The sequence below is a fragment of the Microcoleus sp. LAD1_D3 genome, from assembly GCF_036702135.1.
Lineage (GTDB): Bacteria > Cyanobacteriota > Cyanobacteriia > Cyanobacteriales > Microcoleaceae > Microcoleus.
The window spans coordinates 1-44,883 of sequence record NZ_JAUBSB010000054.1; the positions used below are offsets into that span (position 1 = coordinate 1).

Annotated in this window: 29 protein-coding genes; 3 read left to right on the top strand and 26 right to left on the bottom strand. The window is 46.5% G+C overall.

Features of this window, described 5'->3' with window-relative positions; genetic code table 11:
* Positions 1-573: 573 nt before the first annotated feature.
* The 5 genes from QUA74_RS23315 to QUA74_RS23330 form a co-directional block, all read right to left on the bottom strand.
* Complete coding sequence (locus QUA74_RS23315; RefSeq protein ID WP_333333918.1) at positions 574-4,014, bottom strand: plasmid replication protein, CyRepA1 family; 3,441 nt, start codon at positions 4,012-4,014, stop codon at positions 574-576.
* Positions 4,015-4,544: 530 nt separating this feature from the next.
* Positions 4,545-6,281, bottom strand: coding sequence for a helix-turn-helix transcriptional regulator (locus QUA74_RS23320; protein WP_333333920.1), 1,737 nt, complete (start codon positions 6,279-6,281; stop codon positions 4,545-4,547).
* A 300-nt stretch (positions 6,282-6,581) separates the two neighbouring features.
* On the bottom strand, positions 6,582-7,055 hold the full coding sequence (locus QUA74_RS23325; RefSeq protein WP_333333923.1) for a hypothetical protein: 474 nt from the start codon (positions 7,053-7,055) through the stop codon (positions 6,582-6,584).
* A gap of 72 nt (positions 7,056-7,127) precedes the next feature.
* Positions 7,128-7,337 (bottom strand): DNA methyltransferase, encoded by a 210-nt coding sequence (locus QUA74_RS29960; RefSeq protein WP_445302171.1) that lies wholly within the window; start codon positions 7,335-7,337, stop codon positions 7,128-7,130.
* Entirely contained in the window at positions 7,241-7,522 is a 282-nt protein-coding gene (locus QUA74_RS23330; RefSeq protein WP_333333925.1) for a hypothetical protein, read from the bottom strand. Before QUA74_RS23330 ends, QUA74_RS29960 begins: the two co-directional genes overlap by 97 nt.
* Before the next feature lie 170 nt (positions 7,523-7,692).
* On the opposite strand from QUA74_RS23330, the gene QUA74_RS23335 reads away from it, so the two are divergent.
* Positions 7,693-8,667, top strand: a complete 975-nt coding sequence (locus QUA74_RS23335) for a tyrosine-type recombinase/integrase (protein WP_333333927.1) — start codon at positions 7,693-7,695, stop codon at positions 8,665-8,667.
* A 30-nt stretch (positions 8,668-8,697) separates the two neighbouring features.
* Here the strand turns inward: QUA74_RS23335 and QUA74_RS23340 are convergent, their stop codons facing one another.
* From QUA74_RS23340 to QUA74_RS23405, 14 genes are all read right to left on the bottom strand, one after another.
* The gene (locus QUA74_RS23340; RefSeq protein WP_333333929.1) at positions 8,698-11,529 is read right to left on the bottom strand and encodes a CHAT domain-containing tetratricopeptide repeat protein; all 2,832 of its coding nucleotides are present in this window, start codon (positions 11,527-11,529) and stop codon (positions 8,698-8,700) included.
* Positions 11,530-11,559: 30 nt separating this feature from the next.
* Positions 11,560-14,043, bottom strand: a complete 2,484-nt coding sequence (locus QUA74_RS23345; RefSeq protein ID WP_333333931.1) for a CHAT domain-containing tetratricopeptide repeat protein — start codon at positions 14,041-14,043, stop codon at positions 11,560-11,562.
* Positions 14,044-14,132: 89 nt separating this feature from the next.
* Positions 14,133-16,412 (bottom strand): CHAT domain-containing tetratricopeptide repeat protein, encoded by a 2,280-nt coding sequence (locus tag QUA74_RS23350; protein WP_333333933.1) that lies wholly within the window; start codon positions 16,410-16,412, stop codon positions 14,133-14,135.
* Between the two features lie 62 nt (positions 16,413-16,474).
* The gene (locus tag QUA74_RS23355) at positions 16,475-18,532 is read right to left on the bottom strand and encodes a caspase family protein (protein WP_333333935.1); all 2,058 of its coding nucleotides are present in this window, start codon (positions 18,530-18,532) and stop codon (positions 16,475-16,477) included.
* A gap of 563 nt (positions 18,533-19,095) precedes the next feature.
* Positions 19,096-20,037, bottom strand: a complete 942-nt coding sequence (locus tag QUA74_RS23360) for a ParB/RepB/Spo0J family partition protein (protein ID WP_333333937.1) — start codon at positions 20,035-20,037, stop codon at positions 19,096-19,098.
* Positions 20,034-20,789 carry an AAA family ATPase gene (locus QUA74_RS23365; protein WP_333333939.1) on the bottom strand — a complete coding sequence of 252 codons (756 nt, stop codon included), beginning with the start codon at positions 20,787-20,789 and terminating at the stop codon, positions 20,034-20,036. Before QUA74_RS23365 ends, QUA74_RS23360 begins: the two co-directional genes overlap by 4 nt.
* 224 nt (positions 20,790-21,013) lie before the next feature.
* Positions 21,014-23,356 carry an ATP-binding protein gene (locus tag QUA74_RS23370; RefSeq protein ID WP_333333941.1) on the bottom strand — a complete coding sequence of 781 codons (2,343 nt, stop codon included), beginning with the start codon at positions 23,354-23,356 and terminating at the stop codon, positions 21,014-21,016.
* Positions 23,357-23,876: 520 nt separating this feature from the next.
* On the bottom strand, positions 23,877-24,680 hold the full coding sequence (locus QUA74_RS23375) for a hypothetical protein (RefSeq protein ID WP_333333943.1): 804 nt from the start codon (positions 24,678-24,680) through the stop codon (positions 23,877-23,879).
* 5 nt (positions 24,681-24,685) lie between these two features.
* Positions 24,686-26,692: a hypothetical protein gene (locus QUA74_RS23380; protein WP_333333944.1), complete on the bottom strand. Its 2,007-nt coding sequence runs from the start codon at positions 26,690-26,692 to the stop codon at positions 24,686-24,688.
* Positions 26,693-26,861: 169 nt separating this feature from the next.
* The gene (locus QUA74_RS23385) at positions 26,862-27,512 is read right to left on the bottom strand and encodes a hypothetical protein (RefSeq protein WP_190274473.1); all 651 of its coding nucleotides are present in this window, start codon (positions 27,510-27,512) and stop codon (positions 26,862-26,864) included.
* A 185-nt stretch (positions 27,513-27,697) separates the two neighbouring features.
* Positions 27,698-28,783: a hypothetical protein gene (locus QUA74_RS23390; RefSeq protein ID WP_333333947.1), complete on the bottom strand. Its 1,086-nt coding sequence runs from the start codon at positions 28,781-28,783 to the stop codon at positions 27,698-27,700.
* Positions 28,784-28,806: 23 nt separating this feature from the next.
* On the bottom strand, positions 28,807-29,802 hold the full coding sequence (locus tag QUA74_RS23395; protein WP_333333949.1) for a hypothetical protein: 996 nt from the start codon (positions 29,800-29,802) through the stop codon (positions 28,807-28,809).
* A gap of 14 nt (positions 29,803-29,816) precedes the next feature.
* Positions 29,817-33,020: a hypothetical protein gene (locus QUA74_RS23400; RefSeq protein ID WP_333333950.1), complete on the bottom strand. Its 3,204-nt coding sequence runs from the start codon at positions 33,018-33,020 to the stop codon at positions 29,817-29,819.
* A gap of 62 nt (positions 33,021-33,082) precedes the next feature.
* The gene (locus QUA74_RS23405) at positions 33,083-33,697 is read right to left on the bottom strand and encodes a hypothetical protein (RefSeq protein ID WP_333333952.1); all 615 of its coding nucleotides are present in this window, start codon (positions 33,695-33,697) and stop codon (positions 33,083-33,085) included.
* A 177-nt stretch (positions 33,698-33,874) separates the two neighbouring features.
* Between QUA74_RS23405 and QUA74_RS23410 the strand changes: the two genes are divergently transcribed.
* Positions 33,875-33,997 (top strand): hypothetical protein, encoded by a 123-nt coding sequence (locus QUA74_RS23410; protein ID WP_333333954.1) that lies wholly within the window; start codon positions 33,875-33,877, stop codon positions 33,995-33,997.
* Positions 33,998-34,123: 126 nt separating this feature from the next.
* On the opposite strand, the gene QUA74_RS23415 is transcribed toward QUA74_RS23410, so the two are convergent.
* From QUA74_RS23415 to QUA74_RS23430, 4 genes are all read right to left on the bottom strand, one after another.
* Entirely contained in the window at positions 34,124-36,340 is a 2,217-nt protein-coding gene (locus tag QUA74_RS23415; protein WP_333333957.1) for a hypothetical protein, read from the bottom strand.
* Positions 36,341-36,472: 132 nt separating this feature from the next.
* A complete protein-coding gene (locus QUA74_RS23420) occupies positions 36,473-38,662 on the bottom strand; it encodes a WD40 repeat domain-containing protein (protein WP_333333959.1) in 2,190 nt (729 codons plus the stop codon).
* A 12-nt stretch (positions 38,663-38,674) separates the two neighbouring features.
* Complete coding sequence (locus QUA74_RS23425) at positions 38,675-38,833, bottom strand: hypothetical protein (protein ID WP_333333961.1); 159 nt, start codon at positions 38,831-38,833, stop codon at positions 38,675-38,677.
* Complete coding sequence (locus QUA74_RS23430; protein WP_333333963.1) at positions 38,826-40,352, bottom strand: ATP-binding protein; 1,527 nt, start codon at positions 40,350-40,352, stop codon at positions 38,826-38,828. The genes QUA74_RS23425 and QUA74_RS23430 overlap by 8 nt, the downstream gene beginning before the upstream one ends.
* A 254-nt stretch (positions 40,353-40,606) precedes the next feature.
* Here QUA74_RS23430 and QUA74_RS23435 point away from each other — a divergent pair, with 254 nt between their 5' ends.
* Positions 40,607-41,374 carry a PD-(D/E)XK nuclease family protein gene (locus QUA74_RS23435; RefSeq protein ID WP_333333965.1) on the top strand — a complete coding sequence of 256 codons (768 nt, stop codon included), beginning with the start codon at positions 40,607-40,609 and terminating at the stop codon, positions 41,372-41,374.
* Between the two features lie 146 nt (positions 41,375-41,520).
* Here the strand turns inward: QUA74_RS23435 and QUA74_RS23440 are convergent, their stop codons facing one another.
* The 3 genes from QUA74_RS23440 to QUA74_RS23450 all read right to left on the bottom strand — a co-directional run bounded on the left by QUA74_RS23440 (position 41,521) and on the right by QUA74_RS23450 (position 44,809).
* The gene (locus tag QUA74_RS23440; RefSeq protein ID WP_333333967.1) at positions 41,521-41,736 is read right to left on the bottom strand and encodes a hypothetical protein; all 216 of its coding nucleotides are present in this window, start codon (positions 41,734-41,736) and stop codon (positions 41,521-41,523) included.
* A complete protein-coding gene (locus tag QUA74_RS23445) occupies positions 41,733-44,060 on the bottom strand; it encodes a hypothetical protein (protein ID WP_333333969.1) in 2,328 nt (775 codons plus the stop codon). Before QUA74_RS23445 ends, QUA74_RS23440 begins: the two co-directional genes overlap by 4 nt.
* A 233-nt stretch (positions 44,061-44,293) precedes the next feature.
* Entirely contained in the window at positions 44,294-44,809 is a 516-nt protein-coding gene (locus QUA74_RS23450) for a hypothetical protein (RefSeq protein WP_333333971.1), read from the bottom strand.
* Positions 44,810-44,883: the final 74 nt, after the last annotated feature.

Here is a 44,883-nt window from a genome sequence, read left to right on the forward strand (position 1 = left end):
ATAATTATGAGTTAGCTCTAGGGGGATTAAATTGAAAACCTTCTATTATAGCATAGATTTTTTTTGCAAGAGGTCTATTATAGCATAGATTTTTTTTGCAAGAGGTCTAATATCCTCTATCAAACAAATCTCTAATTTAACTTGCGATCGATTGAAATTTTTCAAATTTTTACCGGATACCTGTCGGAGTTATTATTTATTGGCTTGAGATATGTTTATTGGCGATCGCTCACAGCATTACTTACTTTGAACAACGCGAACTGCGCCCTCCACAGAACTCCTGCGACAGGGGTATAGCTGTCTTTCAAGGCAATATTGTCTAAGACCGCACACAATTGCCAGGGCGATCGTTCAATCCGTAAGGTCCCGTCAAGCTGACGTTTGAAGAGTATTTTTTCAGCGAGCGGGCGCCGCGAGCGTCCAATACTGTACTGAGACGCGACCGGACTTCAGATGAGTCTTTTACATGAGGGTAAGGATTGTAAATACCTTAGCAGAGTAGGCTCTGCAGAACAGATGACCCTTTTCAGGTCGCGCTGGACTAAAAACGAATCACACTTTTTGGCAGCGTTCTCACGTCGCTCCTCCATCCGCCAGCTCTAAGCGGCGATCGCAAGTGTGGACGATCGCACCCGAAAGCAACGATTGCACCATCACTCGAGCGCCTGAGACAGCTTTAACCACATATTTTTGAACCTCACCAACAAACCGCACTAGCGCGCCCACCTTCAATGAGTGTCCTGCGTTCGCAGCTTCATCAATTGGTGGCACACCCCCGGATATCTTCATATCTTTATCCGACCCTGTGCCGCCTGGAATCCCTTCCAAACAGGGAGCCGCGGCTTCTGCCAAAGAGATGGCCTTCTCATCCCGCTGCTGCCAAGCTGCAAAAATCGCTGACCTGCCGTCGTTGGGGAACTGGAACTGGTAAACTCGAATGCGCTTGGGCCTGCCCAAAGCATCTCGTTCCTCCGACCTTTCTTGGCGAACCAGTCGCAGGGTAAAGCCCAGCTTCCCCTTCAAAACATACTGAACCACCTCCATTGGGTGGGCATTAGGGTGGACGTTGATACCCAGAAAATCTTTCACGTCCGCAGAATACTGCTTGACCCTTTGAGCAAAGGCTATCACCTCCGGGTCAGTCCCTCGATACTCCCTGTCTGAGTCAAAGAATTCCATCAGCCCCAACTTTTTGAGAGCTTCCACAGAAGCTTTCAGGAAGCGCAAATCTTGCGGGCAAACCTTCCCTTGACCCCTTTCTTGATGGCCTGCCAAGTGATTTTTATCTCGTTTCCTGACAAACTCTGGGTCATGGGTCAAATAGTAATGCAGGCGAATTTGAGGCAGCCAGCCGTCGTCGTCCTTCAATTTCAGCTCGGGCGTCACCGACACACCATAAGTCTCTTGCAGTTGGTACTTGCGCTCTTGATTGAGTTCGCCGTTTGTCTTGGAGCGCTTGTCCTTCAACTTCAGATACTCAGACAGAGTAATATCAGGAGCACCAGCAACAGCATCCGCTTCTACCCTGCGGTTCTCTTGCTGAATTGACTCAGCCTCTTCCTTAACCAGAGCAGCTCCGACATTTCGGAGAGTTAATTCATTTAACCGAGCATCAACCTCCCGGGCTAGCTGCTGCAAGAGCTTCCAGTTTTTGACCGCGCTGGCTGCTATTTGCTGCGCTAATCCCTCTAAAAGGAGTTGTTCTAGCTGATTTTCTCGGCACAGTTTTACCTGAAACCCTTCAGCTTTTAGGCTGTACCTAATCGCCTCCCTGTAATGCCACATTCCGGCATTAATTCTAGCAGCCATTTTTGCCCAAGTTCTCAGGTGAACCGGGTCGTGGGCCGCGTCGATGTCGAAGTCAACTCCTTGCAGCAAGCGAATATTGGTTTTGATAACCTTCTGCTGGGAAGCGAGGAGAGCTCGGTAAGAAGCGCTGCCGTTGCCAATTTTGCCAATGCCAAAGGGCGCTGTCCAAACAAAGATTGGAACATTTTCATCCCTGACGCGAGCGAGACCTTGCAAGGCATCGTTGACGGCAATTGCTCCTTTGAAAATGCCGAATACGGCTGTAAAATAACCCCGAATGTCGATGCTAACTCCTGTGCCAATGGTGGGGCTAGCGATGATGATGTCGTAGTTTTGAATGGTGGCATTAAGTTTCTCAACGCAGCCACAAGCAGGGTGGTTGGGGTCGGCTACTGACTCGCTATCAATCCTGAGAATGCGCTTGTCGGGAAATCGTTTTTGCAGTTGTGTTTCTAGATTGCGACACGACCATTTTCCTTTGACTTTTTGGGAGTCTTCAACAACCATAATGTGGGATCTTTCTCGCTCGATCGGGCAGCAGAGGGCGTGGCTTTTAAGGTCGCAACAGGTGATTTCTCCCGAGAGAATTTGCTCCATTTGAGCGAATAGTGGTGCGGGACTTTGAGTGGCGTAGAAGATCGCGTCCCGCTCTTTTTTAGGTTTCCACTCGTTGACGGCAATCCAAGGTTCGAGGGGGATGCCAGCAAGCGCCTTCAAGTAGTCGATCGCGCAATCAGATAAGTCAGCATCCTGGGCAACGATTAAGCCGCCGGTGGTTAAGACGGTGCGAATGAGTTCTTGCAGGGTTTGCAAGATGGCGACGCGGTTTTCGCGGCAGGTGCTGGAGTTCAAGGCGTGCCAGATGACTTGTTCGCACTCATCAATGAGGACGATCGCCCCAGACCAGTTTTCGGGGTTGAAACGGGCCATTGAGTGGGGGTGGAGGCTGTCTACACACAAGCCGTACCCGAATAATTTGCCTTCCGGCGAGTTCTTGGTTTCGTCGATGTAGTTGATTCCCAACCCGGCGCAGATGGCGCGGCCGAGCTGAATCCTGTGGGTGATGACTAGCACGCGGCGTTCGCCCGTGTTGAGGGCGTGGGAAACCAGGTGGGCGAGGGAGCGGGTTTTGCCGGTGCCTTTGGGGGATTTGATGCAGGCTAAGCCGGCCTCTGGATAGGGGAGTTCTCCCAGATAGCGAGAATTTAGCGTTAAAGACGCGGGATAGGTTAAAAGCCATGATTCCCTATCCTGCCAAAATTGGAAGCCTCGTGCTGCGTTTTTGAGGGCAATGAGCGCATCCTCGCCTCTGGCTACCACGAAATCGTCGATGCCTTTCTCCGGTCCTGGCAGAGTGATGACGCTGACGGAGCATTTGGCGGTGGTGAACAGGCGGCCGAGTTTGTCAATCTCGCGGTTGACGTTGAGGACGGTAGAGTGCTTGCTGTCGCGATCAAAGCCGATGTAGATTTCCCGCCCTGGGGTGGCGAAGTGTTGGAGTTCGGGGATGAGATAGGGGTTGCACTTCTCCCCTAGCGCGTTCTTGGTTCTGACACCCATTGTGACGCCGGGGAGGGCAATGGCCGCGTAGCCCATTGTGAGCAGGCAGGCGGCTTTTTTTACGCCTTCGACGATGGTGACGGGGATGTTGTTGAGCCAAACCCATTCCCAGAATTGAGGCGGGTTCGTGACGCCGGGGAGGGGCACAGGGGCAGAGGGGAGATTTTCGTCTCCCGTCTCCCCCGTTCCTGTGCTCCCCATCTCTAAGTCCTCTGGGTTTTCAGGGTTGATGGGGACGCCGTGGCGTTCTGCGACTTTTGCCCAGATGTGGTCTGGGACTTGCAGGAAGAAGGCTCTGGTGGGGGTTTTGGGGGGGTGTTCGTATTTTACGGGCTTGGTTTTACCGTTTGGGTCGAAGCTGTTGCGGGGCTGATAGGGTTTGAAGCAGCCCCAATACATGGGCTGCCAGTTGTTGAGGGGGTCAAGGCCCGAACACCACCAACCACCGTGCTCGATGTGGCTGTAGTGTTTTCTGGCCCACCGCCATTGTGCGTCGGGGTGGACTCTGCCGGAGGCGGCGTTAATTTCGTAGAGGAGGTAGGCGTAGGGGGCGTCGCCACTAAGAGTTTGCACGTTGAGGGCGAAGATGGCGGAGTCTACGCCGCTTTCTTGCCATTCATTGAGGGCGGACTTAGACAAGACCATAACGCACCCCCATGTTGGCTGTGTTGACCTTCTGGCCTAGTAGCAATGCGAAAGGCGCTCCAAGTTGCACCCGAATCTGGCTACCGCCAGAGCGCCTCATGAACGGGTCAGATGGAGTCAAGTGGACTGTGAGTCTCTGTGAGGACTGATTTTGAAGGTCAATGGCTGTGCTATCTCGATAAATCTTCACCGGGCTATTCCTTGAGTGGGGAACATCCCTTTGTCTCATGTTCTGAAAATCGCTGCTTGCACGCCGATCAAAGATAATTAATTAATAGTTAATCCGCGCGTAGTAAGGTTTTGAAATGCTTGCTAATCAAGAGTTTCAAAATTGAGTTGTCACCAGATCCGGGAGTTTTTGTCACCAGATCCGGGTGTTTTTGTCACTAGATCCGGGTGTGTCCGTAGTAAAGTCATAAGCCTTGCCTGGTAAAAGTTTAAAGGTGATTTTGAGGTCATTTTTGCCTTACTACGCAAAACTCCAGCCTTACTACGCTTGGGGCTGGAGTTGGGGTCAAGGGGACGGGAAGCTAGATTGACAATTCTGGTAGCACTTTAGGCAAGATTTTTTTGAGGTGGGCGGCGGTTTTGGGGCTAATTGGCTTGCCGCGCTGAAGCTGTGAGACTAGCTGCTGAGATATGCCCAGCTTTTCGGCGATGACTCTTTGCTTCGTCCAATCCTTTGCTTCACAAGCCTTCTGTATCGGTTCCCACTCTAACGGGGCAGCAAATGCTGATTTCCGTTTCCGGGGCAAAGATGCTGATTTTTTAGCAGCTATCAAGGCAGGAATTTTACCGGGAGGCTTGATGGTGACGCCAGCTTCTAGCAGTAAATCAATAATTCTTTTTTTGCAATCTTTGGGTTTACCTGTTGTACTTCCAGGACGCAACCATTCTGGGTAGGTTTCAGAGTCATATATAATCTGCCAATCTAACTCAGCTAGCTGCATTAAGGCTTTATCCCAACGTTGCTTCAGCTTACCAGCGTAGCGATGATCCTTACGGGCTAATTCAATCTCATTTTTCGGCATCACCATCTCTAGCACGGTCTTAACCGTGTATTTTCCATTTGTATGAATGGCGCTTTCTGTTGTTATATTGATGGCAATTAAGAATGCTAGCTCATCATGATACGGGTTCATTTTGAGCGTCGCTTCTGAAATCCAACCAAACTCATATAAGGCAACTGGAGGTCTGGCATTCTTGCCAGGTTTATTAAAGAAAAACTCAGCCCATCTACCCGCCCGAATGAAGGCTACTATTTCTGTTGGTTCATCAATTTCATCTGTGAAAATGTTACGCTGCCCGTAGCGCTCCACAGCAACGTCCCAAATGAGGGAATTCATATCGCATCCTAGCTTCCCGATATTCCATTTAATGGTAGCGTCCAGCTTTCTCAGAAGCTTCAGGCATTGCTCTATCCTGAGTAACTTCTGGGAAGTGGTCATATCTTTACGCTCACCCCAACCCATTAAGTCTATGAGGTTAGTGCCGCCATTTTTCCCAGTTCCAGCTAGCTTAATTTCAGTTCTCCAAGGCACAGCCTGTTGAAAAACATAGGCAGATAGTAAACAGTGGAGTTTGGCAGTATCTTTCCCCAAATTGCCAAATTCCTCAATAATTCCCCAGGCTGCCTTGCCTGTAAAGTAAAAATATTCTTTAGTAACTGGGTCTTTATCCTTTAAGGCTAACTTAACAAAACCCGTGCTGTAATTATCTCGAAAAAACACATTTTTATGGGTATCTTCTTGCCAATCCCAAATTCGTAATAAGGACTTGCAAGCCGTTCTAGGAGGGGCTGAGGTGAGTATTTGAGTGATTGTGGTGCTGATAAATAGCTGGGGTTCGGTTGCGGGAACTGTTTTTGAAGCCAGCCCCAGCATAGCGGTTAACTCATCTAGTGTCCGATTGGATAAATCGAGTGGCTCTAGAAAAATTAAAGCTGAATCAAGTGCCACGTTTTTCCATAAATTTTCCTCGGTTCTACCTGCCTGAAGCCAGAGGGTCAGATGATTTAATATCTCCTCTGCTTTTGTCAAGTAGAAAGCATCATCAACTATCTGCTCTTTGAGAAATTTTTCGAGTTCATCAACACACTTAGGACTAAAGCCTTCTAATGTTTCATCCCTTTTAGTAATTTCGGCATGAATCCCCATTGCTACATTCAAGGCCAAAGTTTCTAAAAAATTACTCTGGCGTAGCTTCTTGGCGTACTCTTGAATGCGGTCGCCATCTATCGTGGTGGTGGTGGTAGTAGATAACTCCATAGCCTAGCCTCTTAATGCTAATAATAGTTACAGGTTTGATAGACAAATATCTCACTTGCTTTCTCGAACCTTTTTGTAAGGAGTAACCCGAACTTTCCGTACTACCACGCCCTGTATCCCCAAAGCATTTGCGTTCCAGTGGTGGCGAGAGATAATGTGTTTTTCCACTAACTTCACGATCGAAAGCTCTCCCATATACTTGTCCCAATTCGCTCGTTACTACAGTTTACCATAACGCTATTATTTTAACATTTTCCAGTAATAATTTCCTGCTCTATCGCTGTTAATTTCTGCCCGAAACTAAGAACTGTTGATACAAGCTATTGTCAAATCTCGATCATCCCCTAACCCACAAACAGCCTTCGCACAGAGGGACGTTATGCTTCCGGTTTTTCCACTAATTTCTCCTGCAAAGCACATCTCTAAGAGCGTAGCATCGGCATAGTCATAGTTATTAGCATAGGGCGGCGAGGTAATGATTAAATCAGCAAAATCATCCGGTACGCCAAGACAAGTCCGAGCATCAGAGCGAACGCTCTTAGCAGTATTAGCTGCTGTTTTTCCTGCAATTCTCATGTCTTGAACCTGGGTTTGAACCATTAGCTCAAAAGCTGACAGCGGCGACAATACAGATTTTTTGGTTTGGTTTGGTAAGATGTACTGCCAAGGGGCAGTTCCAACGCAGGAAACATGGCAGAGAATGGCTATAATTGTCAGCCATACCAACTCGGATTGAGGAGAATCGTCAGCTAATTGTTTCCAAGCCTGCCACAATCGATTTAAGCCTTCAAGGGAGCGATCGCTAAAACAAGAACGAATCAGAGCCGGATAATTATCTACACAGCCCTACAAATTTTCGGCACGTATTTTGACCTTTCTTATATGCTCTAAATAAAGAGCGGGGTCAGTTCGATATAACAACTTGGCTGAAGCAATCCTAGCAACGAAGGGATGAGCTTCTACTCCCAAACATTCAACCCCCATTTTCTCAGCAGCAAGCAGCGTCGTCCCCGCACCGGCAAATGGATCGAAGACAGTCGCACTCCCCCGTTCCAAGGCTTTAGCAATAACGGTTTCGACCCAAGAGGCCGAGAAACCCACACGCTCATCTCGCACCAGCGGTGAACGGGCAACTTCATGTTGTCTGTAAAGGTTGAAAAGGTGCTGTTGCCCTCTTGAGAGAGAGGGGGCGGCGCTAGCGGCAGAACTTCCCCAAGAGGCAGCTTTAATTGTTTGACCATCAAAATTTATGCTCGTTCACTCAATTGCAGCGATCGCCGCTGCGCCTGCAAGGTTTTGGATCCCACCGCTCATCATTAGTACGCTCGCCGAACGGACTGGTAAATTATCCATCTTTTTGCACCCCAGATTCAGGTAATCTGGTCTGGAAAGCCAAATTATCAGACCGGCTATGGACTTAGAACACGCTGCTAATTCCTTTGGAGAAATAGCTTCGACGCGCGACCTAGTGGCAGAGCTGTTAGCTGCCAAGCGCTCTGTCAACACTAGGCGTGCTTATGAGAAAGACTTGTACGATTTCTTTGCGACAATGACGGGGCAGGAACCGCACCCGGCATTGGTACGCGAGTTTCTACGGCTGAACCGCTTCGCCGCTGTCGCAGTGGTTCTCAAGTATAAAGCCAAACTAATCGACAAGGGACTCAAGGAAGCGACGATTAATCGGCGGCTGGCGGCTATCAAAAGTTTGGTGAATTTTGCTCGGAAGGTGGGCGAGTGCGAGTGGAGTTTGGTAGATGTTGAAGGAGAGAAGGTGGTTCCTTACCGGGATACTACAGGGTTTGGCCGAGTTGCTTCTGAGAATGTGGCGGCGATGCAGTCGGTGTTGTCCATTCCTGACCGGAGTACACCCCAGGGAAAGCGCGACTATGCAGTTCTCCGGCTGCTGTGGGACAATGCGCTGCGCCGGGGGGAGATCGGCGGAGCCAATATAGGCGACTTTGACCCGCTGGCCCGAACTCTGAACATTTACGGCAAAGGTAGGGGAACTCAAGCGCAGCTAATTGACTTGCACAACGCGACGGCAGATGCGATTTCTGATTGGCTGAGCGTGCGGGGAGCTGCAATGCCCCAAGAGCCTTTATTTATTGCTTTGACAAAGCGGGAATATGGGTTGAGGTTGAGCGGGTACGCTATTTACAAGCTTGTTTTCTCAACTTGCTCCGCTGCGGGAATTCCTAAAAGAATCAGCCCGCACAGAATACGCCACGCTGCAATTACGACTCTGTTAGATGCAAGCAACGGCAATACGCGAATGGCGCAGAAGTTGAGCCGCCATACGAGCTCGAACGTCCTTAATTGCTACGATGATAATCGGCAGAGCTTGCAGCGAGAAGCGTCGGGGCTGCTAGCTAGTTTGGTACGCTAAGTCAATATATGAAATAGTTTTACTTGGTAATTAGGGTTGACCAATAAGAGTAAAGGCAGCCCAAGCTCTGGAATTGTTTGGGTGTTGCTGCATTATTGTTAACATTGCGCTTCGCAACGCTTGGGCTTTATTCAACTTGCGCTTGTAGAAATTTTTATAGAATTCAGTCATCAATTCAGCGGTGGGGGCATCTGGTACAGCCCACAAAGAAACTATTATACTGGGTACTCCAGCAGAAATTAGGGAGCGAGACAACCCAATGACCCCATCTCCTGCTAATCGACCTCTCCCCGTGTCACAGGCACTTAGAACTACCAATTCGGCATTTAATTTTAGCTCTTTAATTTCTCCGGCTGTGAGCAGACCATTATCTTCCTCATCAGATGCCAGAACGATCGCGCCCGGTATGCCTAGTCTCTCAAAATCATCCAGTAACCCATGAGTTGCTAGGTGAATAATTCCTGAAGAGGGCATCTGTTGCAAAATGGCTACCTTGGTGGCTTTGTCACCAATAATAGGTTGAGTATTCAGGAGAGATGCAATGTCTTTTGCTTCTCTTTCAGCACCTGGTAGAGGTCTTAACGATTTCAGGCAGTCTTGTAAAAGTAAGGATTTGTCATAGCTACCTCCAGAACAGGTTGTGCATACAGATTTTGCCGTCTTTATTGTTTGAGGACTATCGAATTGAGGTGATTGACCGCTCTCCAAAGCAATCTTGGGCATAGTAGGATTGCCGACCACCAGTGCTTTTACCTCTGCTAAATTTGGGTCTTGTTTTTGTTTTTTTTCCCGCAGTGACGCTGAAAGGTTTTGAGTTATAGCTAGCACCTGAATCGAAGGAACTGTAAGAATGGTGTGCTTTTCAATTAAGTACCGACCTGAAGCATCCCAAAGCGCAGGAAAGGGAACGAGAAACAGAGATCCAGTAGGAATGAAGATGACGTGAGAATTAGTATCTGTTGGTAAGAGGTCAGCAATCGGTTCGATTAGAAATTCGTGGAGTTGCCTTAATTGTTGGTTGTTGATTGATGAAACTTCATCGCTGGTTACTGCGAAAGCATCTCGACCCCTTACACCTATGGATTCACGGGCGAAGTCAACGAATTGTCCCAGGGGTGTATTCTGTTGCTTTAAAAAGGTGATATCGACTGAGCGAAAGGTGACGCAGCCTGTGGGCTGAATTACCCAAATTAAGAGGTCTGTATTTCGATATTTTGGTTGTCCTTGTCCTTGTAAACTATGGTAAATAACCGAGTATTCAACTAGAGTTGCATTTTGTTGTTTGGCGATAGATTTTATGTTTTCTAAAGTGGTATAATCCGAGGGAGGTTGAGTAGAAAAACGGGTCGTCAGTAATTCTACAAGCGCACGGGTACGTCCCTGCTCGGCAACTTCCAAAGCTGCATCGGTTTCGCCTCGGGCAATCAAGGCTTGCTGGAGGTGGCGGTAAGTTTTAGCCTGGACATCAAAAATAGACACTTTATAGGTATCGTAAGTGCCTAATCCTACTCGTATAGAATCCCAAATTTTAATTGCTTCTCGTAGCGTCTTTTCGGCTTGCTCAAAATTTCCCGATCGAAAGAAAGCGCAGCCAAGGTTGTTCAGCGTGCCTGCCTCTAAATGATGATCTTGCAGTTTTCGTGCGATCGTTAAACTTTGCTGATAAGAATCAATGGCTTTTTCACAATCTCCGAGTTCATTATATACATTGCCTAAATTTTCCCAAGCCTGCCTCTCTACAGGGTGCTCTGGAATTTGTCGCGCAATTTTGAGACTTTGCTGAGAGAACTCAATCGCTGTAGCATAATCTCCCTTGAAATAGTAAGCTTCACCTAATTTTGCCAGCGCATGAGCTAACAACTGGCGATTAGGTAGTTCCCGTACAATTGCTAAAAACTGCTGCTGGTACTCAATTGCTTTGTCATAAAGTCCCGCGTTAAGGCAAACTGAGCCTAGCTTTCCTAGTATCTGCCCTTCCAACTCACGCTTGTGTAGTAATTGTGCGAGACCTAAACTCTGCTGATAGAATTCACTTGCCTTGGTTACGTCTCCCAAAGATTGGTAAACCATTCCCAGTTTGCAATGAATCCAGGCTTCTCTTTGATACTGAAAGTTATATGGTTCTGAAGAAGCCTTGAGTTCTTGTGCGATTATCAAGCATTGCTGATAAGATTCAATTGCCTTAGCATAGTCTCCCAAGGAAAAGTAGGCTGATCCCAAATTTTCTAGTACCCACGCTTCATCCTCGCGGTCTTGAAGTTCCTGCATAATAGCAAGACTTTGCTGATAATACTCAATTGCTTTTCCATAATTGTTAAAATCACTGTAGGCTGATCCTAAATTTTCTAGTACCCACGCTTCATTCTGACGGTCTTCGATTTCTCGTGCTATGAATAAACTTTGTTGATAATGCTGAATTGCTTCGCGATAACTTCCCATAGCAGCGTAAGCCAGTCCCAGTTTGTTCAGACTCCTTCCTTCCTCCTGAACGTCTTCGAGTTTCTGGGCAATGAGCCAACTCTGCTGATGGCATTCAATTGCTTTGATATTGTTTCCTAGACTGTAGTAAACATTGCCCAGGCTATCTAAAGCTGTATGTTCTCCTTCTTCGTCTTCAAGTTCCCGCACTAGCCCTAAATACTGTTGATAGAACTCAATCGCTTTGACGTAATTTCTCATGTCGTTATAGATAAGTCCTATATTTTCTAGAGCTTCTGCTTCACCTTGGCGGTGTTTGATTTGCTGGTAAATATTGAGTGCTTCTTGCAAAGACTCTATGGCAGCTCCAGATTTACCAGTTTCATACTCCTCAATACCTTGCTGTATCAGTTGGTCAGCTTTAGCTTTTGGCTGTGCATTCATTTTGCCTTTGTAATTATATTGAAAAGTTTTTCAGCTTGGGCTGTCAGCATCCACAGGTTTCGATGCCCACTCTGCTTCACCTATCAGTGTAAAGGCTGCCCAAGATCGGGGGTTAGGATTTTGTTTCATTGTCATTAGCATCGCTTGTCGCAATGCTTGAGCTTTGTCGAGGTTGTTTTTAAGATTTTGATAAAATGCAGTCATTAAGAATGCAGTAGGGATATCTGGTACTGCCCACAAGGACACAACAATACTGGAAACACCAGCAGAAATGAACGACCGTGACAACCCCACCACACCATCTCCTGTAACTCTACCTCGCCCTGTGTCGCACGCACTTAAAACTAATAGTTCAGCATTAAGTTCCAGACCTAAAATTTCTTCAGGGGTGAGTATACCGTCATCTTCCCCGCAGGGTGCGAGAGCGATCGCCCCTGGTACGCCCTTACCCTTGAAGTCATCCAGTAACCCGTGGGTGGCTAAGTGAATAATCCTTGCCTTTGGCATCTTTTGTAAAATGGTGTTCTTAGTAGCTTTGTCACCTGTCAGGACTTGAGTCTTCAGAAGACGAGCAATCTCGATAGCTTCGTGTTGAGAACCGGGTAGAGGTCTTAAATGCCTGGGCGGTTGCCCAATCTCCGACGTTATTTTGGGCATTGTCGGATTGCCCACTATTAGCGCTTCGGACTCTAACTCTTTGGCTCGTTGCTGTTGATGACGAGTTAAGTCTAAAACTTGAATTGAAGGAGCTGTAAGGAGGGTATGTTTTTCAATCAGATATTTGCCTTCAGTGTCTTGCAAAGCAGGAAAGGGAAGAAGAAATAAAGCTCCTTGAGGGATGAAAGTAACATGAGCATTTGCATCCGTTGGCAAGAAGTCTTCAATGGGTAGAATTAAAAGGTCGTAGAGTTTCCGTAAAAACTCTTTTTCAGATTGCTGAAACTCAGGGTCGCTAACCACTACCGCATCGCGCCCCCTTGCCCCAATAAATTGACGGGAACTAATTACTAACTCCGCCAGCGATTTTTTATGTAGTTGCCATAAAGGTTTGAGATCGACTTGGCGAAAATATACTTTTCCAGTTGGTTGAATTACCCAAATAAAAAGTTCAGATTCCTGGCTGTTCTCTTGGCCTTGGACTTGGAACTCCTTATAAATGATTGAATATTCAACGAATGTGGCATTCTGAGCTTTAGTAATTTGTTTAATTTTATGAATAGTTGGTAATTCAAGATTTAAGTGAGTAGCTGTGGCAGCAGATAATCGCCTTGATAATAACTCTACAAATGCACGGGCTCGTCCCCGTTCAGCCACTTCCAGTGCCGGAGCAATTTTATTCTGAAGTATGAGAACTTTTTGCAAATGATTATAGGTACGAGATTGTTCTTCAAAAATCGACACTTTATAGGCATCATTGCTACCTAATCTTGCTCTTAGAGACTCCCAAACTTCAATTCCAGCCAGTAATGTTTTTTCTGCGTTCATAAAATTGCCAGATTGCCAGAAAGTATAGCCTAGATTATTCAAAGATTGCGCCTCTCCCAGACTGTCTTGAATTTCCCGTGCAATTTCTAAAGTCTTTTGATAGTAATTAATTGCTAGGGTGCAGTCTCCTTGGGAAAGGTAAACATTTCCTAAATTTCCTAGAGACCGTCCTTCCCCTTGCGGATCTCCAATTTGGCGTGCGATCGCCAGGCTTCTTTTATGGTATTCAATCGCCTTGGTACACTCTTCTAGGGCGAGATAAACACTTCCCAAATTTCCCAGAGCTTGCTCTTGTCCTAGGCAATCTCCAATTTCGTGTGCGATCGCCAAACTCCTTTCATAGCAATTAATCGCCTTGGCATATTCTTTCAGGGGAAGGTAAGCATTTCCCAAATTTCCCAAAGCCTGCTCCTCTCCCAAACGATCCTGAAATTCCCGGGCAATAACCCAGCATTGCTTGTAGCACTCAATTGCTTTAATATACTCTCCCAAAGCTAGGTAAGCATTTCCCAAATTTCCCAAAGCCTGCCCCTCCCCGTGGCGGTCTTTGATTTTCAGCCTAATTGCCAAACTCTGCTGCTGGTAATCAATTGCTTTGATATACTCTCCCAAAGCTAGGTAAGCATTTCCTAAATTCCCTAAAGCTTGTCCTTCCCAATACCGATCTTTCAGCTTCCGTGCAATTCCCAGACTTTGCTGTTGGTAGTCAATAGCTTGGATATAATTTCCTAGTGCTTCGGAAACATTTCCCAAATTTCCTAGAGCTTGTCCCTCTCCGCGCCGATCTTTGAGCTCCAGTGCAATTGCTAGATCTTGTTCATAGCACTTAATTGCCTCAACATAATTTCCTAATTCCTTATACACAATCCCCAAGTTTCCCCAAACTACCCCCTCTCTGTGGCGATCTTCAAGTTTTTGATATATAGTCAGTGCTTGTTTCCAAAAGATTAAGGCAGATTCAAATTGACTGGCTTGATACTGCATAAAACCCTGCATAAACAGTATGTCTGCTAAAGTTTTCGATTGCATCACGCACATCTCCTAGTTTTTACCTATTTATACTGTCCCGATCTTGCCATCTCTACTTTTTGCAATCAAAACTCAGTTAGATTCCCTGCTTATTCCGCTTCACCAATTAGTGTAAATGCGGCCCAAGATCGCAAGCTATTTGGATGCTGTATCATGCTCGTTAACATCGCCTGACGCAGTGCTTGAGCTTTATCGAAACCTCGATCTAGATTTTGATAGAAATCCATCATTAATTCTGCCGTTGCAGCATCAAAGACCGCCCATAGAGATACAATTACACTCTTGACTCCGGCAGAAATCAGGGAGCGAGATAATCCCGTAACACCGTCTCCTGTCAAGCGACCTCTACCTGTATCGCAAGCACTCAAGACAACGAGTTCAGCGTTGAGCTGCATCTGTAAGATTTCTCCTGCCGTAAGCAGTCCGTTATCTTCCCCTGATGGAGCTAGAGCGATCGCCCCTGGAATCTCCGCGCCTGTAAAGTCATCTAGTAACCCGTGAGTGGCTAGGTGAATAATCCGTGCTTCAGTCATTTGTTGTGCGATGCTTTTTTTAGTAGCTGCATCACCAATGATGGCTTTAGTTTTGAAAAGCTTGGCAATCTCAATTGCTTCGCGTTCAGCACCAGGAAGAGATCTTAACCGTTGAGGGGGTTTTCCAATTTCAAGGCAAACCTGGGGCATTGTCGGATTGCCTACCACCAGTATATCATTATTTTTTCCTCGTACTTGCTGCCGTTGCCGGTGGGTTAAATCTAGAATTTGGATGGAAGGGGCTGTGAGAATCGTATGTTTTTCGATTAAGTATTTACCGTTAGCATCTTGTAGAGCTGGGAAAGGAACTAGAAATAAAGATTCGTGAGGGATAAAAATAACCTTTTCATTAACATTTTTTGGCAGACAATCAGCAATAGGTTGGATTAGTATTTCATGGATATGCTGTAGATTTTGGTCGTCTGTGTTTGTTGAGTCAGGGGTGTTAACTGGCAAAGCGTCCCGTCCCCTAACACCTATGGATTCGCGGGTCGTGCTGACGAAATCTGCAAGCGCTGTGTTATGTTTCTGCCATAATGGTTTGAGGTTAACCCTCTGAAACGTAACTGTACCTAGCGGCTGTATTACCCAAATAAACAGTTCTGATTCCTTGGCTTGTAGTTTCCCTTCAGTTCTAAACCCATCGTAGATAATCGAGTATTCAACAAGAGTGGCATTGTGTTCTGTGGCTATTTGCTTGATGTGTTCAATTTTGGGTGGAGTTCCTGTAAATTGAGAATCGGTACGTTCTCGCAGTTTGCCAGCTAAAAACTCTACGAACATACGGGAACGCCCGCGCTCTGAAATTTCTAAGGCTTCTTCAAGTTTGTTTTGGTCAATCAGAGCTGTTTGCAGAAGGCGATAGGTTAAATCTTGTGTTTCAAAAAATGACACTTTTGGCGCAACATCTTCGCCTAATTCTGACCGCAGAGATTCCCCTATTTGAATAGCCTCATATAGATAAATTGTCGCTTTTTCAAAATCGCCACACTTTAATAAAGCATCACCTAGATTTTTTAGAGAATCTACTTCCCCGATCCGATATTTGATTTCTCGAATAATCGACAAACTCTGCTGGTGGTGTTCAATCTCTCTTTGATAGTCCCCTAGCTCACCGTAAACCAGTCCCAGTCTTCCTATAGTATGTGCTTCACCCCGACGGTCTCCAATTTCTTGCTTAATTTTTAAACTTTTTTGATAAGATTTAATAGCTTTATTAAGTTCTCCTGTAACATAGTAAAACCATCCTAAATTACCCAAAACATTCGCTTGTTCGCGAATATCTTTAAGTTTTTGGGTTAGTTTAAGACTTTTTTCTAAATAGTCTATTGCTTTGTCATAGTCTCCTATAATTTGGCAGGCATTTCCTAGATTACCTAGAGCTGCTGCTTGCATCCGAATGTCTGGGATATTCTGGGCAATTTCTAAACCTTGTTCGTAATAATTAATCGCTGGTTCGTATCGTCCCAGCTCAATGTAAACATTTCCTAGATTAATCAGGACATCTCCTGAGCCTTTATAGTCTTGGATTTCTATGGCGATTGCCATAGCCTTGTCCAGGTAATCAATTGCTTTTGCATAGTCTCCTAGACCTTCGCAAGCTAGCCCTAAATTTGTCAAAACTGCTCCTTCTGCCTGCCGGATACCAAGTTCTCGATAGATGCCAAGTGACTTGTTCCAAGAATGTAAAGCAGCTTCAAATTGACAGGCATGAAACTGATCGTAACCTTGCATAAGTAGCAAATCTGCACGTTGCAGAAGGCGGCGATTTAGGGATGAATTACTCTCTTGATTTGCCTTCAAACTTTCTGCCTCTTGACCGCTGGAACTGTCCATAATAATTTGTTGACAATCTTGTTGTTTTTGTGACTCCTAAGTAATGCCTAAAAAGGGCGATTTCACACTAGGACTTTGGGAGAAGCCACTAGCTTTTCACTATGCAGGGTTCTGCGTTGCAGGAAAAAAGAACGTTCTATTGTTGTCCACTCCTCATTCGGCGGTAGACTGGTAGGTCGAGCATCGCGCTCGCCGTTCCCCGTCAGTGCCATATCCAGTAACTGCTCCAAAAGCGTGTCGCTTTGTCGCGAGCCGGACTGTAGCAGTACGCTAAAGTCTACTGGGTAAGTTGTGGCAAAGACCTTGAAAGTTTCAGTTCCTCCCGATTCGGAATTGGGAAATTTGTCTGGTAGGTACAACTCTATCTGTTGACCTTGGCGTGCGCCAATGTTGACGTATTTACTGGGTTGAAACTGCTGGTTGGCTCCTGCAACCGGGTAGAGCGCAATTATCCCGTAAGTCAGCCCGAAGTCTAGAACACTGACATAGATCGGTTCATTATGATGGTTAACGATCTCAAATATCAGGCGATCTCCCTCTTCAAAAACAATCAGTCCGCTATCATCTTCTGGTTTAGCCTCTACCCAGTTGCCATCAAAAGCCTGTCGCTTCAGGATGAACTCCACTTGGCCGTTAAGTAAGCTTTGGAGGTTGGGGTTATTGAGAGCTAACGCCGAGCGATAGCGCACGATTTTCTCTAAGTTTTCGCGTATTATGACCTCAGCGTCGGCTTCGTCCACAGCACGAGTCGGCATCATGAGCTGACCATCTGCTCCCACCACAGCCCAAGTTGGTTTAGTAATGGCTCCCAACCGGGGTACAGGAGTGCCTTCTCTGATTTCTGTGCGGGGTGCGATGATATAAACCCGTGCATCAGCAGGTTCGCCCTCTTCGGCCGGGCGCAGCAGTGCTGAGGAAGAAATCAGCTCTAGCAACTCATTCACATTCGCTTCACAGTCCGTCAGCATGTGGATTTGTACCTTCAGGCGCATCTCGCCATAGAAGTGAGCTTCTTCTACGGCTCTAGTCCCTGCGGTAATAGAGCCAGTCAGATTTTCTTCAACAATCTCGGCATCAGATGTCACGGCGCGGACAGCCGTAATCTTTACCGTACCGAGTTTTTGAGTTTCCTTAGCTACTTGTTTGGTTCCTGATTGGTAAATAGCCCATTGCGAACCCGCAGTGAGTCCGTGAGCTGCGCCTGCGCCCAAGGTGACTCGATTGCCTGTGCGCTCCTTGAGCAATACAAAGCGGACAGGTTGGATTTCCCGCACGTTGAAGAGTTCCCTATCCCCCGCTCCTTCCATCTGCGGGTGCTGGGAAGAGTATTTTGCTGTCACTGAGGTACTCGTGCGTTCAAAGATATCGCGATAGGTTGTGCCTGACTTGGCTTGTCGCAATTGCTGGCACAAGAAATACGTCAAGGCTCCGTGGTAAGTTTTGCTGTTATCTTGCGTTATGGAGTGTTCGTAAGCTTTCTCCTCAGCACTACAGCCAGCGATGAGTACATACCGCTGACTAAGGGGTAACCAGCCACTAGAACCAACATCCCGCTGCGTTCCTCTAAGCAGAGTATTAGCTACAGGCGATGGTGGGAGTTCTTCAATTGGACGGGTATCGGGTTCAATCCAGCGATCGCTAGTGCCAAAAGTGTCGCGGACGATGCCCCCTGAGTGACAGGAATCGAAGAGGAGGGTTATGTACGGGGTCTTCTCGCTCAGGCGCAACAGCCAGTCGTAGAGTTCGTCGTCTGTGAGATCGCGGTTTTCGTGGGGATAGCGCCCACTATCCCAAGGCACAATGGTTTCGTCCATGCCATCGGGTTTGTCGCCCTCGCGGTCAGTCATCTGGGAGCCGTGACCGCTGTAGTGGATGACCGCAATATCGTCAGAGCCTACACGTTCAACTAATTGCTGTAAAGCCGTCAGGATATTGTCGCGGGTGGCCTGTTCGTCCAGCAATTGAGTGATGTGTGCTTCTAAAAAGCCAAAGTTTTCTTGCAGGATTTTGGTCATTAACTCCACATCGTTCATACAGCCTTGGAGTTGGCGTACATATTTGTATTTGTTGATGCCAATTAGCAAGGCCCACTTATTGTTTTTCACTGCACTGCTGCTCATAACCAGTCTACCTCGCCCGATTAACGCTCTCATTAACTTGCTCAGAATTCTGCTTCCGCTTGCACTCCTGCATGCTCCAACGACAGTGTCGCCAACGCTGGTAAAGACAATATTTTTGGCTTCCTTTTCAATAGTTCAGAGAGGTCTCAACTGAAGAGCTGCGATCGCGCTCTCGACGCAGGTAGGCAGGGTCTACAGGAATTCCCTAAAATTATAACTTCAGGGAAAGCTGCTTGTAAGTACCTACACAAAATTAATTACACATCCGACTTTGTTACTCTTTAGACGTATCAAGGGTTTCAAGTCAACTCAGTCGGCAATTAATTTTGTTTACCTACTTAATTACAGCAATGGCAGCGTTGGCTCCATGAGGATTGGCAATGGCTGCGGTCATTGCAGCCGTAACAATAAGCTGAAGAGCCGATGCGCGTTGTATAGTCGAGACTAGCATTCTGCCCGTTCCATAAGGATTTCCGAAGCGCAGCGGCTGTGAAATTTAGATTCACAGCAGCTTGATGCGAAAAGAAGCGAGTAATTTAAGTAGTTTTACTTTAAAATCCGCTTCATTTTTCCAATCCCTCACCCACCAAAGCTTCCAGTTCAGCTAACAGCTTCTCTAGTTTCTTTTGCTTTTTGGGGTCATCCCAAACCTTAGACTTTTTCACTCGCTGCAAAGCTGTATCTACGCGACTTTTAAGTGAGTGATTTGGTGCAGTCGCCTCCCCTGTACTTTTCGCTTTTAAATCGGCAATGCGCTGTTTGATTTGGGTCAGGGAGAGGTCGAGAGCGATCGCCTCTTCTAACAATTGGAAGCGCTCTGAGCTATCCTTAACTCGGGCGATCGCTCTGGCTTTAGTATACTCAATCTGTCCTTTCCGCAGCGCTCCAATAACATCATCTGGCAGGTTCAGCAACGGGAGGCGATTGGTTCGGAAACTCTCTGGAGTGTACTTCCCGACGAGTGCAAATATATCGCTTACTATTTGCCACTCCGAGCTGTGGATAACGTTATCCACACCGGCGCGTTCCGGGTGCGCGGCTGCTCCGAGCAAAGCAATAACTGACGAGGAGGTAGAGTTCAATTTCATTGCCAGCAATTGCAGAATTCCCTCAGTTTCCTCAATCGCATTCAAATCTTCCCGCTGCAAGTTCTCCAGCAGTGCAATTTGCAGAGCCTCTGTGTCTGTCAGTTCCCGAATCACAACAGGAATCTCAGTCAAACCTAACGACGAAGCGGCTCGATAGCGCCGTTCTCCCGCTACCAATTCGTACTTGTTGCCATCTATTGGGCGTACCAGGAGCGGTTGCAGAATCCCTAGCTGCTTGACTGACTCCACCAGTTCTTGCATAGCTGTCGGATCGAAATAGCGGCGTGGCTGCTGCTGGGGCAAGACAATTTTGTCTATGGAGACAAGGGAGGATGCGGCATCTTCGCTGTCGCTGGTTCCTAATAGAGCCTCAACCCCTTTGATTTGATAAGGCTGATTGTCGCGCTTTTGATTCATGCCAGAGCTAAGAGTCCTTGTGCAATAGTATCGAGTACGGCGACGGCTGGATGTTTTGGATTGTACACGGCCAGAGGTACGTGTTGCTGTGACGCATCGGCGAAAGCGACAGTCCGAGGCACGGCAGGGTAAATCGCACCAATCTTCTCCAGAGAAGTAGTAATTGACTGCAAACTTTGAAAGGCCTGTACAGTACGGGTATCGTACAGCGTCGGAATCACTCCAGCAATCTGCAATGAACGATTAGCGCGTTTTCTGACGCGAGCAATGGTTTGCAACAGCAATTCTGTTCCTTTGAGAGCTTTATATTCAGTCTGAATCGGAATTAAGACGTGAGTGGAGGCAACTAGACTGATATAGGATAGGATGCCGAGCGAGGGAGGGCAGTCTATCAATATGAAGTCATAGTTCGAGCTCAGGGGGTCAATGACTTCTTTTAGCCGACTATCTCTCATGTCAGCCACCACCAGTTCCAGCTCTGCTCCGCTCAAATTAATATTGGAAGGAAGCAAGTCCATGTTGTGAAGGTTTTTGCGGAGCGCCGCGTCAGAACCGTTCATAATAGACTCGTAGACAGTCTCCTGTAACTCAGATGGCTCCAAGCCCATGAAGGTGGTAAGTGAGGCTTGGGGGTCCATATCTACTAACAAGACTTTTTGCGAACGCCTCGCCAAATGGTAGCCTAAATTCATTGTCAAACTGGTTTTGGAGACACCGCCTGACTGGTTGAACAGCGCAATAATTTTGCTCATCTATTTTTAAGCACGCAATAAACGTGTTGATTCAACAACAATATTAGTGGACTGCGGCTTATTCTAGGCTAATCTTTGAAATAACTTTGAGAACCGCCTCTGATAACTGCGATCGCAGTTAGCATTGAACTATCGCAGTTAGCATTGAACTATCGCAGTTATCATTGAACTAGAGATGTTCAGCGCAGTCCCTACCCATAATCTTGGATTTGGGTGGGGTTCGTTCAAAGGTAGTGTTGAGTTAAATCGCTGATAATATCTAAGCTCATATTATCAACTAATTTAGTCAGAGCCACAGCAAGAGGCTTCTGCGACAGGGGGATTCGCTCAATCAACAGCCTTACCGCTTGCTCGTCTCCACAAGCGGCTGCTTTATAAAGCTTCTTAATCGACTCCCTCGGCAACACAGATAGCGACTCAGAAGTCAGTTGCATAACAGGCTCATCCTGTTCGGACTTCCTAGACGACTCCTCTTCATAGATATAGCGAACTCCCAAATGAAGCGCCATCTTCTCAAAAATTACTGTTTCTCGGAACGGTTTGGCAACAAAGTCATCGAAGCCATTCGACAAAGCGAGTTTCTTGGTTTCAACAAACGCATTAGCGCTCAAAGCAATAATTTTTGTATTGGAGCCGTCAGGCAGAGAACGAATTTTTCGAGCAGCTTGAAAGCCGTCTAAAAGCGGCATTTTCAAATCCATCCAAATTAAATCCGGCTTGTACTTTTGCCACAATTTAACAGCCTCAGTTCCGTTATCCGCAAACCACAAAAGAAAGCCGGCTGACTTCAATATCTGAGTTAGTAGCAACCGATTTGCAGACTCATCGTCCGCTACCAGAATGCGATAATTTTGTTGGTTGGGTGCCAGTCCATTCACTTGTTTTTGAGGCTGGATGTCACGGACTTTGCTCTGTGTTGCACGACTCACTTTAATGTAAAAACTGAAAACCGTTCCTTTCCCCACAGAACTTTTGACCTTAATATCGCCACCCATCAGCTTGACGAAAGAGCGGCTGATGGGCAATCCCAAGCCCGTTCCCGTTTGTGATTTCCTGCCAGTTGCTGTTTGCACCAACGGCTTGAACAAAATGCTAAGCTCGTCAGGCGCAATACCAGGACCTGTATCCTTCACTGAGAACTGGAGAAAGAATTTGGGTAACGGTTTTTTTGCCAGCGGCTGAAGGCATTTTACAGTCAGCTTCACCCTACCCGCCTCAGTAAATTTAACAGCATTACCTAACAAATTAATCAAAACTTGACGCAGCTTGCTTTCATCAGTTCGGATGTATTGCGGCACATCAGAACTGCGTTCAAAAACAAGTTGCAAGCCCGACGACTGAGTTTTGAGCTGAAATAAAAGTTTTAAGTCATCGAGCAAACTGTACAAGTCAACAGCAGTTTCTTCGAGGGTGATTTGACCTGCTTCAATTTTGGACAGCGACAAAATATCGTTGATTAGTTTCAACAAATGCTCGCCACTGCGATTGATAATATCTAAACTCGACTGCTGTTCCGGTGCAGTTTTTTTAGAGTTTACAAGGAGGTGGGCAAAGCCGATAATCGCATTCAGAGGCGTTCTCAATTCGTGGCTCATATTGGCCAGAAAGGTACTTTTAGCGCGATTGGCACTTTCGGCTGCAATTTTAGCTTGTTTTAGTTCCTTTGTTTTCTGTGCAACTTGCTGCTTTAAATCGCCAGAATATTCTTCTAACCGCTGGCGAGATGCTTTTAACTGGCAATTCATGCGCTCGAAAGCACAGGCTAGGGCTTCGAGTTCGGCAACACCGCTACCTAAAACTGTTGAGTCGAAGTCGCCACCAGCTATCGCCTCTGTTGCCGAAATTAACCGCTGCAGCCGCTGTTCTATTCTTAGGGAAATGGACAGCAAAAGGCAGATAGAAAGAACCAAAGCCAGCAGCACGAGCAAAATAGTGTTGCGGGTGTTAGCCTGAACTTTGTCCGTAAAATCGGTTTCAGGGACAACTGCTACAATCAGCCAGTTTAAGCTTGAAGAGTTTTCAAAAGGTCTGACTTGCAGTAAGTATCTAGAGTTGCTGGCGGTAAAGTTAAGATTTTGGCTGCTGTTAATAGCAGCGAGGCTGCCATAATGTTTAAGCAAATACTCTGTGGAAAGCTGGATTACTTGTTGTTGCAGAGCTTGGGCGCTTTCTCGCTGCAGTCCGTCAACAGAAATAGACGGTTTTGGTTCAGTTACCTCGTTCCGAGCCACTAAACGTCCCGAACGGTCTAAGATAAAGGCTTGACAGTTAGGGCTAATGAGGAAATCGTGCAAGTTGAATGTTGAGGTTGGGGTGGGAAAAGCAGGATTTGTTTTTTGTTGAGGCAATATTGTTTTTGGAGAGTCTGACCCATTTGTTTTCCCATTTGGTTTGATTGTGACTCCGGCTGTTTGACTTGGGGGAAGTTGGTTCACCGAACCAGTTTGCATTTTCTTATAAGTCCCTTCTTCTTTCCCAACCCCAACCCCTTCTTTTAAGTAGTTGTCAAGACGGTCAGAGATGCGGCTCGTTGCTTCTCCCAATAGCTGTGCAACTAAGTCATTCATTGTCTGCCGCCCTGTTTGAAAAGAAAGCCATCCCGTTAGAGCTAGTAAGGTTGAAATTAGGAGAGCGTTGGGGACTGTAAGCACAACGCGCAGCGGGAGGGCAGACTTTTTTTGAACTGAGCTTTTTGGGCTGAACATTGGTTAAAAAAAAGGAGTGGGAATGAGGAAAAAAAGGTTCTTCTTCAGAGGGGAGTAACACCAGAAGTAGAAGAGTTCTCCTCTTCTCACTCACCATCCCCGCTCGGTCTCGTTATGCTGTTTAACTAATTCCTATTAATAGTGCAGCCTCAAACCAATCTGAATCAGTCAAAAGCCATAAGTTCTCAGAGCGAGCGGTTAGTGACACAGGCTCCAGCCTGACTCAGGTTGGCAGTATTGAGGAGAGGATTCGCATCTCAACTTTTCGATAATCGGATGGGTAATAGGAAGTTAGGAGACAGTCAGTCAATTCTCTCCCACTCCCCATTCCCTACTCCCCACTCCCCATTCCCGTTACCTATTCCCGCAGCTCCGGCTCCAATCAAAAAGCAGAGCGACTTTTAAGAAGCCGAGTAGTTCGGGCTGTTGGCGGTTGTCGCTGTTGAAATCTTGTTCCAGGGTAGTTGAATTCTTCTCGTGCAATGCGGCTCAGCTCGACAATTACAGACAAGTCTACTCCGGCTCGTGCAGCAGCATCGGCCGCCGATAGATTCTGATTTCTTACCAGAGCTAAAAATTGTCGCACGCTGTAGACTACTGGGTCGCTGGCTGCTGTGTAGCCTTTTTGAATGGCAATCAGCAATCCTTTTTCAACATCTGATGCTGCGGGGGCGCGACCTCTATCAACGTTCAGAGTCGGCGACATTCTTGGGGTGACGGGAGCGATGCGAATTCCTAAGTGTTCTGGTTCTTTTTTGGTAGGAACGATGTTGAAGTTGTAAAGTCGCTGTTTCCCTTTTGAATCTACAGTTTTGATTGAAAGGTTAGTGATGGTAGCTGTGGTAGCTCCCGGAAAATTGAGCGCTTGAATGGGACGCAAGAAAACAGTTTTGGCTTGGCCGCTTGCCAACTGTGCGTCGGTGCTGAAAACTATTTTTGAGGGGTCGGCAATTAAAACGTAGGCGACAGCTTCATCGGTTGAGCTGAAGTCGATCGCACTCGCGCGACCGGGATAGACTAAAATATCGATCGCACTATTGACGGCAATATCTCGACCCACAGTTTGATAGCCTGTTACTCTTGATTGAGCAAAAGCACAGTCGGGGTAGCTTGCAGCAGCGAACACTGCTGTGAATAAAAGCCCTCCGAGGGAAAGCATTCTTGGAGATTGGATGCGAGTAGTCATGGCAGTTATCGGTAAATGTTGAGAAAGCTGTTAACAGTAATAGAAACCGGGGTTCCTTTATTAACCACAGCTACATTAGGGCGGTTTAAAAGTTCTTCAGTTGCTCTATCGGAGCGGCTTTCCATCCGTTTTGCTAAGGGGCTGAAGAAGCCATCGAGGACGGCTGACCAAATTTGGGGGTCTCGACTTTCAACGGTGGTTGTACTGCTCCCAAACCTACCGCTAATACTGCTAGAACTCCTGACTTTAGGCTCTGCGAATACTTGACCGACTCGTCCAACTCCCGACAGCACTGCGGTGAGGATATCCTGTCCGGCAACATCGGAACCTGGGTCGAAGTAGCCTGAAGCAATCAACGGCCCAGAGCCCTCTCCTGCAATCAAAATTGCGCCTTCTGGAATGGGCTGCTGTTTAATCTGACCGTTTCTATCAGAGTAGACGAGCGCCACAGCAGTAGCTTGTACCATGCGATTGGTCTTGCTGACGGTGCTGGCTTTGGCAATGACAACCGTGCCCGCAGGAAAAGCAATAGAGCCGTCAGTTGCCGTGAAGTCGGCTGTGAGGGTGACGGCAAATTTGTCGTAAAGCTGTTTGCCTGAGCCTTCATCCCACAACAGGGGAACCGAAACTACGCCGTTGACTGTGGTTCCAAGGGGAACCTGAGCTGTTTGGGGCGTGCGGTTGAGAATGCCTTTTGCCCCTGGGGAGTTTACTTGTTCTAGGGTAGGGGAATTTGTTAAGGCAGAAGCCTCTGGAGCAGCTTCTGGGGAAAGGGTTTGAAATTCTGTATCGGGCAAGAACGTTCGGCTAGCACTGAGTCGAGTCGCAGTCTCGATTGAGTTATCAGTAGAATCGGAACTTGTTTGGGGGGAAAAGGGAGCCGGAGTTAATTGGTTAGTGGGGTTTTGGGAGTTGTCGGTGGTTTCGAGGCTGTCCTCTCCATAAGGAAGCTCCGGGTGTAGCCTTTCCCCGCTGGCGTTATTTGGGTGGCTATATAGTTTTTCTGGGATTTGCTCGAAAGAAACGTATGAGGGTGGCGACTTTTGGTTGCCGATATTGACTGTTAGGAATTCAGTTGTTGGAGCTGGCTTTGTCAGAGCGGCGGCGGTAGCACTTGTTGTCGCTGGAGTGCTTGGTGTTGCACTCACGGCATTCGCTATTCGGTTAGGGTCAAAATTTCCCCTAATTTGTCCGAGTTGGGCGAGTTGGTTCCACCGCTCAAACGGGTCGATTTTTTCTTCTGTTGGAGTTGGAATTAAAGGTGGGGGTATTAACGGTTTGAGTATGGGGGCCGGTGCGGGTGTTCTTGAGGGTACTCTTTGAGGTATGGGTGCGGGTACTGTTACCGTCCGCACTACTGTTCGGGGTACGGGTAGGGGTTCGCGTAGAGGAGTAGGTGGCGGTGCAGCGCTCCGGGTAGCGACTAGACGCGGAGTTCGCGGATTTCGTGGGGCTCTTGACGGTTTGGGCGACGGTTCTGTTTTGGGTTTTGCGGTTTTTTGCGGTTTTTCGGCTAACAGTTTTTGTTGGTCTTGGTAAGCTAATTTAGCCAGCAACTCCGGTTTTTCATCTTTAATGGTGCCAGAAGAGCTTTCTTTTGGTGTTGATTGTGCGATAGCTTCGCGAGGTGATTTAGGCTTGATAAATTGCCAAATCAGCAGTCCTAGCAATAGTATTCCACCAGTCAATAGCAGTATTGTCACTGCTCTAGGAACGCCTCTTTCGGAAACAGGCGGGGGCAGTGGGCTTTCCTCATCTTGAGCGAGTTGATATTGAGTTTCAAGTGTTAGGGGTGCATTGGGGTCGAAATTAGCAATGAAGTTTTCATCAATATCATCGTCAGAAGGGGAAGGGTTTGGAGAAGGGGAAATAGGGGAATTGATGTTATCGTCATCATTATTAGGGGTATATTCACTTGATGCAGTTGTATGATTCATATTGGCTGTAGTGGTACTATTATCAGGAGTGGTATTAATTGGATTTTCGGTTAATCCATTTCTTTTGTTAGTCATGGCTTTAGAGTTGAATGTGTTGTGTTTAACTGTACATAAAAAAGCAAAGAGAGAAGACTTCAAGCAAAGGGATGGAACATACTAAATGTTTAAATTATTTAGTTGTTACGGTAGGTTTTTAAATTTACCCACTTGCAGGTTCGTCCCCTTTCCATGTCTCTTTCCTTTTCTATGGTTTGAATTCGACAATTCGGGAAATTTCTAATCCGGCTGCTCTCAAAGAGTGAATAGTCTTCTCTAATTCATTAGCGTTTTCTTTGAGAGGGGATTTGGGAATTTCTACGGCTTTGACGGTGAAGGTTCGATTAAACTGTTCTCGGCTTTCTCCAATGCCTTGCTCTAGCACTACGCGAGTAGCAATTACATCTATTTCCCAAACACCTCTTTTTATTTCTCTGGGTTCTGAGATGTGAGAGATATAGACTCCTGATCGGGTTTTTCCTGAATAGATGGTGTTGGGAACGAGTTTGGCAAGTTCGACCAGGGAAGCTTTACCAAACTCTGATTCCATCATCAAGGAACCCATCCAAGCAGTTGTAGGAACTTGGGAACCTTTAACTTTAATGCCGGGGTCTGGGTCATTTGTGCCGGGAATTTTGCCTGACCAAGCCCAGGTTAAATTTACCCAACTGGATACAAAATTTTGGATGATTTTCGGCTCTCTGTACAGTTCATCTTGTTCTGCAATTCGTGCTGCGGTTCCGTCTTTTAACTGGACAAAGGTAACTTTTCTTTGAGATAAGGCTCTCAAACTGACTGTATTCACTAAAACAGTAATTGTCAGGAGGAAAACAAAGCTTGTGAGTAGAACAAAGCACAAGGCTAAGGTGTTTTTAGATTCCGGGAGTAAGGGTTGTGATTGTGGGAATTTCATATTATCGAAGGGGATGGCGAGATGGGGGATAGAGAATAGGGAGATAGGGAGGGAATGGATTGGGAAACTGGGTTTGAGTAGTGAGTAACAACTCGGTTCGGTGAAGAAAAAGCTATCGGAATTTCCTTCCCCTAGATCAGTTTTCCAGCAATAACGCCGATCGCGTTACTGGCAATATCTGTAAGCTGTTTGGTGCTATTGGCGATCGCACTGTACAAAGCAGTTCCTCCACCCTTGGCAATTAACACGGCAAGAACGGGAGAAAACACAGCTAAAAAGAATAAAAAGGCGATATCTGTAACTAACTCTGCATCGGACTTGACAATCACTACAGCGACTAATCCAACGACAATGTTGTACCCCAATTGCACTCCAAATAACGACAGAAATCCTATTAGCCAAGCCCAGATAGGTTTTCCTTGGAGTGGCAATAGTGATAAACCCATTGCCAGAGGCCCGAATAAAGCTGTTAGCAACAAGGCTGCTTCTAAAATATTGACAAATGCCCACTGTACTGATCTAAGAATTAAGCGAATGATGGGCAAGACAGTAGACCTAAAAACTTGTCCTGCAAAATCGCCATTTCCTATATCCTGAAGATTGGCAACATTGCCTAAGTTTTCGACAAATCGCTGCAAGCTTTTGAGAGGTCCTCCATTTTGCTGTTCGGCTGCCTGGAGGATTTGTTGAGCGGGCTGTTTTTTGCTGTTCCAACATTCCACTAAAGCTGATCCAACTTTGCCCTGACATTCGCTGTAGAGTTTTTCGATTTCTTCTTTGCCAGCACTGGTGAGGTTAACGTCGCTCAGGGCAGTTCTGAAGGTCATTTCTCCGACTTGAATTTTCATAATTTCTTGAACTTGAGTGCTGCCTACAGCTTTGATGAATTTGACGCTTTCAGCTAAGACTTTACCGTTGTTGCTGAGAAATACTACAATTACGAGTGGCCAGATAAACATGGCTACTAGCTCTGACCAAGACTGTTTTTCGATGATTTCTTTGCCACTGGTGACAGCGAGGTAAGTAACAGATATTCCCGCCAGAATTAGTCCTAGTTTGACTAAGGCAATCCAGAGAGAGGATTCTTGAGTGTTGAAGGTGTTAGACCAAACTAAATTCCACGATTCGACGGTTTTTTGAGAGACTTCTATAGCGTCAGATAGAGTGTCCAGGGCTTGTCCTGCTGTGCTAGTTTGGGCGATTAGTTGTGTCAGCATCGCGGTGTCTCCTTGTTGTGATTTCAGTCTTCGCTTGCCCCCAGGGTGATGCCTCCCGGCATTTGAAACAGTCCGGCTTGAGTAGAAGAAGCGGTAGCCGCCGCAGCATCCTGCCGTCTCTGGGCTGTGTTAATTTCGTTGAGTTCTTCAGCTTGTTGAGCGTTGAGAATGTTGGCAAAACTGCGATCGATTTGAGCTTGCTGGCCCTGCATGACTAAGGCACTTTGATTTTCTGCTGATAAGGCTGCTTGCTTAGCTGCGATCGCACTTTGTTGAGATATGTTTCTCATAATGTTCTGTGTGACATCTTGACCTTCTGAATCAGCACCCAATTCCATTGAATTTTGGCTCTCGCGATGAGTTTGCTCTACGTTCTGCTGGACAATTTCTTTCATCTGAGCTTGCTTTTGTTGAGCTTCTTTACTGAGAGTGGCTTTATTGGCTTCACTGACAGCACTTTCTCTTTCTGCGAGTTCTGCGGTATTCTCTTTGAGGCTGTAAGAATCTTGCGGTCTCTTCTCTAAAGCAGCGGATAGTTTTGTCCCTTCGCTTTCGGAGGTGTTGCCGTCCATTATGCTTTTAACTGCTTCTTTTAGGTCTGGAACTTTCAATTCTCCCAGGAATGAAGAGAGGGTTGACTCTATTTCACTGCTAAAATTTTCGACTTTATTTAACAAATTGTCCCAGATGCCTGAGATGCTGTCGGAGATGGTGGAGATGGTATCGGAAATTTCGCCTGTTATGTCGCTAATTGTGTTTTCTATACCTCCTATTTCTTTCGGGTTGCTCAAGAAGTTATTAGCTGATTGTTGGATTTGGCTTTCTATTTGTTGATTGGGAACTGTGAAGCTGGAGCGGTTGAAAGTGCTGCTGTTAGGATTGTTTAAGCTGGGAAGCTGTGTTGCAGTCGGATTGCTGTCAGAGGTTTGAGCTTTTGCTTCAACAGAATTTAGTATTAAGCTCAGCCAAATTGCAGGAATGCCGAGGGCAAGTTTAACAAGCAATTTCGGTGATTTCATCGGTTTTTCTCCGTCTAGCTAGCAATAAGGTCTTGAGGGGATTTGTGTCCATTGATATCAGTGACTGCATTCTTGCCAATATTGGTTAAGGAACGTCCTTCTTTAACAGCTTGTACGTATTCAGAGGCAAATTGTTTGAGTGCTAGCAATTGCCCTTTTAACGTATTGGGATATTGAGCCATCACTCGCGCACGAGCCATCAATTCAGCTTGATTATTAGCCACACTTGCTAATATCATTTCGCCTGGATAGTATCGGCTTTGCCAGAAACGACCTCCTTTTTCAATTAGCCAATTGGAATAAAGGTCGGCAGCTCTGGGAAGGAAAGCTTCTGTGGCATTTTGGCTAATTATTTCAGCCGGATATCCCAAATTTTTGATCCAAGAAGTGGCTCCGTTTGATGTCAATCTTCCGGTAATTCGATACACCATGTTTTGCATAATCATAGTTCCCGCACTACAATCGCAAATACTGTCGATATCTTGGGATAGCAAGAGCACTGAAATGCCATTTTTTCTACCCACTGCACAGAGTTCGCCTACTACTTCAGCAAATCCGTCTTTCTTAAACAAAATCGAAAGTTCATCTCCGATAAATAGGCTTTTAGGGTGAGAAAGTGCGTTGCGGATGCAAGCAGCGTGGGCGTTAATGGCCATTAAATACTGGTCTTGTTCGTTGCCCAGACCGCTAAGGGCAAAAAACTTAACAGCGGGTTCGGGTGAAAATGTACTCGGTCTGCCAATTGCTTTCCCTAAAGGTGAGGCTAGTAAGGCGTTACATTGAGTGGTAATTTGGTTGATGGCAATGCGGTCGAAGTCGGTAAAGTTTTGTAGGTTTAGTTGCTCTTTTGTGCAGAATTTCAGGAGGTTTGTGAGGGTTGGCATTTCTTGCCACGCGGTCGATTTCCAGCCTTTTTCAAATGCCGTATTGTAGCGCTCGATAATGTCGGGGTCTTCCAGAAATTTTTTCAGAGTTAGCAGCAAAATGGCATCGACTCGCTGCGCTAATTTTGGGTCGCGGACTTTACCCATGCTGATAATAGTCAGCGCTTTTCTGATAAACTCTTTCCATTGGTCTAGTCGGCGCGATCGCTCTTCTCTGTCAAAACGCCTCAAATCGGGTATTTCGAGTAGATTCGAGCTGCCAGAGGTGATGTCGTAGTACGCACCGTCGTCGCCTAACAGTTTCACTGCTGTCTCAAAGGTACTGCCGCTTCCTGCTGAGATATCCATGCCGACGACTGGGATATTAGCGGCTATTGCATCGACTGCAAATCGCCATCCCAAAACACTTTTACCGGAACCAGACTCGCCTGTTATGACAGCGCGGCTGGTTTGGTTGTGCATGAGGTCAACGTACACGGGTTTGCCACCTTTGGTGATGAATTCAACTCCTTTTGAGTCGATGTCCCTTACAGCAGTTAAGGGCAAAATACCGGGGACAGTTTCGGTGTCTAAGGTGAGGCGACGTTCGTTAATTAGCGAACTGCTGTGCAACAGCCAGCTTACAGTAATGGGCAAAGTTTCTAGCCACAGTTGCCAAGCAATGTTGCGCTCTCTTAATACCTTGGCAGAGCCGAAGCTGTGGGAGAGCATTTGGCAAGCGTGTGTTAGTTGCTCCGGCGTTGGTCGGTAGACTAAGAAGGTGACAGCAGCGTGAATTGCTCTTGCACCTTTGTACATTTTTTTCTGGGCTTCAAAGGATTCTTCCTGTTTGACTTCTGCTCCTACATCGCGACCTTGACCTTTTTCTAAAGCGCGTTTTTTGGCAGTTTTAGATTGTTTAGCTTGCCTTGCTAAGTTGTCTTGAATAATAAAGTTGGGAGCGGCGCTAATTTCGACAACGGCTTCAGTATCGCGGACGTAGCTGTTGCTCATAATTTTCCAGAGCCATTGCAGTTGCTCTCTGGTATTGAGCCAGCCGCCGGGGCCCTCTTCCATTGTTAGCACGCCGCATTCTGCGTTTCTGCCGGGGAGCAAAATGCGTGAGCTAGCTTTTCTGTGTTCTGGGCAGCTCGAACGGCCGCTCATACCTTCAATTAAAATGGTGCAGGCGTGTTTGTGACTGTTGAGGGTTTCGGTTAGTTTGTAGTCGGACGCGGTTTCTTTTAAGGTGAGAAGTTGGGGAATAGGGGGTACGGGTGAGCTGTTGAATTTTTGCCACAGCCATCCCCACAATGCTTGGGCATTCATGGGTTGAATTTCCAGTCCAATTTTGGTGTTTAGCAAGAGTTCCCACCGGATGTAGCCTTGCTCGAAAGCATCGAGCAGCAGTTGTTTGTAAAAGCGTTCAGAGTAGATGCGCTGGTTGCCTGTAAATTGTGCAGCAATGCTGTTGGCTGTGTTGATAATTCCATTGATGAATTTACTCAGAGGGTCGTTGGATTTGGAGCCAGATTGAGCGTTGAATGTCCAAGTGCAGAAAATAGTTTGGTTCCACAGTTGTCTGGTGCCTGCTAAGTTGAGTTCTTGAATGCGTTTCTGTTCGTTACGAACGAGTACAGAAATGGGTTTGAGGTGACAGTTGTCAGCCAATTCAGTTAACTGTTGCTGGCGAACGCAATCGCTGCTGTAGCAGCCGGTGTGAAAGGTCATTTTTTCGCCTGGGGGAATGTCTTTTAGCCCTTCTTCTAAGGCGGTGGCTGCATTGTTTACTTCATGGCGGTACAGGATGTTGTGAAAGCCAGCCGTCTCGAATCCGAATACAATTTGGTATTGACTGCCTTCATTCAGTAAGTAACCACAAACTTCTCGACCATCCTTTTTGATAGTGACTAAACACAGGAGGTTTTGGTAGTTTTGGAAGGGCATAAGTCGGCTGTTACCTCCTTGTTGAGTGGGAGCAACTTTGGGTTTAAGTTTGACTCGGACTTGTGAATCGCTGATTCGGTGGCGAATCGGGTTTGGTCGGTGTTGGGGAACGGGAGAAAGGTATAAAAGATTACCGTTGTACCACTCATTCCCCGGCGGAGGTCTAAACCTGTCTACAAAAAGGTGAGGTTTGTTACCTGTCAGGAGCCACCAGCTTACAATTAGCCAGAAAGTAGTGATGAAAAACCAAGGCATTCCTAAGCGGAATAGGCCGTTGGTGAGGATGTAGGAAATTACAGTGATTAGCATCCAGGGAATTAGCTGTTCCGCTGGAATGATGCCGATGCTGGCTTGTTTGCCGAGAATTTTGTTGACGGAAATAAAGTCTTTATCTGGGTCTTTGAGCATAATTTAAAGGGTTTAGATTTGAGGTTGAGATGTGGGAAGACAAACCCTTCCCCTTTGGATAATTAAGCTCCACCTCCGCCACCGCCATTGCCAATGAAGAGGAAAGTTATTACGTCAATGGCAATTACAATGGCAAAAGCTAAGGCAACTTGAGTCACAATTGGTCGCCAGTCATTGCCTTGCTGCGCTTGGTTGTAAGCAAAAAGAGACGCGGCTGCTACTAACAAAAGGAAGGCTCCGCGAATTAAGTTGAAAATCAGTTCGATGACTTCGGCATCAATAGCTTCACCTCCTGCGGAAGCCGCTCCTTCTGCTAGCTCAGTCATAAATTCTTCTAAGCCGGAGAGGAAGATGGCGTTGGCGGGGGAATCGAGCACGGAGCACAGTGCAGTGGAGGTAATGATGGCAGTAGCAACGTGCCAAAATCGAATTTTGCAGCCGATATATCGCTCTACAATTGGAATTGCTTTAGCGGTGTGCCACAAACTCAAAAAGACTATGCTGGAGCAGCCTAAAGTTGCAATTAAGAGCGGGTCGTGAAGGCTGAAGTAGATGAGTGAGGCCAGGCAAATGCCGATGAAGGGAATGTCGCCCCGTTTGATTTTCTGTTGTTTTAACCAGCGTAATAATGAGTTTTGATTTCGTTCATGTCTTGTTTTGTCTAAGTAAGTAGCCATGTCACTTGCTCGCTAAATTTATTGCTTAAATGCTAATTTAAGCTGCATCGACTGCCTGCAAAATCACCAAAAACGGTGATTTTATACAGTGACAGTGACCCCCTCCAAATGGAGGGTGCAAGTGAAAAAAGTTACAGCCCTTTTCATGAAGCGTGAGGTACACAGAGAGCGTAGGCAGTGCCCATTGGTGTCAACTTAAGATGGAATCAAATTAACCAACAGCTTCAGGAGTTAGAACGTCAACGCCAATTAGAAGTGGAACGCCAAAAAATTTTGGAGGATAAGCAAATTGAGTATTAAGCTAAAACCAGCGATACTGACACCAGCTATTATCATCGAGCTAGAAAGGCAATTAACGAGACTTTTGTTAGCGCGATCGCGTTCATGGGTGCTCCGGCTTTTTGGGCCTCCCCATCTTTGACCGCATTACACCCCTTCCAAGCGCAAGAAATGCACCCGCCCCGACAACTCGCCAGCGACAATCGTCACTCCATCCGATGCCACAGCACAAGCCTCAATCGGGCTGTCCCCAGTGAAACTAGCAATAATCTGACCGCTTTCCAGGTTCCACAGTTTTAAGCTATTGTCAGCTGAGGCAGAAACCGCGCATCGACCGTCTGGCATCACTGCTACCGCATTGATAAAGTTAGTATGACCAGACAGGGTACGCCAGGTCTTTCCAGTATTGAGATCCCATAGTTTCAGGGTTTTGTCAGCAGAGGCAGAGATTGCCTGTCGCCTTTTTGGAATCAATGCTACTGCAAAAACTGGGCCATCGTGACCGGAGAAGGTGCGTAATGGCTTGCCACTGCTAAGGCTCCACAGTGTTAGAGTCCCGTCCCATGAGGCAGAAACTGCTTGCCGTCCATCTGGTAATACTGCGACTGCCATCACTGGACTAGCATGACCAGTAATGGTACGTAATAGCTTGCTGCTGTTGAGATTCCAAAGTTTCAGGGTGCGATCAATTGAAGCTGAAAGTGCCTGCTGACCATCTGGTAATGCAGCGACCCCAGTAACTCCGCTGACGTGGCCAGACAGGGTACGCAATACCAAACCATTGTCTAAATTCCACAGTTTCAGTGTGAAGTCATCTGAAGCAGAAACTGCTCGCCGCTCATCTGGTAGCACCGCCACGGCACAGACTGCGTTGGTATGACCCAACAAAATCCGAATTTCTGCCCCGCTGTCCAAATCCCAGAGCTTTAGGGTGTTGTCCCACGAAGCAGAGATAGCCTGCCGTTTTTTCGGTAGTATCGCTACAGCTTTGACCCTATTCGTATGCAGCAAAGGACTGTACGAGCCTTTACTATTGTCAATGTCCCACAATTTCAGGGTGCCGTCATCTGAAGCCGAGATTACCCGTTTCCCGTCTGCCAGCACCGCCACTGTTCTGACCCCTTGGGCATTATCCGATAGGGTAAACTCTTCTGCTCCACTATCTAAATCCCAGACTTTTATGGTGTTGTCCCATGAGGCTGAGATTGCTCGTTTCCCGTCTGCCAGCACCGCCACGGCTCTGACTCCGGCAATATGACCAGATATGGTGTGCAATGCTGTGCCACTGTTTAGCTCCCACAGTTTCAGAATGCCGTCCCCAGCACCAGAAACCGCACGCTGACCGTCCGGTAGTAACGCAACTGTCGCAACCCCTCTGTTATGACCAGATAGAGTGCGTAATGCTGTGCCACTATCAAGCTCCCACAATTTCAGAGTGTTGTCATTTGCGCCAGAAACCACCTGCTGACCATTTGGCAGCGCTGCTACTGCCATCACCCCATATTCTGGGTTATGTCCGGACAGGGTACGCAACTGCTCACCGCTGTTGAGATTCCACAGTTTCAGAGTCCCGTCTTTTGAAGCTGAGACTGCCTGACGTTTTTCTGGCAATACCGCTACTGCCATCACCCCATAAGCGTGACCTGACAGAGTGAGCAATTCCTTACCAGTGTTGAGATTCCACAATTTCAAAGTGCCATCGTCTGACGCTGAGACTGCCTGCAACTCATCTGGCAGCACTGCTACAGACATAACTGGTTCAGTATGTCCCGACAGGGTACGCACTACTTCTCCAGTGTTGAGATTCCATAGTTTCAAAGTACCATCATCTGACGCTGAAACGGCTTGCTGTCCGTCTGGAAACACTGCCACTGCGTTGACCCCGCCAGTATGTCCCGACAGGGTACGCAGCAATCGCTCGCTCGGTTGCGTTAGGCTAGGCGTTAGCGGACGAAACCAGGGGGCAGCTTTCCACTGTTTAGCTTGCTGGAGCATCACCTGGATCTCTGGTGCTTTGTATGAAAGCAAGCGACCTAGCAGTTGTCCAGGTAGTTGCGTTTTATCTTGCTCCAGGATGTGCGCTGACAGCCGGAGTGCGCCTTGAATTAATCTCAGATTGTCTGCATTGCGGTTCACCTGTTCCCCAGAGGTTGAGAGGTCGGGTGTGAAGGCAAGGTCGTAATCTTCAATTAGTGGCTGCGGCTCCAAAGCTGAAACCTTGGCTTCTATAAAATCGAAGTCGAGCAGCAAAGTGTGCAGACGGTCTAGTTGAGAAGACTCTACCAAGAGCTTTGGTAGATCCCGCAATCTATAAATCCGCGTTCCCTGTGGTAGTTGCTTTAAACGTTCTGCTAACTTACCCATCGTCAAACATCCCTTGCCACAGCCTATTTATTTCAAAATCTGCTTGTTATTTTGGATGCCAGGTGAACTGAAAGGATAAGGTGATCGCTTTCGTAAATGTGGGATCTAACGAGTGTATCCTTGTTGACTACATCACATCCCTTCCAAACGCAGGAAATGCACCCGCCCTGATAGCTCGCCTACAGCAATAATTCTCCCATCTGATGTCATGGCGCAGGACCATAGCGGAGCATCACCAATGAAATAATCGATAACTCTCCCACTTTTCACCTCCCAGACTTTGAGAACATCTTCTGAAACCGAGATAGCCCTCTGTCCATCCAGTGTTACTGCTACTGCCCTAACATCAGTATGACCCTGTAGAGTATGCAGTTTGACTCCAATTTTTAAATTCCAGACTTCAATAATGGCTTGCGAAGCACAGATCGCCCATTCCCCATCTGGTGTTACTGCAACCGCTCTAACCCAGTCCGTAGACCCTTTGAAAGTAGATGGGTTACCTTCACCGTTCAGTGTCCAAACTTCAAGAGTATTGTCGGATGAAGCAAAGATAACTTGCTTTTTATCCGTCGTAGTTACTGTTACGGACAAAACGTTAGTATTATCCCTATTAAAGGTGTGATGTACTTCTCCAGTTTCCAAATCCCAGATTTTTAGGGCATCTCGCGAAGTTGAGAATACCTGCCGATTATCCCGTGTCACTGTTGCTGAAAAGACGGTATCGGTATGATCTGTGAAGGTGCGACATATTTTTACACTCTTCAGATCCCACACTTCCAAAATATTTTTTTCAGCATAGATTGCCTGTTGATTATCTGGTGTTACTGCTAAGACGGTACCAGTATGACCCTTACAAGCGTGCTGTACCTTTCCAGTTTCTAACGCCCAAATTCTAAAAGTGCTGTCAGTTGAAGTCGAGATGGCTTGCTTCCCATCCGGTGTCACTATCACCGCAGTAATTTCTCCAGGATGACTTATTGGAGGGAATCGTTCACTTCCAGTTTCCAGATCCCAAACTTTAAGTGTATTATCGAGTGATGTTGAGATAGCTTGCTTTCCATCCGGCGTTATCACTATGTCCTTAACCCAGGCAGTGTGCCCTTGTGAAGTCAGTTGTTCTGCTTCATAAGCTAAGTTCCACACCTTGAGCGTTTTATCCGTTGAAGCTGAGATCATCTGTTTTCCATCCAGCGTTACAGCTATCGCTGTAACTCGGTTGGTCAGATCTTTAAAGCTACACAGTTCGGTTCCACACTCTACATCCCAGACTTTGAAAACTGTATCGGCTATTATCCCAGATGAATCTGAAGCAGAAATCACCTGCTTACCATTCGGTGTCACTGCTACTGCTGTAACTTCTCCTGTATGACCTTTGAGAGTGCGTAGTATTCTCCCAGTCTGCAAGCCCCAAATTTTAAGAGTACAATCAGCCGAAGCAGAAATTACTTTTTCCCCATCCGGCGTCACTGCTACTGCTGTGACTTCTCCCGTATGACCTTCGAGAGTGTGTAATATTTTCCCAGTCTGCAAGTCCCAAATTTTAAGAGTACAATCAGCCGAAGTGGAAATCACCTTTTGCCCATCTGGTGTTAATACTATTCGTCTGATCCAGAGAGTATGACCTTGCAGGATACAAAATACTTCTCCAGTTTCGCAATTCCAAATTTTGAGAGCATAGGCACCAAAAGCCGAGATAACCAACTGCCCATCTGGGGTAATTGCTACTGACCAGCCATTACTTGTTGGGTCTTTGAAGGTTCGCTCTTTGGTCGTATTTTTTAAGTTCCAGACACTGACAGCATCAGCCGAGGCAGAAATAGCGCGACATCCCTTTGGCGTTATTGCAATTGCCATTGCAGATTTGGCTACTATTGCCGTCATCTCTCTTGTATGGTCTTCAAGAGTTTGTAACATTTCCCCAGTCTTCAGATTCCAGATTCTAAGAGTTCGATCGACTGAAGCGGATATAGCGTGTTGTCCGTCTGGTGTTACTACTACATCTGTAACGGTTCTGGTATGACCTACCAGAGTTCGTACCAATCGGTTGCTAGGTTGCGTTAGGCTGGGGGTCAAGGGGCGCAACTTGGTATCTAATTGACACTGCTTTGCTGCCTGTTCCAATAGTGGTTTAATCTCAGATGCCTCCAATGGCGACAAGCGTCCCAGCAGTTGTGCCGTTAATCGCGTCTTATCCTGCTCCAGGATATGCGCGGACAACCGCAGCGCACTTTGAATTATTCTCAGATTCTCACCCTTACTCTTAACCCACTCTTCAGAATTTAAGATGTCAGGAATGAAAGCCAAATCATAATCTTCAATCAACGGTTGTGGCCCTCATTCAGAAACCTTGGCTTCAATGAAATCAAAATCTGTTAGCAGGATTTGCAGCCGATCTATTTGAGAAGACTCTGCCAGAAGTGTTGGTAGCTCCTTCAATTTATAAATTCGGCTGCCTTGTGGTAGTTGCTTTAAACGTTCTGCTAACTTACCCATCGCCGTACAAATCCTGCCATAAACTATCTGCCATCAGAGTTTTTATCCCCTTAATTGTTATCCCCGCTTTCTCTACAATATCCTTGCGGTTGAGAAAACGGCGGTAACTATCGTGATAAAGCCTGTAAAAGATTTGCTCGTATCGATCTAGTTTGTGTAAAAATTGTTTCCATTTATTCAGTACATATTGCACGGTAAATTCAGCTTCTTGTTCTCCCGTATGCTTGATGATTTCAACAATATCCTCATAGGGAATAGGGCTAAGTGTTTCCGACAGGATGTAGACAATTCTAAGCTTAGTGAGCGGCGGCGGGTCAGTGGTCATGCCCATGAGTTGCCAGTGATTCTCGTAATATGCTTCTAAACCCTGCGGTAAGCTTTCAATGCTTGCATCTTGGTAAATTCCATCCTCAATTTCTACTAGCACACAGCGTAGATACATAAAGTTGTTTTCGCTCTTGTCGGCTAGTTGGGTGATGAAATCTTCGACTGTCAAGCCGCTACCCTCAATCCACTGGCGCAGTCGCTCATGCTCATTAACGTGCTGCCGAATATAGGCCCGGACATCTTGTAAGCTAAGGTCAGCGTATTCCTCTGCCATCAGGTCAAACAGGTACTTCGGGGTGTCAACCACAAACAAAAGATCGACTCCCCGCCGCCGTGACATCACGAAGTAAACATTTTTAGGCAAGTAGCGGGGCAGGTAGAGGATGTTTTTACTGTTTTCCTGGCTGTCTGGGTCAACTTCATCCAGCGCATCAACAACGATTACCAGTCGCTCTCCTGGCTTGAGTTGTTCGCTGACTTCAGACAGCAGTTTTCCCAAAAAAGTATTGTTTTGGTTCGCATCGGGCGGCAACTCCGAGTAGGGCAAGCGGTATTTGGCGATCAGTTGCGTGCAGACACTCTCTAGGAATTGGCTAGTGCGGTTGATACTTCCCAGGCGATCGTTGAAATGGGCTACGCATTCATGTCGTCGGACGTACTCGGCAAGTATTGTACTTTTTCCCATGCCGGGGTCGCCTTCGAGGGTGAAATAACCGTTGGGCTTGTTGCTCAGGAAATCCTCAATCTTATCGAAAACGTATTTACGACCTACGAAACCTTCTGTCTTAATGTCAATCAGCGATCGAAACTGTCTGCGCCAGTCCATTGCTGCTGCGATAAGAGCGGTTGCACCGACACTTGAATCATTTGACCTTTGTTTTTGAAGCCACTCAGGAAACTGTTTTTCCCACAACCACTTGAATGCTTGCTCCCAAAGGCTGTCACCTTTGCGGGGTTGACCTCGACCAGTTGGTTTTACAATAGGACAGCCATTTCTAGACAGCACATCGCATACAGCAGTCAAGTGATCTTGGAAATTCTGTTCCTGATTGATAATCTCCTCGTTTTTCCACAGATATTCTGCAAGTGCCTTACGCTTCTTATTCGCATTGTTCTCATCAAAACGACTTAAGAAAACATCTCGCTGCTTCCCAAAAAAACCGTAGCGGTTAGCCAGTTCCCCTAGAAACATAAGCTTTAATTGTTGTGAGTCATCCTGGGAGTCCATATCACACCCGCAATAGGGAGAGTATATTAAGTTCTTGCCAGTCATTTTAGCATAGCAATTCATTCTGCTAATTTCGACGGAAATTCGGTTGGGACCAAAAACTCTATTAAATTCTATTTCTTCTCTATTTTAAACTCATTTAATTGACAGGTTTTCTTGATTAATCTAGATTCAGCAGTCAATTATCTACCAAAAAAGTAGAGTTCACATAAAAAAATATGAACGTACAACTTTCTCTTTTTCCCGAAGAATCAGGACAAGATTTCTCAATTTCTTCAAATCGAAAACCTAAGACGACTCGCAAATCAACGTCTACCAAACTCCCCAAGGAAACAAAAACGATTCAACCCGCAAAAAAACGTTCAAAACCTTATATCTGGGTGACTTGGCTTTCTAGCTTGATGGGCGAAGAAAAGCAGTGTAAACATACAGCATGGTCTTCGGCTCACTACCAGTTTCCCAAACGACCCAGTGATTTTGACTCCTCTGCACATGACGAGATGGTAATCCAACGGGCAATGAAACATCAAGCCCAAGGATCTGCTGTGTACGTTGAGGATGATAACTCATTCACAATTAACGGCAAGACTTGCGATATCGGTGGCAAGCCAGACATTGTGGTGATTGAGAACGGTCAGCTTATCATCGAGGACTGTAAATCGGGCAAATGTAAAGCTGCACACCGGATGCAAGTGCTGATTTATATGCTGCTGTTTCCTCTCTCGCCACAAGGTCAACGTCTCTGCCAAAGTCATCCCCCCGCAGGACGGCTGGTGTATCCCGATGACATAGTGGAAATTTACCCATCAGAGGTTGACAGTCAATTCAAGGAGTTCTTCCGCCAAACTGTTGCTATCATCAGCGGTGCTACTCCCCCACCTCAAGCGCCAAGCCATTGGGAATGCCGCTATTGCAATGTTCCTGGTGCATACTGTCCGGCACGAATCGACTTAGATGCAGATACAGGCAATCACGACTTCTTTTAGGTTGCTTTCTTACCATGACCCCTTGAGCTAAGAGAGCAATTAATTAAACATCAATTTAATTGATTTGTGTTGCTCCTTGGGTCGGGTTCCCTGGAGGATTGAATAGGAATTAGTAGCAGCGTAGCATAGAGTTGAATCTCTGCTGTTCAGGATTTGAGGCCCTGCTTCACAGGTGCTGCCAGCCGTCCTGTGAAAGCTGTTGTCAGCGCCAGTGGCCTTCCGGAGCGAGCGTGCCTCTTCTTGGGGGGCGCGATCGCGCACCCCGCATTCCTTAAGTTGACACGCCTCGGCAGTGCCGTGTCCTTGCGAGATTGTTCGATCGGTGAGCCTACATCATAAACCTGCCATCTGCTGTATTTCAAATCTCCATCTCGGCTTCAGTTTTTCTAGCTTCCTGCTTGTTGGAGTTATGGTTTTGAGCGAGTTGTTGTTGGGAGAGGAGATTTTCTACTTCTTCGGGTGGAATGTCGCACAGAAGAACCTCAACATTACCTTTTTGGAGGCTGGCTTCAAAAACTATCTCGCTGTGAGAGTTAAAGCCTTTGACAGTACCCTTCGACTTGGATTTATCGCTGAATTCGACTTCAAAGTCGAGGCGCGAGCCTTGGGAATCGGTAAAGCTGATTTCATCCTGACTGCTTCTCTTTACCATTTCAACTAAACGTTCTTGGTTGAGAGCTTGTTGAAAAATCTTTAAGCGATCGAGTTCTTCTTTTTCTTCAGGTTTCAGCAAGTCGTTTGTAACTTCCCATTCTCCCGTTTTATCCTGTACTGCTGAAAACAGTTCTTCGCCTTCCTTAGTTTTTAAGCTGACAGCGGTAGAGGAGTCAAAATTTGTTATATAAAGCTTTGCTTCTCCCAAATCAACGCCATCTTCTAATGCAATGCCTTCCGCATTTGCTTCTTCTTCAGCTAGGTTGTAAATTTTCGCCAGTGTTGCTGCAAGTTGGGCATCCTGAGTAAGATTTTGGGCTGTCACAGTGATTTTTTTAGCAGTAGCGCTAGCGCTGCTGCTAGCTGGGATTGTTGATTCTAATGAAATTTTTTCACCTATTTCTGTTGCGTTTTGTACGAATTGGTCGCTGAAGGATGGAGTTGAGCTGTCGGGTGGTTCTAATTTTGCATCCCCAGCTTGAACGCCTGTCTCGCTTTTTTGAAGAGAAAGTTTGTTCTCTAAAGCTTCTATTCGTTGTTCTAGGGTATCGAGTCGCTTTTCAAGTCGGTTGAGTGCTTCATTTATTTGTACGAGCTGTTCTTCAAAACTCGCCTCTGTGTCAATCTTAATAGAAGCCGTTTTTTCAGAATTGTTGTCTGTCACACGACCGGAAATTTTATCAACTTTTCCGTGGACTTTGCTAACAGCTTTAGCTAAGAGCATACCGGGTGTTGAGACAAATTCGGCATCCGGTTCAGGTAATATGTTTTGTTCCGGTTCTGGCTCCGGTTCAGCTATTGGTAAAGCTTCGGATTCAACCGTTGCATCTGCCATTGAATCCGCTTCAGCCAAGTTGGTAACCCGCTGCGAGAGCGAGTCAGCTCGTTGGCTTTGAGCTTGCAGCCTTTTGACAATACCGGCAACTTGGCGCTCTTTTCCAGCCCCAAGAGCAGCTTCTATAATTTGAGAAGCTGCTTTTTTCCCCATCAGAGTAGCGAGAACCGCAACTTGAGTGCTCAGGCCGCTGACAGTTGTACCTTCTACCTCACTTCCAGAAATGGCTGTTCTACCACTAACTTGTACAGCAGCATCGAGGATACTATCGATGTTCTGGTCGTTTGATTTTTTGCCTTGAGGTCGCTGTTGGCTCGTTCGGGTTTTTGAAGGTGTGCGTGCTAAGGATTCAGCAACTTCTACCCCTTCATTTGTCTGAAGTTTTCTTTTGGCTTGGGATTTAGCTGATAATTCTTCGTCTTCCAAATCTTCTCGCTCAGAGTTTTGAAGGTGGTTTCTAGTTTGAGGCTTAGCTTTAGGTTGAGGTTCTTTCAGTTCAAACTCATCTAGCTCACTTAGTTCATCTCTCGGAGAGCGGGTTAAGGCTTTAGATTTAAGCAGTGGTTCTTCCGACTCCAACTCCTCTACGTCATCTTTTCGGGGTCTTCTTTTGGTTTGAGAGTTGGGTGATGGCTCGTCGTCATCCCAAGTTTTTATTTCATCTTTTTTAGATTTGGTATTGGTTTTAGATTTCGCTCGGGGCAAGGGTTCCTCATCCTCTAACTCATCTAGCAAATCGTCTTTTTTAAACTTAGTTGCAGTTTTAGATTTAGACGGGTCGGGTTCTTCATCCTCCAATTCATCGAGTAAATCGTCTTTCTTAGACCTTGTTTTAGTTCGAGGCGAATCGAGTAATGCTTCAATTCCTGTTTTAGTAAATCGGTTGTCGTCCGGCTCTCCCAAGTGCTCCATCATGTACTTTCCTGTGGTAGAGCCGTACTCGGGTCGATCGCTCAAACTGAGGACGAGTCCGTTGTGCTTGACCTCCACGCTAATGCCAGGTTTGCCGTCTGCTTCCGTTAGTTCTTCAATTGCATCGGCAAAATCTTCTACGCTGGTGAGTCCGTTTTCCAGGCAGTAATCTAAAGCTTTCTCGCAGCGATTTCTTAGGTAGTTGAGGATTTTCTTGCCCTCGGCTGTGTTAGGGGTGATGTAGTTTCCCTGGCTTCGGCTTCGGTATGCTGTTTTTGTAGCCATAATCTTTGTGGCGGCGTGAGTGGATATTTCCCATCAAATTCGAGCAGTGTGGCTACTGACTTCACTCGGAAGAGCGGTTTTAGGGAATTAAAGTGACCCCCTCCAATCGGAGGGGGAATCGTCGCCCACTAATAAATAGTTCCTGTTTGGAACTCACTAAAAAACTAACTGTTCGGTCAACGAGCTTTCCTGGTGTTCACACCTACCCGCTCTTAGATGTGCGGTAGTTGATGTTAAAGTTGTGTATCTGCATCTCTTTTTTGTGAAGATGTAGAAGCTAATTCAGCATCAACCTCTCTGAGGTATTTGATAAACTGAGAGCTGTTGTTTTCAGAAAGTTTCTTAATGATTTGACCTGTTTTCAAGTCAGCAGCCAAGACCGGATTATCAGCTTCATCTCTGACTAAACACCTAACATTATTGCGAGATTGGCTAATAAAAGCTGTCCAGTTCCCCACAGGGATTTTAGTTTCTCCAGTTTGGTTATATGCTTCAGAAATCGCATCTTTCAGCAATTGTGAGAGGTGGGCGGGGCTGGCAGCAAGGTCTTCGGGTTGAGATGGCGGTTTGTTTTGGGTAGGGGTTGGCGATACGGATTGCGATCGCTTTTGGGTAGGGGTTGACGATACAAGCGGTCGCTCTTGACAAGGAGTTGGCGATACGGATAGCGATCGGTCAAGACAAGGGGTTGGCGCGACTTCTGAAAGTTCCTCAACTGATTCAATTAGTTGCACAGAGCTAGGGTTCAATGGCACTGAAAAAGTGAGCAAAAAAAAATCTGTAAGGCAAGATATACATAGATAATTGCCTTACAAACCAAAAT

Excerpts from the sequence above, each read along its gene's own strand:
- QUA74_RS23315 (WP_333333918.1), bottom strand. The coding sequence starts at position 4,014 with ATGGTCTTGTCTAAGTCCGCCCTCAATGAATGGCAAGAAAGCGGCGTA.
- QUA74_RS23320 (WP_333333920.1), bottom strand. The coding sequence starts at position 6,281 with ATGGAGTTATCTACTACCACCACCACCACGATAGATGGCGACCGCATT.
- QUA74_RS23330 (WP_333333925.1), bottom strand. The coding sequence starts at position 7,522 with ATGGTCAAACAATTAAAGCTGCCTCTTGGGGAAGTTCTGCCGCTAGCG.
- QUA74_RS23335 (WP_333333927.1), top strand. The coding sequence starts at position 7,693 with ATGGACTTAGAACACGCTGCTAATTCCTTTGGAGAAATAGCTTCGACG.
- QUA74_RS23340 (WP_333333929.1), bottom strand. The coding sequence starts at position 11,529 with ATGAATGCACAGCCAAAAGCTAAAGCTGACCAACTGATACAGCAAGGT.
- QUA74_RS23345 (WP_333333931.1), bottom strand. The coding sequence starts at position 14,043 with ATGCAATCGAAAACTTTAGCAGACATACTGTTTATGCAGGGTTTTATG.
- QUA74_RS23350 (WP_333333933.1), bottom strand. The coding sequence starts at position 16,412 with ATGGACAGTTCCAGCGGTCAAGAGGCAGAAAGTTTGAAGGCAAATCAA.
- QUA74_RS23355 (WP_333333935.1), bottom strand. The coding sequence starts at position 18,532 with ATGAGCAGCAGTGCAGTGAAAAACAATAAGTGGGCCTTGCTAATTGGC.
- QUA74_RS23360 (WP_333333937.1), bottom strand. The coding sequence starts at position 20,037 with ATGAATCAAAAGCGCGACAATCAGCCTTATCAAATCAAAGGGGTTGAG.
- QUA74_RS23365 (WP_333333939.1), bottom strand. The coding sequence starts at position 20,789 with ATGAGCAAAATTATTGCGCTGTTCAACCAGTCAGGCGGTGTCTCCAAA.
- QUA74_RS23370 (WP_333333941.1), bottom strand. The coding sequence starts at position 23,356 with ATGAATGACTTAGTTGCACAGCTATTGGGAGAAGCAACGAGCCGCATC.
- QUA74_RS23375 (WP_333333943.1), bottom strand. The coding sequence starts at position 24,680 with ATGACTACTCGCATCCAATCTCCAAGAATGCTTTCCCTCGGAGGGCTT.
- QUA74_RS23380 (WP_333333944.1), bottom strand. The coding sequence starts at position 26,692 with ATGACTAACAAAAGAAATGGATTAACCGAAAATCCAATTAATACCACT.
- QUA74_RS23390 (WP_333333947.1), bottom strand. The coding sequence starts at position 28,783 with ATGCTGACACAACTAATCGCCCAAACTAGCACAGCAGGACAAGCCCTG.
- QUA74_RS23395 (WP_333333949.1), bottom strand. The coding sequence starts at position 29,802 with ATGAAATCACCGAAATTGCTTGTTAAACTTGCCCTCGGCATTCCTGCA.
- QUA74_RS23400 (WP_333333950.1), bottom strand. The coding sequence starts at position 33,020 with ATGCTCAAAGACCCAGATAAAGACTTTATTTCCGTCAACAAAATTCTC.
- QUA74_RS23405 (WP_333333952.1), bottom strand. The coding sequence starts at position 33,697 with ATGGCTACTTACTTAGACAAAACAAGACATGAACGAAATCAAAACTCA.
- QUA74_RS23415 (WP_333333957.1), bottom strand. The coding sequence starts at position 36,340 with ATGGGTAAGTTAGCAGAACGTTTAAAGCAACTACCACAGGGAACGCGG.
- QUA74_RS23425 (WP_333333961.1), bottom strand. The coding sequence starts at position 38,833 with ATGGGTAAGTTAGCAGAACGTTTAAAGCAACTACCACAAGGCAGCCGA.
- QUA74_RS23430 (WP_333333963.1), bottom strand. The coding sequence starts at position 40,352 with ATGTTTCTAGGGGAACTGGCTAACCGCTACGGTTTTTTTGGGAAGCAG.
- QUA74_RS23435 (WP_333333965.1), top strand. The coding sequence starts at position 40,607 with ATGAACGTACAACTTTCTCTTTTTCCCGAAGAATCAGGACAAGATTTC.
- QUA74_RS23445 (WP_333333969.1), bottom strand. The coding sequence starts at position 44,060 with ATGGCTACAAAAACAGCATACCGAAGCCGAAGCCAGGGAAACTACATC.